The following is a 57,671-nucleotide window of genomic DNA, read 5'->3' on the forward strand; positions in this document are numbered from 1 at the left end:
CGTGGATGTCGACGCGGGATGCATCGATCACCAGGTCCTGCCCGGCGCTCAGGCGAGCGTCGCCTTGGATGTCGAGACGGCTGCCGAGCACTTCGACGCTTTCGCGGCGCTCGGTGAGGTTGGGCTGGCGATTGACATCGAGGCGCGCGTCGGTGACCGCCTCGAGGCGCAGGTCACGCCCGGCGGCGAGCGTTGCATCTCCTCCCGAGGCGATCTCGGCGCGGTTGACCAGGTCTCCCCCGGCGCGCAGCTCGAGGCGTTCGCCGGCGACGATCCGGCCGCCGCCGTCGAGCGCGGTGAAGGCGTGGTCGCGGCTGCCAGCGACGATTGCCAGCCGGTCGTTGACGATATCGCCTTCGAGCGCGCGCAGGTCGACCTGAGCCGCGGATATCTCGCCGCCGATGGCGTTGCGGATGCTGTCGTTCGCCACCATCGAGACCCGCTCGCCGGCCTCGACCAAGCCCCCTTGGAGGATCGAGCCGCCGGCCGAGAGCGTGGTATCCCGCGCGGCCGTGAGCGTGCCGACGTTGATCAGCTCGCTGCCGCTGATCAGCTCGATGTCGCGCCCTTGCACCAATGCGCCGCCGCGCAGCGTGCGCGAGTCCAACTGGGCGAGGTAGAGCACCGGGACGAGTACCCACTGCCCCTCGACCTGCTGCCACTCGGGCCAGACGATGTCGTGGGTCAGCGCGGCGGTCTGGGCCGGGCTCAGGCTGACGCCGACGGTGAGTCCGAGCGGCTCGCTCGAGGCGATGGCGTTGTCGAACAGGTAGCGCAGCTGATCGGCTTCGCTGCCCAGGCGGTCGTCGACGAAGCGAGAGCCGGTAGCGGCCTGCACCGCACTGCCGACCAGCCGGCTTTCGTAGCGACCATCGCCCAGCAGCCGGTAGGCATCGTCATCGCTGTAGCCGAGCTTGTCGAGCAGGTAGTCGGAACCAAGGACGCCTTCGAGGCCGGTGAAGGCCGGATTCGACTCGATCAGGTAGCGGCTCTGCGGCGAGGGATTCTGGACGAACAGGCCGTACTCACCCTGGGGCAGGCGAAAATCCGGCTGCTCGACGGGTGCGATGCGCTCGAATGGCACATCGGCGTAGCTGGCCGGTGACAACGCCGGCGCCTCGGCCTCGAGGGGCTGAAGGGCTGCGGGAAGCTCACCATTCAGCGCTTGCCCTGCCGTCGCCCCCTCAGCGGGAGGCGGCGACGGGGCGGCAGCGCCATCGTTGCCGGCCAACTCGAGCCGCGCCCCTGCGTCGGCCGCCGGCGTCTCCGGGCCACCTTCCGTCCGCGCCAGCGCGTCGACCGCGCCGGCCACGCGCTGGGCGGCCACATCGCCCGCCTGCGTCCCAACACGCTCTATCGACCAGGCCGCGCGACTGGCCGAGCTCAGATCACCCGCTTCGCGCTGGCTCGCGCTCGCCGCCTGGGGCGCGAGGGTATAGCTCAATCGCGCGACCGGCTCCGCCACCGACGTATCGCCAAGCCGCCCTTCGAGCTGCGCCTGGACCTGTTCGTCGACCTGGCCGTTGACCAGCCGTTCGGCGGCGACCAGCGTTACCCGCTCGCCGGCCTGGATCGTCGAGGCGACGGTACCGGGGATCTCCTGGCGCGAGGTGACGTCGCTGACCAGGCTGTAGGTCCTGCCGGCGATGATTGCCGGCAGTGGCAGCGGCTCGCCCTGTTCGTCGAGGCCGCTGCGCGCGTTCCAGTCCTCGATATCGGCGTTACGCTGATCGGAGGAGCTCTGGACGTATCTGTCGTCGCCTGAGTCCCGGTAGCTCTGGTTGTGTTGGTATTCGCGCCGGCGCTGCTCGAGGAAGGCGGTGGGTCCGCCGTTGTCGATCTCGCGGGCACGGATGCTCAGGTCGCCTCCGGCGGCGACCAGACCAAGGGTGTTGCTGAACCGATCGGCGTCGATCGTGACCTCGCCGCCGCCCACCAGCCGCGCCAGCGGCGAATCGGCGACTACCTCCTGGCGCAGCGTGTCGTAGACGATCGGCTGGTAGTAATAGGAGGTTCCTACATACCTACGTTTGGGAGAACAGCCTCCTCTTTCGCCACAATTTTCGTAAAGCATCCGGTACCGATCGACCTGGGTCGCGGTGTAATCGATCCAGCTTCCTTCGCTGAAGCTCAGGGTCGAGAAACGATCGCGGGTGTTGATCACCTCATCCGCGGCGAGACGCAGATCGCCCTGGGCCTCGACGCTGCCCGAGCGGTTCTCGAACAGCCGCGCCCGGCCGCCCTGGTCATCGGCGGCGAAGTCGAAGCGGCCGAGGCTGAACAGGTCGGCGTAGCGGTTGGTCAGGCTGGCTGCGCGCAGGCGCATGTCGCCAGTGGAGAAGATCAGCGCGTCCGGCTGGTTGACGATCTCGCCCGCGCTCACCCGCAGCGTACCGCCGGCGCCGAGGGTGCCTTGGTTATCCAGCCGTGCGGCCTCGATCTCGAGCGCGCCGGTGGCAGTCAGCCGCCCACGGTTGTCGAGCGCCTGGGTCAGCTGGTAGCGGGCATCGCCGCCGCTGAGCAGGCGGCCACGCTGGTCGAGCGAGGTGGCGGAGAGCTCGAGCCCACTGCCGGCCGAGATCGTTCCGGCATTGACCAGCTTGCCCTGCAGCCGCAGGGTCATGCCCTGGTTGCTGGCCATTTCGCCTTGGTTGCCGAGGCTCACGGCCTCGACCTCGAGCGTACCGGCAGAGGCCAGCCGATCGCCGACGCCGAGCCCCAGCGCACCGAGCGAGGTCAGGCTCAGCGCGCGGTTGCCAGCCAGCCTGCCGAGCCCATCGACGTGCTGCGCACTCATTGCCAGCCCGCCGGTGCTTTCGAGCGTGCCACCGGCGCCTTGGAATTCACCCGCCTCGATCTCGGCCTGGCCCAAGCCGGCGTGGCGCAGAAGGCCCCCCTGGTTGCGCCAGCGCTGCGCCGCAAGCGTCAGGTTCTGGTTGGCGAAGGAGAGCTTGCCGTCGCGGTTATCGAGCACGCCCTCCACCCGCAGCCGGCTGTCTCCGTCGGTGCCGAGGGCGCGCAGCTCGCCTCCACGGTTGTCGAGCCCGTCGCTATCCAGCACCAGGCTGTCGACGGCTTCGATCAAGCCGCCGTCGCGGTTGTCGATGCCGGCCGCGCGCAGCAGTAGCGTATCTCCCGCCAGCTGGCCCGAGCGGTTGTCCAGCCGCTCGGCATCCAGCGCCAGCGCCCCCTGGGCGAGTATCCTGCCCCCCTGGTTGTCGAGGGAGGAGGTCTCCAGCGCCAATGGCCCGCTGAGCGCGGCGAGTTCGCCTTCGCGGTTGTCGAATTCGCCAAGCTCGAAGCTGCCCTGCCCGGCCTGGATGACCCCGGCGCGGTTGTCCAGCTCGGCGGCGCTGAGCTCGAGCGCCCCACCGTCGACCAGCAGCAGGCCACCGCGGTTATCGACGCGCCCCTCGGCGGCGATAAGCCGCATACCCCTTGCGCCAGCCAGTAGCCGGCCACCCTCGTCAACGCCCTCGTCAACGCCCTCGCCATCGTCCTCGACGCCGTTGTCGAGCAGTACCGCCTGCAGCGTGAGCCCCAGCGCGGCGAGCGCGCCGCCGCGGTTGTCGATCCGCGCGGCATCGAGCACCAAGTCGCCCTGGCGTACGTCGATGGTGCCACCGCGATTGTCGAGACTGCCTTGGACGCGGATCAGCGCCCCGGCGGCCTCGGCCAGCAGTGAGCCATCGCGGTTGTCGAGACTCGCGGTGTCGAGCGACAGCCGCTCGGCGATCACCGCGCCGCCCTGGTTGTCCAGATGAGCGCCGCTCAGGCTCAGCGCATGGGTCGATTGCAGCTTGCCGCCCTGGTTCGAGAGCGCGCCGTCGATGCGCAGTTCAGCCCCCTCGCTGCCACCGGCGACCAGCCCACCCTCGCCGTTGTCGAGCTCACCCGCGGTGAGTTCGAGCCGCTCGGCGAGCATCCGGCCACTGCGGTTGTCGATGGTGGCGGCGTTCAGAACTAGCTGGTCGGCGGCGAGGGTACCAGCGCCGTTGTCCAGCGCCCCGCCCATCGACAGCTCGGCGCGCTGCGCGGCCTGCAGCTGCCCGGCGCGGTTGCCGACTGCGCTTGCGATAGCGAGGGTCAAGTCGCCATCGGCGGCGACCACGGCGCCGTCCTGATTGTCGAGGCTCTCGGCGTCGAGACGCGTCTCGCCACCGACGAGCGAGCCCGCGCGGTTATTCACCACGCCCCCCTCGAAGCGCAGCCAATCGTCGCTCCACAGCCGCCCGCCTCGATTGTCGAGCCCACCGCTGGCGACCAGCGCGAGCTGCCGCGCGGCGATGTCGCCACCTTGGTTGTCGACCGTGCCGGCGCGGATCATCAGCGGCGCCTCCAGCGCCTGCACCACGCCTGCGCGGTTGGCGAGCGCCGAAGCCAAGGTCAGCGTTAGTTCGCCGCGGTCGGCGACGATCGTGCCACCGTCGCTGTTGTCGAGGGCGTCCGCATCTATCCTGCCCTCGGCGCCAAGCAGCACGCCGCCACGGTTGTCGACTCCCAGCGCGTCGAGACCCAGCAGCTCCCCGGCCTGGAGGCGCCCGCCGCGGTTGTCGAGCAAACCCTCGAGGCGCGCATCGAGATCGCCCTGGCGCGAGATCACGACCCCCTCGCGATTGACCAGCGAGGCGGCATTCGCCGCGATGCTGTCAGCGGAAATGCTGCCCTCCTGGTTGAGCAGCGCCAGCGCTTCGAGCTCAGCGGTCCCGCTCGCCTGCAGCCGCCCCTGGCGATTGTCGAAATCCCCGCTGGTCCGCAGCCGGAGCGAGCCTTCATCGGCGGCGATGGTACCGTTGCGGTTGTCGATCGACGCGCTGGCGTCGAGGCTGAGCCGCTTGCCGAGCAGCAGGCCGCCGCGGTTGTCGACGCCAGCGGCGGTGACCGCGAGCTCCTCGCCCGCCTGGAGGCGCCCGCCGGCGTTCGCCAAGGCCTCGTCGAGGGTCAACCGCAGCGATCCCGTGGTAGCGATGATCGAACCCGCTTCGGCGGCGAGTTCACCGTGCTGGTTGAGCAGCGTACGGGCGTCGATGCCGATGCGCGCGGCGCTGACACGGCCACCGCCGTTGTCGAGCCTATCCGCGCGGAGATCGATCGCCTCTGCCGCGCTGAGCGTGCCGTTCTGGTTATCGAGCGTTGCAGCCAGGGCGAGATCGAGCTTTCCGGCGGTAGCGCCGACGATGCCGTCGCGGTTATCGAGCGCCGCGGCGGACAGCTTAAGATCGCGAGCGACCAGCTGGCCGCCTGCGTTGTTCACCCGGCCGCTCGCCGCGAGCGACAGCACAGCCTGGGCGGCCTGCAGCCGGCCGTCGTGATTGTCGACCAGTTCGTCGAGAGTGATGCCCAGCTCGCCGCTCTCGGCACTGATCAGCCCAGCAGCGTTATCGAGCGTGTGTGCGTCGAGCACGACGTCGTCGGCGACCACCACCGCGTCGCGGTTGTCGAGATGTTGGGCAGCGAGGTCGAGCCGCTGCGCCGCCTGCAGCTGGCCACCCCGATTATCGAGCGTGCCGACCACCTGCAACCGGGCGCTGCCGCTGCGGGCGGCGATCAGGCCGCCGTCCTGGTTGCCGAGTTGGTCCGCATCGAGCGTGATCTCTTCGCCGACCAAGGTGCCGCCGGCATTCTCGAGCGTCCCGGCGGAGAGCGTCAGCTCTCCCTGGCGTGCGAGCAGGCGGCCGGCGCGATTGTCGAGATCCCCTCCGCTCAGCCGCAGCGTATCGCCGGCGATCACGCCCTGGCGGTTGGCCAGCGTGGCGGCTGAGAGCACCAGTTCGCCCTGGTCCGCCACCAGCAGCCCATCGTTATTGTCGATGGCCCTGCGCGCGGCGAGCGAGAGCGGTCCCTGGACGGCTTCGATCACCCCATCACGATTGCCGGAGAGCGCGCCCAGCTCGAGCGCGACGAGGTCGGCGATCAACGTGCCTGCGTTGTTGTCCAGCTGGTCGGCGGCAAGCTCGAGCCGCCGGGCCGCCTGCAGTTGGCCGGCCTGATTGTCGACCGTACCTGCCACCTGCAACCGGGCGTCGCCGGCAAGCGCGGCGATCAGGCCACCGTCGCGATTGCCGAGCCGGGTCGCGGAGAGCTCGACCTCATCGCCGGCCAGGGTGCCTCCAGCGTTGTCGAGCGCCGAAGCGGAGAGCGTCAGTTCGCCCTGGCGCGCGATCAGTGAGCCGCTGGTGTTGTCGACCGCCTCGTGCGCCGCGAGCTCGAGCGGGCCGGTGGACGCCTCGATGATCCCATCGCGGTTGCCGGAGAGCCGCCCCAAGGTCAGCGCCAGCCGTTCGGCGAGCACGATCCCTTCACTATTGTCCAGGCCGCCGGCGGTCAGCTCGAGCCGTTCGCCGGCCTGCAGCGTGCCTCCCTGGTTGGCGACCGTACCTGTCACTTCGAGACGCGCATCTCCCCTCCGCGCCACTACTAGACCGCCGTCGCCGCCCTCCCGCCGGTTGTCGAGCGACGCCGCGTGCAAGAAAAGAGTTTCACCGTTGAGCTCCCCGTCGCGGTTGTCGATCTCTCCCTCGGCGAATACCTGGAGCGCGTCCTGCGCTGCGATCCGCCCGGCCCGGTTGTCGAGCCCGGTCTCCACCTCCAGGCGCAGTCCACCCTGGTCGGCCACCAGCTGGCCATTGGCGTTATCGAGACTTTGCGCCGCCAGCGCCAGCTGCTGGCCGGCAATCACGCCGTCGCGGTTGTCGAGCCGCGCCGCCGAGACGCTGACTTCGCCCGTCGATGCCTGGATTCGCCCGCCCTGATTGTCGAGTGCCGCCGAGGTTTGCAGCACCAGCGGACCATCGCTCGCCGCCAGCACGCCACCGCGATTGCTCTCGAGCGCGCCCAGCGACGCCTCGAGCCGGGGCGCTGCGACCATCCCCCCCAGGTTGTCCAGGCGCTCGGCCTCCAGCGCCAGCGCGGTATCGGCGCGCAGCTGGCCTTCGCGGTTGTCCAACGCACCGGCATCGACCTTAAGCGTATCGGCGGCGATCACCCCGCGCTGGTTGTCCAGCGTCCCGGCGTCGAGCGAAAGAGCGCCACCGTCGACCAGCAGGCGGCCATCGCTGTTGTCGAGCCGCTCGAGCGCGAGCTCCACGTGCTGTCCCTGGGCGAACTGAAGCGCCCCGCCGGCATTGTCGAGACGGCGCGCCTCGATGTTCAGCGCACCGCTCGCCGCCAGCGTGCCCTGGTTGACCAGCGTCTCGGCACCGAGGGTCACCTGGTCGCCGCTGAGCTGCCCTTGGTTGACGAGTTCGTCCCCGGCGCGCGCATCGATCTGCGAGGCGAGCATGCTGCCACGCTGGGTGATCCGCTCACCGGCGGTGAGCGCGATGCCACCGCCCGCGCGCAGCGTGCCTTGGTTGCTTATCTGCCGCTCGGCCGAAAGGCGCAGGTCGGCCGCGCCGTCCAGGGTGCCGTCGACCTCGATACTTGCCGCATCGGCGGTGAGATCCCCCCGGCTCGAGGCGTTGGCCAGCGTCAGGCCGCCGGCCGCATCGATGCGCAGCTCACCCCCGCTGGCCGCCATGTCGCCGGCCAGGCGCACGCCGACCCCGGCCTCGGTACCGACCAGGCGAATGCTGTCGGCGTACATGCCCCCCAGCGCAGAGGCGTCGATGGCGAACTCCGGTGTCGCCCCCTGCGCGCCTTCGAGCGGCGTCGCCTCGAGCGTGCCGGCATCGACCTGATTGCGCCCGGTGACCACCTCCAGGCGCTTGGCATGCAAGGCGGCATTGAATTCAGCGGCACGGGTGACGATCGCGAAACGATCGACCCGGCTGGCGTCGAGCCCGAGCCCTTCGATTGCCACCTTTCCGGCATCGACGGAGAAACCGCTCAGCTCGCCCTGGTCGATCAGCGGTCGACCGGTCGACAGGGTCACCTGGGGCGTATTGATGAAACCGCAGCCGTCACAGACGATCCCGGAGGGGTTGGCGATCACCACCGCTGCGGCCTGCCCCGCGACCTCGGTGTAGCCGGCGAGCCGCGAGCCACCGCCGCCGGTGACCTCGTTGACGATCAACCGCGCCGCCGAGCCCTGCAGATTGGGGTTACCGACGATCAGGCCGGCCTGCTCGGTCGCCTGCCACTTGTCGGTGGCGTTGTTGAGAATCGCGCCTTCACGGCCGACATCGAAGGACTGGTAGCGGTTGTGCGAGAGCCCCCGCTCGTTCGGCGTAGCGATATCGACCACCGGGACGCCATTGGCAGCCTGGTCGATGCGGGTATTCTGGCCGCTGCCCGGCGCCACGACGATGCCATCGGCAAGCGCCGCGACGGGCTGCCAGACCAAGGCGTTGATCAGCACCACGGCGAGCAGCCGGGCCAAGGGAGAAGAAGCGGGGTCGCGCATGGCTCTCGTTCTCTGTAGCGGTTCGCGCCGAAGGGAGGGAGGGCGTTTCATAGCGTCAGGCCGAGCTCGAAGTAGATCGGGGTTTCACGCTGGGGCAGCGCTCTGGGGCGCTCGATCGACCGGGAGATGCCGAGCAGTGCCGAGAGCCGCTCGCCGCGCAGGCCGAACTCGAGCGCCGCGCCGCTCATCCTGCCGTGGAGTTCATCGTTGTAGCGGCCGTGACGGATCACCCCGAGGTCGTAGGCCAAAGTCACCTCGAAGAGATCGAAGACCCTTGGCACCGGGTTCAGCGGCTGCGACCAGGTCACCTGGTTACGCCAGTAGCCGCCGGTATCGCCGGGTAGCGACTGCTCGCTGAAGCCGCGCACCGAATCCTGGCCACCGAGGCTCAACCTGGCCGGACTGTAGAGAACGTCGGGGCTCCACTGCGCGTGGAGCAAGCCTAAGTAGCGCAGCGGCAAGCCGGCGACGCTGAACGGGCGCAGGTAGCTCAAGGTCAAGTTCGCCTTGTCGTAGCGGGCTTTCGGCGCGCCATCGGGACGGCCATCGTCATCGTCGGCACCGAACAGCCCGATACCGTGGGACCAGGCGACATCGCCGTTGAACAATCCACCGGCCAGCCTGCGCCCATGGTTGAGCCCCAGCCGCCACTCGCTGAGCACCCGGCTGCTGACGCCGATGCGCGTGCCGTCGATGTAGTTGCGCGTCGCCGTTCGCGAAAGCTGGGTCGACAACGAGGTCTTGCTGGTCTGGTCGCGGGCGATCAGACGCTCGGCACGCAGCAGATGGCGCTCGCTCTTGCCATCGAGGTCGAAGACGAAACCGTTGGCCTCGCCGCGGGTGGCGTAGGCGCTGTCGATATAGCGGTAGGCGAAGTTCCAGTAGCCATAGGGCAGGGAGTAGCCGACTTGGTTGCTGTCGGTATTGCGTTCGGCCCCTCGCGCCTGGCTGCGGCTCAGCTGGAGGTCGAACTGGTCGGCGAGGCCGAGTGGGTCGTCGAGCCACAGCCCGAGCCCCCACTGCTGGCGTCCGACCGAAGGCTGGCCGCCATTGTGGCGGGAGAGATGGATTCGCCAGGGGCGCCCAGGGTCGTCTTCCAGGACCACACGGCTACCGCCGACCCGCTCGCCAGGGCGAAGGGCCGCGGTCACTCGCCGGGAAGCCAGCCGGTTGAGCTGGTCCAGCGTTTGCTCGATGTCGCGCAGATTGAGCGCCTCGCCCAGCTCGAGCGGGCTGGCCATCGCGACCGAAGACGCCGGCAGGGTCGCGGGGCGATCGATGCCTTCGAGCCGCCCTTCGACCACCCTCACCACCAGCGCCTCATCGGTCTCCTGCACCGGCAGGTAGGCTCGCGTGGTGATGAAGCCTCGATCCAGGTAGTCGTTGGTGATGCTCGCCAGCAGCGCGTTGAGCGCCGCAGCGTCGAGGCACTTGCCGAGATGCTCGCGGCGCAGTGCCTCCAGGCGCTCGGCGGGCAGCCGCTCGCCGCCCTCCACCACCAGCCGCCGTACCGTCACGCAGCCCGAGCCGACCGCCGCCGGGGGCTGCTCCCGCAGGGTCGGGGCGGGCTGCAAGCGCTGCAGCCCATCGAGCCGCTGACGTTGATCCTCGATCAATCGCCGCTGGCCCTCGCGCTGCAGCTCCAGGTCGCTCGGCGTACTCGACTGCGCCCAGCAAAGCGGCGCGCCAAGCAGCAAAAGCAAGAGACCGCCCCATTTGCCCCGCACTCGCGGCGGGACAGCTACCGATAAGCCCATACGCACCGCCCATCCTGCCCAACATGCCGTACAGCGAAGCCGCCTCGACTTGACTATTCCGGCGATGCTCACGCTCTGCTCGGCACTAACATCGGCACGCACATGGATGAACTTGAGTTCTTGCCGATGCACTTTCGGACACGCCGTCGGCTCTCAATGGCGAAGAAGAGCAACGACCAAGCGCTTCATCGCTGGGCCTTGGCACCATCGCCGCGCAGCAGCCGGTCGAGCTGGCGATAGCCGAGCGCCTCCATCAGGTGCTCGCGGGTCAACCGCACGGAGGCCTGGAGATCGGCGATGGTCAAGGCGACGCGCAGCACCCGATGGTAAGTGCGGGTCGAGTGGCCGAGGCGTTCGAGGGCGTGGGCGAGCCAAGCGCGCTCGGCATCGCTGAGCGCGCAGGCCGCCTCCAGCTCACGGCTGCCCAACCGGGCGTTGAGTTCGCCTCGGCTGGCCTGGGATCGACGTGCGGCGACCACCCGCTCCCTCACCGAGGCCGAAGCCTCGCCGGGGCGCTGGCGAGCGAGCTCGTCGGCGGCGAGCGCGGCCATCTCCACCTGCAGGTCGATACGATCGAGCAGCGGCCCGGACAGCCGCGCTTGGTAGCGCTGGATCTGCGCGGCACTGCAGCGGCAGGCGCGGCGCGGATCACCCAGGTGCCCGCAGGGGCAGGGGTTCATCGCCGCGACCAGCTGAAACTCGGCGGGAAAGACCGCCTGCCGTGCGACACGGGCGATCGACACCGTGCCGCACTCGATCGGCTCGCGCAGCCCTTCGAGGGCACGGCGCTCGAACTCGGGCAATTCGTCGAGAAACAGCACGCCATGGTGGGCCAGGGTGATCTCGCCCGGCATCGGTTGCGAACCACCACCGATCAGCGCCCCGGGACTCGCCCCATGGTGGGGGGATCGAAATGGCCGTCGCCCCCACTCACCGAGCGGTGCCAGGCCACAGCGCGAGCGAATCATCGCGACCTCGAGACGGCGCTGCTGGTCGAGCGGTGGCAAGAGCCCCGGCAAGCGTGCGGCGAGCATGCTCTTGCCGGTGCCTGGAGGACCGGCGAAGAGCAGGTTGTGACCGCCCGCGGCGGCGATCTCCAGCGCCCTGCGCGCCTGGTGCTGGCCGCGGACCTCGCAAAGATCGGGCATCTCGGCGAGATCCAGCGCCGGCATGGTCGCCGGTCTTGGCAGCAAACGCTCGCGGCCATGCAGGTGGGCGACGACCTCCAGGAGGTGATCGGCGGCGATCACTTCGAGGCCTTCGACCAGCGCGGCTTCCTCGGCATCTTCGCTTGCCACCAGCAGGATCGCGCCGGCGCGATGAGCGGCCAATGCCGCGGGCAGCACCGCGCCGACGCCGCGCAGGCGGCCATCGAGGGCGAGCTCGCCCAGGCATTCGAGCCGCTCGACGCTCTCGGGCGGCAGCTGATTGGAAGCGACCAGGATGGCCAGCGCGATCGGCAAGTCGAAGCGACCACCCTCCTTGGGCAAATCGGCGGGGGCCAGGTTGAGGGTGATTCGCCGGGTCGGGTACTCGGCACCAGCATTGAGCAGTGCGCTGCGCACCCGCTCACGGCTCTCCTTCACCGCCGTCTCGGGCAGGCCGACGATCGCAAGCCCCGGCAACCCATTGGAAATATGGACCTCGACCTGCACCAAGGGAGCGTGCAGGCCGAGCAGTGCCCGACTGCGGACCACCGCCAGCGACATGGAGCCTCCAGGAAACGAGGAGTACGACGACTCGGTTCTGGTTGGATCGGCAGGCGCGGGCGATTTTTGACCCAGCGGACGATGCCGTGGGTAGCGATGGGGACGATCTGGGGTGTTCGATGACAACCCCTTGGGGATGAGGCGGAAAACACTGCACCACCATGGCGCAGCATAGCGACATCGGTTCCACCCGCGGGAGCCGACGGACGAGCACTGCCTCCGCTCATCGAAGGGAGGCCGTAGCGGTGCTTGCATGCAAGACCGAGGCGCCCCTCGCCACGCGAAACGCGCGCGGGGGCACGACGGCATTCAATGCCGATGAGTGGGCCGGCTGAAAATCACCCTATGCCCAATCATCGAGCGCGCAGCGATGGAGGACGCGGCTCAGGCGTCGCGTTCGGGGCTGTAGTCGCCCGCGTCGCCGGGCTTGCCCGGCTTGGCCTTGGGCTCGGTGGGCAGCGCCTTCGCCTCGGCTGCGGTTTCAGCCGCCCGCTGCTCGACCTCGGCCACGGTGCTGGGGACATCTTCACCCAGCCGCGCCTCGAGTGCGGCGAGCTGCTTCTCGAGCGCTTCGACCCGGGTGCGGGTGCGGGTCAGCACGTCCATCATGATGTCGAAATCTTCACGCGAGACCAGGTCCAGGCGGTCGAAGGCCCCCTTCATCGCCCCCTGCACGCTGCGCTGGATCTCCTCCGGCGCCTGGGAGACGCTCGAAAGCCGCTCCCCGATCTGCTGAGCCAGACGGCTGAATACATCGTTACGAGTCATGACATCTTCTCCGTTGCGAATAGAGAGCCGGCCGGCGACTCGGCTCGGTCGGCGCGAGCAGGCTTGCATCCAAGGATACGCGACCGCGGCGTCGAACGCGCGATCCTAAGCCCCACCAACCTCCTCACCCTAAGGAAAGCGCGCTCTCCGGCAGACAAAGACCCAAACTGGTGCACATGCCCCAGGGCGATCAATAGATTGACCCAAAACAGTTCATAGATGACGAGCCCGACCAGTCCACGCTCTCTTCGGCACCCGCAGAAAAATCTTAACGGCATGATAAATAAGACATATATCAACATATGGCATGATGTCTGCCCCGCCTCATTCAATTACCTGGAGCGTCGAGCGAGGAGTACGCACCGAATGAAATTGATCACAGCCATCATCAAGCCATTCAAACTCGATGACGTGCGCGAAGCGCTCGCGGACAATGGCGTGCAGGGCATCACCGTGACCGAGGTCAAGGGCTTCGGCCGCCAGAAGGGACACACCGAGCTCTATCGCGGGGCTGAATACGTGGTCGACTTCCTGCCCAAGGTGAAAGTCGAAGTCGCGGTCGACGATGCTCAGGCGGCAGCGGTACTCGATGCGATTCGCGATGCGGCGAACAGTCACAAGATCGGCGACGGCAAGCTGTTCGTCACCGAGCTCGAGGATGTGATCAGGATTCGCACCGGAGAGCGCGGCGCGGACGCGATTTGAGCCCGCGAGCCCCGGTGCCCGTAGCACTCGGCTCGCCCTCGGCGGCCGCACACGCACCACCACAAAAATAAGATCGACCTGATTAAAAGACGACCAAAGGGAACCAAAAATGAATGAAGCAGCGGATTTGGCGAATCAGGTGACGGAGATCGCCTACGCCATCGATACTTTCTACTTCCTGATCTGCGGTGTGCTGGTGATGTGGATGGCCGGGGGCTTCGCGATGCTCGAGGCCGGTCTGGTCCGGGCGAAGAACACCACTGAGATCCTGACCAAGAACATCATCCTATTCGCGGTCTCCTGCGTGATGTACCTGCTGTTCAGCTACCACCTGATGTACTCCAGCGCAGAGGGCGGGATCTTCCCGAGCTTCGGTTGGCTGATCGGTGCGGAGAACGACCTGGGCGACGTACTCGCCGGTGGCGAGGATGCACCCTACTACTCGGCCCGTGCGGACTTCTTCTTCCAAGTGGTGTTCGTCGCCACCGCGATGTCGATCATCTCCGGCGCGGTCGCCGAGCGCATGAAGCTGTGGTCGTTCGTGGTCTTCGCGGTGTTCATGACCGGCATCATCTACCCGACCTCCGGCTACTGGACCTGGGGTGGCGGCTGGCTCGACGCGGTCGGCTACTCCGACTACGCCGGTTCCGGCATCGTCCACATGGCCGGTGCCAGCGCCGCCCTGGCGGGTGTACTGGTACTCGGCGCGCGTAAGGGCAAGTACGGCAAGAACGGCGCGATCAACGCGATCCCCGGTGCCAACCTGCCGCTCGCCACGCTCGGGGCGATCATCCTGTGGATGGGTTGGTTCGGCTTCAACGGCGGCTCCGAACTCAAGCTCTCGGACGTCGCATCCGCCAACAACATGGCCCAGGTACTGGTCAACACCAATACCGCCGCGGCCGGCGGCGTCATCGCCGCACTGCTGCTCTCCAAGATCCTGTTCCGCAAGGCGGACCTGACCATGGCGCTGAACGGCGCGCTGGGCGGCCTGGTCTCGATCACTGCCGACCCGCTCTCCCCCGCGGCCTTCACCGCCACGGTGATCGGCGCGATCGGCGGCATCATCGTGGTGTTCTCCATCATCACCCTGGACAAGCTCAAGATCGACGATCCGGTCGGTGCGATCTCGGTCCACGGCGTTGCCGGCTTCTGGGGCGTGATGGTGGTTCCGTTCACCAATGCTGACGCGAGCTTCGGCGCCCAGCTGATCGGCGGCGTATCGATCTTCCTCTGGGTCTTCCTCGCTAGTCTGGTCGTCTGGCTGGCGATCAAGGCGATCATGGGCATCCGTGTCACCGAAGAGGAAGAGTTCGCCGGCGTGGACGTCACCGAGTGCGGGATGGAAGCCTATCCGGAGTTCGTCCAAGGCTCGAAGTAAGGCGCGACTACGCCCATTGGCGGGCATCCTGTTCGGATGCCCGCTCGATTTATCAGGCTCGGGCCCAGGGCGCTTGGTGAAGAATCGTCGGACCTATATGCTTGAGGGCACGACAATAGGCGCCATGGCGAAAGTCGAACGGACACCCGCCCTGGAGCGTAACGCTCGCCGGCACAGCCCACTCGATGGCGCAGCGACCGACGTAATCACAAGGACAGCCGAGGAACACTGACGATGAAACTGGTATCCGCGATCATCAAACCCTTCAAGCTCGACGATGTGCGCGAGGCACTGTCGGAAATCGGTATCCAGGGGATCACCGTGACCGAGGTCAAGGGATTCGGCCGTCAGAAGGGCCATACCGAGCTCTACCGCGGCGCTGAATACGTGGTCGATTTCCTGCCCAAGGTGAAGCTCGAGGCAGCCGTGGACGACCCGATGGTCGACCAAGTGATCGAGGCGATCACCTCGGTGGCCAACACAGGCAAGATCGGCGACGGCAAGATCTTCGTCTCGCCGCTCGAGCAAGTCATCCGCATCCGTACCGGAGAAACCGGCAAGGACGCGGTCTAACCGACTTCACCGGCGCTGGACGGCCCTCGGCCAAGCGCTTTGCAACGACGAGGCCCGGTCATCGACCGGGCCTCGTCACGTCTGCGCGATAAGATGGCCGAGCAGGGTATCGGCGTGGCAGGATCGCCGGGAATGCGGGATGCGAATATGAGGAGTGCATCGCCCGCCCCGAGCCATTGGGAGGAAGGAAGCCTGGAATGTTATTCGCGCTCTACCTGATCGCGATCAGCGCCGAGGCGATGAGCGCCGCGCTCGCCTCCAGACGCAGCCGCATCGACCTGTTCGGCGTCGCGGTCATCGGCTCGATCGCAGGCCTCGGCGGAGGCACCCTGCGCGATGTGCTGCTCGGCCAGTATCCGTTGACCTGGGTCGCTCGCCCCTGGCTGCTGCTGGTCACCGCGGGCTCCGCGCTGGTCGCCGCGCTGGTCGCCTCGCGCCTGCAACGGCTGCGGACCACCTTCCTGCTGCTCGATGCGATGGGACTGGTCGTCTTCACCTTGATCGGCAACCGCATCGCCCTGGATCTCGGCCACTCGGGCTGGACAGCGGCGATCTTCGGCCTGATCACCGGCTGTGCAGGCGGTGTACTGCGCGATGTACTGTGCAACGAGGTGCCGCTGCTGCTGCGCCGCGAGCTCTACGCCAGCATTTCCGTGATCGTCTCGGCGCTGTATCTGGCCTGCCTCGCGCTCGACCTGCCATCGACCCTCGCCACCCTGCTGGCGCTCGCGGTGGGCCTGACGCTGCGGATGCTCACGGTACGCTTCAACTGGCATCTGCCCACGCTCGAAGCGCCTGGCGACGAGCGCTGAGCCACACCTGGCGTCTCAGCACCGGGCGATAACGCGACCGCCCAGGGCGAGCGCTACTTCTCGACGAAGGCGCGCTCGATCACGTAGTCGCCCGGCTCGCCCATCCGCGGCGAGATCCGGAAGCCGAGCTCGTCGAGCACTTGGGAGGTCTCGTCGAGCATCGCCGGGCTGCCGCAGATCATCGCCCGGTCCAGCGCGGGGTCGAGCGGCGCAAGGCCTATGTCCGCGGCGAGCTTGCCGCTGCGGATGTGCTCGGTGAGCCGGCCACGGGTATGGAACTCCTCGCGGGTCACGGTCGGGTAGTAGATCAGCTTGTCGCGGATCTCCTCGCCCAGGTACTCGTGCTCGGGCAGCTCCCGGGTGATGAAGTCGTGGTAGGCGAGTTCGCTGACCCAGCGCACGCCGTGCACCAGAATGACCTTGTCGAAGCGCTCGAGCACCTCAGGGTCCTGGATCAGGCTCATGAACGGCGCGAGCCCGGTGCCGGTGGCGAGCAGGTAGAGATGGCGCCCCTCGCGCAGGTCGTCGAGCACCAGGGTGCCGGTCGGCTTGCGGCTGACCAGCAGCTCGTCACCGACTTCGAGGTGCTGGAGCCGGGAGGTCAGCGGGCCGTCCGGCACCTTGATCGAGAAGAACTCGAGATGATCCAGGTAGTTGGGGCTTGCGATCGAATAGGCTCTCACCAGCGGGCGGCCATCGACCTCGAGCCCGATCATCACGAACTGGCCGTTCTTGAACCGCAGCCCGCGCTCGCGGGTGCAGGTGAAGCTGAACAGCGTGTCGTTCCAATGGTGGACGCTGAGCACGCGTTCGGTGGAAAACTTGCTCACTAAAGCTGCCTCTCTCGCGTCATCGCACGACGCAGGTTGCAAAACGAATCGTCTACCGCTGCGGTCAGCTCCGGCAGCGGCGAATCTCGGTCAAAATCGGGCTGTTCGACAGTGGGTCGATCACCAGTCGGCAATCGATACCATAGAGCTCGCGCACGAGCTCAGGGGTGACCACCTCTGTCGGCGTACCCTCGGCGACGATGCGCCCGTCCAGCATCGCCACCAGGTGATCGGCGTAGCGACAGGCGCTGACCAGGTCATGGACCACCATCACCACGGTCTTGCCGCCCTCCTCGGAGAGCGAACGGATCAGCTCGAAGACCTCGATCTGGTGACCGAGATCGAGCGCCGACGTCGGCTCGTCCAGCAGCAGGAGCGGCGTGGTCTGCGCGATCGCCATGGCGAGCCAGGCACGCTGGCGCTGCCCGCCGGACATCGACTCCAGCGGCCGGTCGGCCAGTTCGACCAGATCGGCTGCGCGGATCGCTGCGTCGAGCACACGCTGGTCCTCTTCGGACCACTGGCGCAGCCAGCCCTGATGGGGTTGGCGTCCGAACTGGACCAATTCGAGCACGGTGAGCCCATCCGGGGCATTGGCCTCCTGCGGCAGCAGCGCGAGCCGGCGGGCGACATCGCGCGGCGCCAGCGAGTAGATCGGCTCACCGTCGAGCAGTATGACCCCGGCGCTGGGCGCGTGAAGCCGGGCGAGCCCCGCGAGCAGGGTGGACTTGCCGCAGCCGTTGGGACCGACGATCGCGGTCACCTTACCCTCCGGCAGGCGCAGGTCGAGCCGCTCGATGACCCGCCGATGACCGTAGTCCATCGCGATGCCGCTCGCCTCGAGGGTCGCGCGCTGGGCGCGGTCATGTTCGAACTCACTCATCTTCCAGCTTCCGTCATTGCACGCCGCATCGCTCAGAGCGCACGCGGCGAGTCACCGCGCAGCAGGATCCAGATCAGATAGGGACCGCCAACGAGCGCGGTGACGATGCCGACCGGCACCTCGACCGGCGCGAGCAGGGTGCGCCCGAGCAGATCGGCCAGCGCCATCAGTATCGCCCCGGCGAGCGCTGCATTGAGCACGGGAACCGATCGATGGCTAGAAAGCCGGCGGGCGAGCTCCGGCCCGATCAGGGCGATCATGCCCACGGGGCCCGCCACCGCTACCGCGAGCGCGGCGCAAATCACCGCCAGGGCCAAAGCGAACAGGCGCAGCCGGGCTACCCGGACTCCCCAGCCGAGCGCCACCGGCTCAGCGAAGCGCAGGCTCGAAAGCCCGCGCGTACTCGCCATCGCCAGCGGCAGGCAGACGGCGAGCCCGATCCACAGCATGGTCTGGGCCCCCGCGCCGCTGCCATTGAGGCTGCCGACGGTCCAGGGAAAGGCGGCATTGGCCGCGTCGATACTGGTCCGGGCGAGCATCAGGTTGGTCAGCGCACCGAACACCGCGCCGATACCGACCCCGACGATGATGAAGCGATAGCCGCGCACACCCACCCCACCGGCCAGGGCGAAGGTCAGGGCGGTCGCGGTGACCGCCCCCACGAGCGCCAGCATCGGCGGTGCGAAACTCATCGGCAGAGCGACGATCGACGCCACCGCGAAGGCGGTCGCGCCGTTGTTGATCCCAATGATATCGGGCATCGCCAGGCGATTGCGAGTCAGCGTCTGCAACAGGCAGCCGGAAAGCGCGAAACCAGCGCCGCTCGCCAACGCGGCGCCCAGCCGGCCGAGGCGCAGCTCGCGTACCAGGTAGATATCGAGCGGGTCGCCACTGCCGAACAGCGCCGCGATCACCCGCTGCGGGGCGAGTGGCATCGAGCCGATCGAGAGAGAAGCGATGAACACCATCATCAGGCCGAGCAGCAGCCAGGCAAGGCCGAGCAGCGAGCGACGCGGCAGCAGCAGGCTATGGCCGCGCCAGCGCAGCAGCCAGGCGTCGCGCGGCGAGAGATCCGACCGCGACGTCCCGCCGGGGCCGGGCCCAGGCCCTTGGCGTCGATTCGCCCCGGCACGCGCGCCGAGCCGCTGCATCATGCCACTCTCCTCGGGGACGTCGACTCGCCCCAGCCTGAAATGCTCACAGTCTCGGCAGCCGGTGGGCGCGAACCACGGCGACCAGCACGGGAGCGCCGATCACCGCGGTCACCACGCCGAGCGGCAGTTCCGAGGGGCGGACCAGCAGCCGGGCCACCACGTCGGCGGCCAGCAGCACCGCGGGGCCGAGCAGCACGCAAAGCGGCAGCGTGCGGCGGATGTCCGGCCCCACCAGCGCCCGCGCCAGCACGGGCACCACCAGGCCGAAGAAGGCGATCGGCCCGGCCAAAGCCACGGCCACACCGCTGAGCAGCGCGACCGCCAGCAGCGTCAGCCAGCGCGTCAGCCGTGGACGATGGCCGAGCCCGCTGGCGACGCGCTCGCCGAGTGCCAGCGCGGCCAGCGGACGGCTCAGGTAGGCGACCAGGAGGACACCGAGCAGCAGCGGCGCGGCGACCCCCAGCAGCTCCCCGTAGCCGCGCCCCGCCAGCGCTCCGATGGTCCAGAAACGAATCTCATCGGCGCTGCGCTGATCGACCAGCAGCACCAATGAAACCAGCGCGGTGAGTACGCCCTTGAGCGCGGCGCCGGCGAGTATCAGCCGGATCGGGTCATCACCCACCCCGCGCAGCCGGGCGGCGGCGAGCACCAGCGCACAGCCGCACATCGCGCCGAGCACCGCGACCCATACCTGCAGGGTGGTCACACTGGCGCCGAGCAGGATGGCGATGACCACCGCGGTGGTCGATGCGGCGCTGACCCCGAGCAGGTCGGGCTCGGCGAGCGGATTGCGGGTCACCGTCTGCAGCAGGTTGCCGGCCACGCCGAGCGCGGCACCGACGACGATACCGACACAGCTGCGCGGCAGGCGAAGCTCGGTGACGACGAAGCCAACGTTGCCATCGTCGTCACCGAGCGCCCAACGCAGCACCTGCAGCGGGGTGACGTCGCCGGCCCCCAATGCAAGGCTGGCGCACAGGGCAACCCCCAGCGCCAGCAGAGAAAACCCCAGACCTCGCGTGAACCTCACGCTGCCTGTAGCGGCACTCATTGCGCCGCGATATCGGCCGCTGGTTCACCGAGCATTTTCTCTTCGACCTGGTCGAGAATCCGTTCAGCGGCGAGCGGTCCGGCGGCGCTGGTCCACAGCTGGCCATCGACCGTCAGCACGTGGCCGTTCCTGACCGCCTCGAGCCGCTGGAAGGCGGGCTGGCGCTGTGCCGCGGCCAAGGCATCGCGCCCCTCCGCATTGAGGGTCGCGAGCAGCAGCCAGTCACCGTCGGCACGGCCGAGGTTCTCGAGGCTGAGCATGTCGGTGTGCGGCCGGGAGGTCAGCGTCCGGGCGATCTCCGGCGCGACGAAGCCCAGGCGCCGGAGCAGGTCGCCGGCGAAGACCTTGTCCGACATCACGATCGGCCCCTGCGGATTCCAGCGCATCAGCGTCACCCTCACATCCCCCTCGGGGCTGAGTTGCTGGCGCAGCCGTTCGATGCGCTGGTCGAGCGCTTCGAACACCGCCTCGATCCGGTCGTGCCGGCCGAGCGCGTCGGCGAACAGCTCGCTTTCCTTGCGCCAGTAGTCGTCGCCGAAGGGGCGCTCGGCGTCGTGCTTGGGCACGACGGTCGGCGCGATGCGGCTGAGCCGCTGGTAGTCGGCATCGGCGAGGAAGGGGCTGGCGAGGATCAAGTCCGGTCGCTGGCGCAGCACCTCTTCGAGATTGATCTCCCGCGGGCCGCCGACGATCGCCACCCCTTGGGCGCGATCGGCGATGTAGTCGGCCACATCGGTGCCGCCGCGAGTGGCCACCGCGCCGAGCGGCTCGACCCCGACCGCGAGCGTGGTATCGAGCGCCGCTTCGTAGAGCGTCACCACCCGCTGCGGGTCGGCCGGCACCTGTATCTCGCCATGGGCGGTGTCGAGCGTGCGCGATTGCCCGTCGGCCGCCAGCGCCTGCCCGGTGAAGAGCAGCATGATCGGGACGAGGATGGCCGCAGTGAAGCGCCCGAGGGGACGAGCGAGCATGGAAGCTCCTTTGCACTGACTGACTCGCCCCGCCGACGCCCGCGCCGAATGGCGGCACGAGCATGGCGAGGCGGAGGAGGAAAAGTGACTGACGATGAGCCCCGCACTTAAGCGCAAATGAGATGAAATGTCAATTGGAGCAGGGGGTACACCTGCCTGCGATCAACTCGAGGCAAGCCGCGCGCTCACACCCGTGAACGCGACATCGTCATCGAGCCGGAAGCCACCGACCAGTTCGGCCAGCCGGGTCGCCTCGTCGCGCAGCTGCGCTGCTGCGTGGCTCGATGACTCGACCTGGCGCGCATTCTCCTGCGTGGCACCATCGAGCTGGGTGACCGCCTGATTGACCTCGTGGACGCCGTTGCTCTGTTCTCGCAGCGCAATGCTGATCTCGCGGACCACGCCGTTGACCTCCTCGACCTGGGCGACGATGGCATCGATCGCCTCGCGCGCGTGGGTGACCCGCTCCGCGCCGCTCGCGGCGCGCTCGCCCGAGGTGGTGATCAACGCACGGATATCCTTGGCCGCCTCGAGACTGCGCGCAGCGAGCCGCCGGACTTCCTCGGCGACCACCGAGAACCCGCGGCCCTGCTCTCCCGCTCTCGCCGCCTCCACCGAGGCATTGAGCGCCAGCAGGTTGGTCTGGAAAGCGATACCGTCGATCACTTCGACGATGCCGGAAATCTGTGCCGCCGCCCGGCCGATGTCGTCCATCGTCTCGACCACGCGGGCGACCTCCTCGGTGCCGCGTTTCGCGGCCTCTCCAGCGCCATCGGCGAGCTTGCGCGCACGCACGGCGGAATCCGCCGACTGCTCGAGCGTCGACGAGAGCTGCTCCATCGCCGCAGCGGACTGTTCGAGGCTGGCCGCCGACTGTTCGCTGCGACGCGAAAGCTCCTCGCCAGCGCTCGACATCTCCACCGCCGCTCCGGCGACGCGGGCGCTGCTGCCCCGGACCTCGATCATCAAGCCATGGATACGGTCGATGAAGGCATTGAATGCATGCGCGATCCGCGCTACTTCGTCATGCCCGCCAGCGGGCAGCCTGCGGGTCAGGTCGCTGTCGCCCGAGGCGAGCTCTTCGAGTTCGCTGCGCACTTCGTCCAAGCGCCGGAAGATCGGTTTGAGCACCGCCCAGAGCAGAAGCCCGCCAAGCAATGCGGCGAGCACGGCCACCACGAGCATGCCGGAGAGCACGCTGCGCGCCCCGCTGGCGGCGTCGTTCAGATCAAGCACCAGGTAGAGCCGCCAGTCGGTACCCGGTACCGACTCGGCATGCAGCAGCCGCTGCCGGCCCTCGATCAGCGCCTCTCCCTGGCGGCTGGAAGGGTCGAAGCCGGGCGCCAATTCGGCGAAGGGAGTCAGCGCAAGCGACGAATCACGCCCGGCGATGATCCGCCCCTGGCCATCGACCAGCAGCGCGAAACTGTATTCGGTAGGGTGGATCGAGCCCACCTCGTCGACGATGGTATCCAGCGCGATGTCACCGCCGACCACGCCGAGCAGCGTGCCACCGTCACGCGCTGCGCGGGCGAAGGTGAGGATCAACTGGTCGGTGCTGGCATCCTGGTAGGGCGGCGTGACTACCGTGGCGTCGCTGTCGAGCGCCTGCTGGTACCAGGGGCGCGGGCGCGGGTCATAGTCCGGCGGAAGATCGAGCGCCACGGATGTCTCCATCTGGCCGTTGGCGCGCCCAAGATAGGTGGCGGAGAATCCGCCGATCGCCTGCAAGCGGGAGAGGACGCCGTGGAGGTTCTCTTCCAGGCTGACCGCATCGATGGCCCCGATGGTGTTCGAACGATGCTCGATCCACTCCGAGAACGCCAGGGCATAGGCTCGGGACAGCGTTTCGAGGTTGCGCTCGATATCGCTGCGGCTCTCGCGGCTGAGCTGGACATAGGTGAAGGCACTGGAGATGGTCAGCGTCGAAAGTAGGATGAGCAGTACGCAAATCAGGATACGTAGCCGGAGCGATAGTCTCATGCAAGGTCCTCGATACGTTGTCGGAAAAACGTATCGCTATCGGCATACCGGGCGGAAACTTGATGCTCGCTGAACGCAGCGCCCGGTGCCATGGTGGCCCGGGCGCTGCGCATCGGCTCAGTCGGTGGTGGGGGGGATCCAAGCGATCAGGTCGACCTCGACATCGGCGCCGCCGGCGAGCCCGGTGACGCCGATGCAGGTACGTGTCGGCAGCGGCGTCTCGAAATAGCTGGCGTAGACGGCGTTGACCTCATCGAAGTGGCCCATGTTGGTGATGAACACCCGCGCCTGGATCACGTGCTCGAACGCGCTGCCGGCGGCGTCGAGCACCAGGGCGAGGTTCTGCATCACCCGATGGGTCTGCTCGGCGAAGGTGCCGAGCAGCATTTCGTTGGTCTCCGGCACGGTGGGCATCTGACCGGTGACGAACAGCAGCTCACCGACCCGGCACGCATGGGAGAACGGCGCGATCGGCTGAGGCGCCGTGCCCACCATGAACTTCTCTATCGACATGACGATGCTCCCTCGCCTCGTTGTCCGGACTCGTTCGCCAATTGGCCTCAGTGCCCGAGGATCTGGCTCAGGAACTCGCGCGTACGCGCCGAGCGCGGGTTGCCGAAGAACTCGGTCGGCGGGTTCTGCTCGATGATCTGCCCCTGGTCCATGAAGATCACCCGGTCGGCGACGGTCTTGGCGAAGCCCATCTCGTGGGTCACGCACAGCATGGTCATGCCTTCGCTGGCCAGCTGGACCATGACGTCGAGCACCTCCTTGATCATCTCGGGGTCGAGCGCCGAGGTCGGCTCGTCGAACAGCATGATTTCCGGATGCATGCACAGCGAGCGGGCGATCGCCACGCGCTGCTGCTGACCACCGGAGAGCTGCCCCGGGTACTTCTGCGCCTGGTTGGCGATGCGCACCCGTTCGAGGTACTCCATGGCGATCTTCTCGGCTTCCCGGCGCGGCTTCTTCTGCACCCACACCTGCGCGAGGCAGCAGTTCTCCAGCACCGTCAGGTGGGGGAACAGGTTGAAGTGCTGGAACACCATTCCCACCCGGCGGCGAATCTGCTCGATACGCTTGACGTCACGGGTCATCGGAATGCCGCCGACGACGATCTCGCCCTGCTGATGCTCCTCGAGATGGTTGATGCAGCGGATCATGGTCGACTTGCCCGATCCCGAAGGGCCGCAGATCACGATCCTTTCACCTTTGGCCACGGTCAGGTCGATGTCGCGCAGAACGTGGAAGTCCCCGTACCACTTGTTGAGCCGGGTGATTTCGATCATCGGCTGCTCGGCTGCGCTAGCGGTGTTGCTGGTCATGGATGAATCCCTCGAATAAGTCTAATCAGCGGTGGCCGGTATGCAGGCGTCGCTCGAGATACTGGCTGTAGCGCGACATGCTGAAACAGAAGGCCCAGAACAGGATCGCAGCGAAGACGTAGCCCTCGGTGGCGTACCCGAGCCAAGCGGTATCGGTGAGGCCTGCGCGAATCACACCGAGCAGGTCGAAGAGGCCGATGATCAGTACCAGCGTCGTGTCCTTGAACAGCGAGATGCAGGTGCTGACGATGCCGGAGATGACCAGCTTCAGCGCTTGGGGCAGCACCACTAAACCGGTTCGCTGCCAGTAGCCGAGACCGAGCGCCGCCGCGGCTTCGTCCTGGCCCTTGGGAATGGCCTGCAGACCGCTGCGCACCACTTCGGCCATGTAGGCGCTCCAGAAGAAGGAGATCCCGATCAGCGCGCGTACCAGGCGATCCACCTCGAGCTGGGCGGGCACGAACAGCGGAAACATCACCGATGCCATGAACAGCACGGTGATCAACGGAACCCCGCGCCAGAACTCGATGAAGACCACGCAGACCGCCTTGACGAACGGCATCGACGAGCGCCGGCCGAGGGCGAGCAGGATCCCCAGCGGGATCGAGCAGACGATGCCGACGGTCGCGATCACCAGCGTCAGCATCAAGCCTCCCCACTGACGAGTCGGCACGTATGGCAGCCCGAACGAGCCACCGAGCAGCAGGAAGTAGGCGACCACCGGGAAGGCGAACAGGGTCAGCAGGCCGGCGATCTTCTTGTAGGGCAGTCTCGGTATCACCAGCCAGACCAGCAGCACGGCGAACATCGCCAGCGTCACATCGACCCGCCACCGCTCCGGTGTCGGGTAGAAACCATAGATGATCTGGCCGAGGCGGGTGGTGATGAAGACCCAGCATGCGCCGTCGCCGGTGCAGTCCTGGCGTGAGGAGCCGACCCAGGTGGCGTTGATCAGGCCCCATTGCACCACCGGCGTGACGATCCGCACGATCAGGTAGAGCAGCACCAGCGAGATCAGGCTGTTGATCGGGCCGGAGAAGAGGTTCTTGCGCAGCCAGACCAGCAAGCCCCCCACTTTCTCCGGCGGCTGCCTCGCAGCGATGTAGCCTTGGTTGTCAGCGGACGCGGGAAGGGGCGCAGCGCTTGCGTTTTGCTCGCTCATCGATCAGCGCTCCTTGAGGGCCATGCGGGAGTTGAACAGGTTCATCAGCAGCGAGGTGATCAGGCTGAGCGCCAGGTAGACACCCATGGTGATCGCCATGATCTCCACCGCCTGCCCGGTCTGGTTCATCGTGGTGTTGCCGAACACCGCGAACAGATCCGGATAGCCGATCGCGATCGCCAGCGACGAGTTCTTGGTCAGACTCAGGTACTGGCTCGACAGCTGCGGAATCATCAACCGCATCGCCTGCGGCATGATCACCTTGCGCATGGTGATGCCCTTGGGCAGGCCGAGCGAGCTGGCCGCCTCGGTCTGTCCATGCGATACCGACTGGATGCCGGAGCGGACGATCTCGGCGATGAACGATGCGGTGTAGATGGTCAGCGCGACCCACAAGCCGATCAGCTCGGGGATCATGTGCAGGCCGCCGCGATAGTTGAAGCCGACGAGCTCGGGCACCGACCAGGACAAGGGACTGCCGCTGATCAGGAAGATCACCAGCGGAATCACCACGATCACACCGAGGTTGATCCAGCCGATCGGCAGCCGCTGGCCGGTCTCGGCCTGGCGCTTCTTGTTCATCCTCGCCAGGCCCCATGCCAGCACCACCGCCGCCAGCAGCCCATAGACGGTGGCCGAGAAGCCTTCGCCGAGTATCGGCGCGGGGATGATCATGCCGCGCTGGTTGAGGAAGAACAGGTCGAACAACGAGAGGCTCTGGCGCAGCTGCGGCAGCGCGCCGAGCGCGGCGAAGTACCAGAACAGGATCTGGAGCAGCAGCGGAATGTTGCGGAATATCTCGATGTAGACGGTCGCTACCCGGGCGAGCAGCCAGTTGGGGGAAAGGCGGGCGATACCGACGACCAGCCCGACCACGGTGGAGGCGATGATCCCCAGGATCGACACCAGCAGCGTGTTGTAAAGACCGGCGAGGAAAGCGTCCCCGTAGCTTGAATTGCTCGAGTAGTCGTTGAGCGTCTGGGCGATCGAGAAGCCGGCGCGGTAGTCGAGGAAGGCGAAGCCGGTATTGATTCCCCTGGCCTGCAGGTTGGCCATGGTGTTGTGGATCATCAGCATGATGACCCCTACCAGCGCGATCAGCAGCACCGTCTGGATCACCAGCGAGCGCACCTGCGGATCACGCCAGAGCGGGCCGCGCGCGCGCTTGGGGATGGAAGTGGAAGGTCGCAGCATGGTCTCGGATATCTCTCCGCTGGAGCCTGTCAGCACGCCCCCGGCCAGACGCTAGGTGAACCTGGATTTTGCGTCGGGGCGAAGGGTGCCCGGCAAGGCCTGGGCCGGAATAACGTAAAGCTTCGATGAACCGCTGCCCTCGATACGACGCAGGCCGAGGCCTTGTCCCGAGGGAAGCGGCAGAAACCCGAGGGCGCCTGGCGCGGCGCCCATCGGGGGATCAGCGTACTGGCGGTGCGTACTGGATGCCGCCGGCGTTCCACAGCGCGTTGACGCCACGCGGAATATCCAACGGTGAGTCGGCACCCACGGTGCGATCGTAGACCTCGGCATAGTTACCGACCGTCTTGATGATGTTGTAGGCCCAGTCGTTGGAGAGGCCGAGCTGCTCGCCGAAGTTGCCGTCCTGGCCGAGCAGGCGGGCGACGTCGGGGTTCGGCGGGTTGTCGCGCATCGCGTCGACGTTCTCGCTGTTCACGCCCAGCTCCTCGGCGTTGAGCATGGCGTAGAACGTCCAGCTCACCACCTTGCCCCAGTCCTCGTCGCCGCGACGAACCATCGGTGCCAGCGGCTCCTTGGAGATCCGCTCGGGGAGGATCACCGCGCTGTCCGGATCGTTGAGCTGCAGGCGCAGCGCCGCGAGCTGGGAGGAGTCGGAGGTGAGGACGTCGCAGCGGCCGCTGTCGAAGCCGGCGGCGGTCTGGCTCGACTCATCGAAGCCGATCGCCTGGTACTGCATGCCTTGGCTGTCGAAGTAGTCGGCGAGGTTGAGCTCGGTGGTAGTGCCCGAGGCGACGCAGATGGTCGCACCGTCCAGCTCGGTGGCATGCTCGACGCCCAGCTCCGCCTTCACCATGAAGCCCTGGCCGTCATAGAAGTTGACCCCGCCCGGGAAGGTGAGCCCCAGCGAGTTGTCGCGCGAAGAGGTCCAGGTGGTGTTGCGCGACAGCAGGTCGACTTCGCCGGACTGCAGCGCGGTGAAGCGCTCGCTGGCGGTCAGCGCGGAGTAGACCACGCTTTCCGGGTCGCCGAAGATCGCGGCGGCAATCCCCCGGCACAGCTCGACGTCGATCCCCTCCCATTGACCCTGGGCGTTGGGCGCGGAGAAGCCTGCCAGGCCATCGCTCACGCCGCAGCGCACGGAGCCCCGATTCTTGGTGTCGTCGAGGGTCGCGGCCTGGGCGCCGAAGCTGACCAGCGCAGCACCGAGACCGACACCGGCGAGGGGCAACAGGTGTTTGATACGCATAGGGTAACGTCTCCAATCGTTAGCATTTGTCGTTATCACGAGGCGTGCGCCGCGCTAGCCACGTACCGTCCGTTCCCCAAGGACGGTGGTCGCATTTGCCACAGTAACAATCTGTATAGTGCAAAGAACGTTCCAACTTTGCGCGCCGCCGCCTACGAAGTCGCCCCAACCGGGGCCAGGACACTATCCGATGCCTCACCATTCCTCTCAAGGCGACCTTGGCAGCGCAGCTATGGTGCAGGCTGCGACCCGCCAGTCGCCCTCGAAACCCCTTCCCTCCTCTATGGCATCTTTCATTTAACCTTTCGTTTCAGCCAGTTGCTAAAAGAATACGGGCGAATGACACCGATGCCCCAGCACGGTGCCGGGAGCGCACACAAAACGTGCTTAATGCGCATTTAATGATCCAACTTGGTGCAATGCATCCATCCCCATGTCGGTGACGCATCGCCAGGGTATCGCCATAGTGAGAAAATCGTTTTGGATTCATACGTATAGAAACACTCGTTGATGGACGCATGAATCGAAAACCTTTGGCACGCTTCCTGCTTTCCTTCCATGCGTGGCACCCAACGGGCGCCACCATGGCGACATCGATCGCCATCCCAATCAAGAGAGTAGAAGCGGTCAGGGCTCCCGCCCGGGACATTGCTCTCCAAACACGCCTGTCAGGCTTTTTGGAGACCACCACCGCCATGCTGCGTATTCCTTCCCCATCCTCGCTCTTCACCGCGTGCCTGCGTTGTTTGCAAGCTGCGCGAGCGAGCGGCGGACGGCAGGACCGCCACGGCGGGGGCGAGCGCGAAAGCCTTCGAGCGGAGACCCGATGATGACCGAACACCACTCTGGAACTACCCCTGCCGCGTCCGCGGATTCTCCCCCCGCCGCCTCGCGCCTTGTCGAGCTCGACAAGGAAGCCCGCATGGGCGCACGGGGCGTGGAGAGCGATGCCACTGCGATCCCGCTGATAGACCTCAGCGATTTCGACGCCCGGCGGGAAGAGATCGCCGGCGAGCTGTGGAATGCCGCCACCGAGGTCGGCTTCTTCCAGCTCGATGGCCACGGCATTGCGCTTGATGAGATCCGCGCCGCTTTCTCGGCGATGGAGGCGTTCTTCTCCCTCCCCGAAGAGGTGAAGGCCCGGTATCCACTGCAGCGCGCCCTCAATGTCGGCTGGGAGAGCAAGGCCCAGGTACGGCCTTCGACCCGCACGCCGGACCAGAAGGAGTCCTACCAGATCACCCGACCGCACATGGAAGGGCTATGGCCGAGCGAGGAAGAGCTCGCCGGCTTCCGCGCGGTGATGCTCGACTTCGAGCACAGGTGCTGGCAGGTGGGCATGCGGGTGCTCTCCTGCTTCGCCGACCGGCTGGGTCTTCCGCGACAGTTCTTCACCGAGGCCCATGATCCCGCACGGTCGAGCTACCAGAGCACGCTGCGCTTGCTTCACTACTTCGCCCTCGATGCCGAACAGGCGCAGAACGCAAGCGTCTGGCGCGCCGGCGCCCATACCGACTTCGACTGCCTGACACTTTTGTTCCAGCGCGAGGGCCAGGGCGGACTGCAGGTGTGCCCAGGGCGTGATCTCGATGAACCGGTGTGGACCAACGTGGAGCCCAAGGAGGGGGTGATCACCTGCAACATCGGCGACATGCTGATGCGCTGGAGCGACGACCGGCTCAAGTCCAACTTCCATCGGGTCAAGAGCCCCGCCACCGCCGGCCCGGTCGATGAGCGCTACAGCCTCGCCTTCTTCTGCCAGGCCAACCGCGACGCGGTGATCGAAGGTCCCGCGGGCAAGTATCCGCCGATGACCGCGCAGGACTATCTGCAGAGCCGGGTCAACGCCAACTTCGCCGCGCTGGCCGGCGGCGCTGGCTGAGCCGATCGACCATCGCGCGGCCGGCCGGTGCCGGTCGCGCGCTCACTGCTCGGCCAGTGACTCAGGCAGGCCAAGCGCGATGCAGTCGGCGACGCGCAGAGACTCGACACGCCGAGCGTCGATCGCTGCGCGATCGGCGTCGGCGAGCCCGGGTTGGAAGCGATGACGATTACGCGCGATCAAGCGATAGGTGCCATCGCGAAGCGGCGGCGGCACCCAGCGCAGCGCCGCCAGCGCGCGCCACGGCCAGCGGAAGTGACGCGCCAGGCGCCATCCCGCATCGCTGTCGCGATACAGCCGCCCGGCTTCGATCAGCCAGGAGCTGTCATGCGGCGCGGGATCCTCACCGAAATGCGCGCCCAGCCGCCGCGCCAGGGGAGAGTCGAGCACGAACAGCCCAGTAGCGTCACGAGCCTGCCAGTGCAGCAGGGTCGCGATCGAACGGCGGCAGAACGGACAGCCGCCGTCGTAGGCCACCAGCCGCTCAGGCGTGATAGGCAGGGCTGAGCTCGTGGAGCGCTGAGAGGAACACATCGACATTCTCCGGCGGAGTGAACTGCGAGATGCCGTGGCCCAGGTTGAAGACGTGCCCCGGGCCGTGGCCGAAGCTTTCGAGCGTGCGCGCGACTTCGGCGCGGATCGTTTCCGGCGCGCCGAACAGCACGCCCGGATCGAGGTTGCCCTGCAGCGCTAGACGCTCGCCGACCCGGGCGCGCGCATCGCCAAGCTCAGTGGTCCAGTCGAGCCCGACCGCATCGCAGCCGCTCCGTTCGATCCGCTCGAGCCACTGCCCACCGTGCTTGGTGAACAGGATCACCGGTACTTTGCGCCCCTGGTGCTCGCGAATCAGGCCATCGACGATACGGCGCATGTAGTCGAGCGAGAAGGCCTGGTAGGCCGGCGTGCTGAGCACGCCTCCCCAGGTATCGAAGATCTGTACCGCCTGCGCACCGGCGAGGATCTGGGCATTGAGATAGTCGGTGACCGCGGTGGCCAGCAGCGCGAGCAGCGCATGCAGCGCCTCCGGGTCGCCATACAGCATCCCCTTGATATAGCGGAACTCCTTGCTCGGCCCGCCCTCGACCATGTAGGTCGCAAGCGTCCAGGGGCTGCCGGAGAAGCCGATCAGCGGCACCCGGTCGTCGAGTTCGCGGCGGATCACTCGCACCGCCTCGATCACATAGTCGAGATCCTGCTCGATGTGCGGCTTGGACAGCGCAGCAATCGCCGCGCGGTCGCGCACCGGGTGGTGGAAGCGAGGCCCTTCGCCGGCGACGAAGTGCAGCCCCAGCCCCATGGCATCAGGCACGGTGAGGATGTCGGAGAACAGTATCGCGGCGTCGAGCGGATAGCGCGCGAGCGGCTGCAGGGTCACCTCGCAGGCCCGCGCCGGATCCTTGCACAGCGCCATGAAGTCGCCCGCCTCCTCGCGCGTGCGCCGGTACTCGGGCAGGTAGCGTCCAGCCTGTCGCATCATCCACACCGGGGTGCGATCCACTGGCTGGCGCTCCAGGGCACGAAGGAAACGGTCGTTTTTCAAAGCCATTGCGAGTCTCTTCTCTGGGTGGCTCGAGCGATGGACATCGCCTTTCGAGATAGCGGGAGAATTGTAGCTAATCGAGCCGCGCCATGTACGTGAGACTCAGCGCATCCGGGACCAGGCCTCCATGCCGGGACCTTTCGAGCACTCACCGTGCGGACCGCCGCTGCCGGCCGATTCGATAGCGCGATCATGGTTATAGCCCGGCTGTATAAGACGCTGATGCCGGACGATGCTAAAGTAGCGGCCATTTCCTTTTACGTGCCAGGCGATACCCGATGACATCGCTGGCACCTGCGAGGCTCCCGTGACACTGCGGTACATTTCCAATTGCTTGCTCCCCACGTCGTTCGCCAACTTCACCATGCATGGGTTCGAAGATGACGAGACCGGCAAGGAGCACATCGCTCTGACCCTCGGCGACGTCGCCGACGGCGAACCAGTGCTCGGCCGAGTGCACTCCGAGTGCCTGACCGGCGACGCCCTGTTCTCGATGCGCTGCGACTGCGGCTACCAGCTCCAGGAGGCGCTCAAGCGGATCGCCGAGGAGGGCCGCGGCGTACTGCTCTACCTGCGCCAGGAGGGCCGCGGCATCGGCCTGATCAACAAGATCCGCGCCTATCATCTGCAGGACCAGGGCCTCGACACCGTCGAGGCCAACCAGCACCTCGGCTTCGCCCCGGACCTGCGCCGCTATGACCTTTGCATGCCGATGCTCGAGCATCTCGGCATCCATTCGCTGCGGCTGATGACCAACAATCCGCGCAAGGTCGCCGCGCTGACCAATGCAGGCGTGATCATCACCGAGCGCCAGCCCTTGACCACTGGGCTCAACGACTACAACGAGCACTATCTGGCGACCAAGGCGAGCAAGCTCGGCCACATGATGGCCTTGCGCGACTTCAGTCGTATCGATAGCGTAGGAGACGAGCACGACTTGGCCTCCGCGACGCTACGCCTCGACGAAAACAGCACCCCGGAGCGCTGACCGACCCTTGCGTCGTGCCAATACTTGCTGCAGCGAGGAGCACGACGATGCGCGAACCGATCGAACAGCTCGAAAGAGGGTTACTGCGCGGGCAGGCGCGGGTCGAGGAGTGGCTGAACAGCGCAAGCCATGGCATCGGCGCCGCGCTGAGCGTCGCTGGCATGGTGATACTGATCGTCCTCGCGAGCCTTGCGCTCGACCCGTGGAAAATCGTCGGCGTGAGCGTCTACGGCACCAGCCTGACGCTGCTCTACCTGGTCTCGACGCTCTATCATGCGACCCGCCGTCCTCGCGCCCGCTACATTCTCCAGCAGCTCGACCACTGCGCGATCTTCCTGCTCATCGCCGGTACCTACACGCCTTTCCTGCTGGTCAACATGCGCGGTGCGACCGGCTGGACGATGTTCGCCATCGTCTGGTCGCTGGCCGCGGTCGGTATCTTCGCCAAGCTGGTCTGGCCGGAGCGCTTCCATCTGCTGCGGGTACTGGTCTACCTGCTGATGGGATGGCTGATGTGCCTGTTCCCCGCGGAGATGGCGGCCAAGCTCTCCGCCACCGGTCGCTGGCTGCTGCTCGCCGGCGGCCTCACCTACACCGCCGGAGTGGTCTTCTACGCGCTCGACAGGATTCCCTTCAACCACGCGATCTGGCATCTGTTCGTGATCGGCGGCAGCGTCTGCCACTTCTTCGCCATCTACTTCGCGGTGCTGCCCTACGCCTATCCCTGAGCCACCTCTGCTCGTCCGTCGCGCCCGCTCGGGCGCGACGACGGCCAGGCTCAGGCTTCGGCGCGCGGCAGGTAGAGGAAGTGCACCCGCGACATCTTCTGCAGGATCCTCACCACCTGGCAGCTGTAGCCGAACTCGTTGTCGTACCAGACGTAGAGCACCGCGCTTCTATCCTCGGCGATCGTCGCCCGCGCATCGACCACCCCGGCATGGCGGTTGCCGACGAAGTCCGAGGAGACCACCTCGGAGGAGTCGACGTAGTCGATCTGCTTGTGCATCGACGAATAGAGCGCCATTCGGCGCAGGTAAGCATTGAGCGATTGGCTATCGGTGGGGCGTTCGAGCTGGAGATTGAGGATCGCCAGCGACACGTTGGGGGTGGGCACCCTGATCGCGTTGCCGGTGAGCTTGCCGGCCAGTACCGGCAGCGCCTTGGCCGCCGCCTTGGCCGCCCCGGTCTCGGTGATCACCATGTTGAGCGGCGCGCTGCGCCCGCGGCGATCCCCCTTGTGATAGTTGTCGATCAGGTTCTGGTCGTTGGTGTAGGAGTGCACGGTCTCGACATGGCCGTGAATGATGCCGAACTCGTCGTTCATCGCCTTGAGCACCGGCACGATCGCGTTGGTGGTGCAGGAGGCGGCGGAAAGGATCCGGTCGCTCTCCTCGATGGTCGCGTCGTTGACCCCGCAGACGATGTTCTTGAGACTGCCCTTGCCCGGCGCGGTGAGCAGCACTCGCGCCACCCCCTTAGCCTCGAGATGCTGGGAGAGCCCCGCCTCGTCGCGCCACTTGCCGGTATTGTCGACCACGATGGCCTGGTCGATACCGTAGGCGGTGTAGTCGATCTCGCGCGGTGAATCGGCATGGATCACCTGGATGTAGTGGCCGTTGGCGATGATCGCGCTGCGTTCATGATCGACGACGATCGAGCCGGAGAAAGGACCATGCACCGAGTCGCGGCGCAGCAGGCTCGCGCGCTTCTCGAGGTCGTCCTGCGCGCCGCGGACCACGATCGCGCGAAGACGCAGCAGATTGCCCCCTCCCGCCTTCTCGATCAGGATCCGCGCGAGGATGCGGCCGATCCGCCCGAAGCCATAGAGCACCACGTCCTGCGGCTCGCCGCCGTGGCCGCCCGGCCGATGCCCACCGACGATTTCAGCCAGCTGCTCGCGCAGGAAAGCGTCGACGTCGCTGCGTCCGGAACGCTTGAACGCCACTGCGAGGCGGCCGAGATCGATGTGCGCCGGTGCCAGTTCGAGCTCGACCATCGCGCGCACCAGCGGCATGGTGTCGCTCACCGATAGCTCGGTACCTTCGGCCTTGAGCACGTAGCGATGGTTCTTGAGGATGCGGATCACCGAGCGGTTGATCAGCGAGCGGCCGAACAGCGAGGGGATGACGTTGTAATGGCGATAGAGTCGGCCCAGCAGCGGGATCATCTCCTCCGCCAGCGCTTCGCTCTCCTGCCATCGTTGGAAATGGGTATCGGACTGGATCTCACTCACCTGGGCTGACCTCTCGGGACGTACGGGCGGGGAATGCGACTCGACACCACGCACAGCGTCCCTCGGCCCACCAGGCATGGAAGCGCGGGCTGAGGCGTGCACTCGGATCGAGTTCGTCTCAGACTTTCGATTATCTTGGAATCGAGTGCTGGCCCGCAACCCGTTTTTGTCCCAAAAACCCAATAAAATCAAAAACTTATATTAGTAAAATAACCACCTGAGCGACTCCATTGAGCGACGCCCGGCCCAGATCGCGCCATACCACCATGGAGGCGGTTTCTCCGCGCAGCGCCCCAGAAGCCCCGTGCCAGGCGACTCTTCCATCGGTGGTGAAGACGATCCGCCGGAATAGCGGCGCGATTTCATCGGGCTGGTGACTGACCAGCAGCGCGCTGGGTTCGTAATCTTCCATCGGTGATTCGATCAGGCCGAGCATCTCGCACCAGTCCGTGTCGAGGCGGGCCGGTTTGACGCGCCCCAGGCGCTCACCGACACTCAGACTCCGTTCACCTCATGGAGGAGCGCCGCCATGCTGACCCTGCACCATCTCGACAACTCCCGGTCGCTGCGCATTCTCTGGCTGCTCGAGGAGCTCGGTCTCGACTATCGCCTGGTACACCACCAGCGCGACCCCGGCACCATGCTCGCGCCTGCCGCGCTGCGCGAGCTCCACCCCCTCGGCAAGGCGCCGCTGCTGATCGACGAGGATGACCGCGGCCGGCGCCGGGTGATCGTCGAGTCGGCGCTGATCATCGAGCACCTGCTCGACCACCACGCCCCCGACAGCGAACTTCGTCCCGCCGCAGGCAGCGAGGCGCGGCGGCGCTATGCGTACTGGCTGCACTACGCCGAAGGGTCGCTGATGCCGCTGCTGCTGCTCAAGCTGGTGTTCGCCCGGGTCGAGCAGGGCTCGCCGGCGATGATTCGACCGATCGCGCGCAGGCTGCGCGAAGGCGCCGAGAGCGCCTTCACCCATCCCCAACTGGCGCTTCATCTCGACTATCTCGAAGGCGAACTCGAACGCTTCGCCTGGTTCGCCGGTGACGACTTCAGCGCCGCCGACATCCAGATGGGCTTCCCGCTCGAAGCCGCCGCCGCCCGCGGTGGACTCGGCGAGGAGCGCACGGCGCTGAACGCCTTTCTCGAGCGCATCCGTGCCCGCCCCGCCTACCAGCGAGCGGTGGAAAAAGGCGGCAAGGCGGTGGGCTGAAGGCTAAGCGCCCCGCTCACAGGCCGATCAGCGAGAGCATCACGAAGGTGGCGAACAGCACGAAGTGGGTCATGCCCTCGATCGCGTTGGTCTCGCCGTCGTTTAAGTTGATCGCGGCGACGATCAGGGTCAGTGCCATCATCACCGTCTGCACCGGGGTCAGCGCCATCACGATCCGCTCGCCCTGGTAGAGCGATATCGCCTCGATCACCGGGATGGTGAGGATCACGGTGGAGAGCGACGCTCCCAGCGCAATGTTGATCACCGACTGCATCCGGTTGGCGAGCGCGGCGCGAAGCGCGGTGAGGATCTCAGGGCTCGCCGAGATCATCGCGACCACGATGGCGACCAGCATCGGCGGCAGCACGAGGCCCGCGGACGCAGCCCCCAGGCTTTGCGACATCACCTCGGCGAGCGCCCCGGTCAAGGCGACACCCGCGACCAGCACGCCGATCGACCAGGGCGCGCTCTGCGCCTGCTCCTGTCCGTGGGAGGACGCGCCGGCCGCCTCGGTGCTGGCCCCGCTCGAGACGGCGCCCCCTGCAGCGCTGGCCGGCCTGCGGCGCTTCTCGGGATAGCTATAGCTGAAGAAATAGCTGTGCGGCCCGGTCTGCATCCGCAGGAACAGGCTGTAGAGCAGCGCCATCGCGCAAATGGTGAATCCGGAGTAGAGCGTCCAGCGCGCTTCGGGCAGGAACTCCGGCAGCAGCATCGAAATCCCCACCGCGGTGATGATCATCACCACGTAGACCTTGCTCGAGTCGTCGTTGTAGGGCTGCTCGCCATGCTTGAGTCCACCGATCAAGGCAGCCAGGCCGACGATCCCGTTGGTATCGATCATCACCGCCGCATAGATGGTGTCCCGGGCGAGCGTCGGCGAATGCTCGTGGCTCATCACGATGACCAGGATGATCACCTCGACCAGCACCGCCGAGAGGGTCAGGATCATGGTGCCATAGGGATCGCCGACCTTCTCGGCGAGCACCTCGGCGTGGTGGGCGACGCGTATCGCGGTGGCGACGATGGCCACGATCAGCACCAGGGTCGTGGTCAGCGCGATCACCCTGCCGGCATCCAGCAGCATCGACTCGAAGCCATAGGCGACCAGCGCGACCAGCAGCGCGAGCGCCAGTAGCCACTCTTCCTTGAGTCTTGCGAGCATTTTTCTCTCTCCGCAGAACAGCGTTTCAAGCGCGAAGCATCGGACTCTCCGCTCCTTTTGCTGTAGCGAAGCTTAGCCTATTTCGCTCGAAGTTCTTCCCCTCTGCGAGTCGCTTCCAGACCATGGACGCTCGGGACATTTACGCGCATCATGCAGCTCCAATTCACCCCAACTCCGAGGAACGTCGAGCGGATGAGTGGCGCAGCGTGGCTTGCGATCGGCACCCGGCTGGCGGAGATCCGCCAGCGCCATGGCCTGTCGCAGCGAAAGGTCGCCGAACTGGCGGGGCTGACCCACAGTGCGGTGAGCACCGTCGAACAGAACAAGGTTTCCCCCTCGGTCAGCACGCTGCACAAGCTGCTCGCGGTCTACGGGCTATCGCTCGCCGACTTCTTCGCCGAGGAAGAGCGCGCCCGCGCTCGCCCGAAGGTGGTGATCGAGCCCGAGGAGCGCCTCCAGCTGGGCAGCCAGGGCGTATCGCTCGAGTTGATCCATCGCCCCGACGGCGAAGGCAACCTCGGCATGCTGATCGAAAGCTACGAACCGGGCAGCTCCACCGGGGAGCAGCTCACCCACCCCGGCGAGGAGATCGGTACCGTGCTCGAAGGCGTGCTCGAGATCGTCACCGGCGGCGTCACCTATCGCCTCGAGCCCGGCCAGAGCTATGTGATCGACACCAGCGTGCCGCACCGGTTCAGCAATCCGGGCGAACGCACCTGCCGGCTGATCAGCGCGCATACCCCGCTCACGCTTTGATCGAACCAGCGGCAGCGTCGAAAAAAAGAAGGCGCGGCCTTAAGCGGTCGCGCCTTCTTCGTCCCGAGGCTCGTTTCGCTCAGCCGCCGGTCTGGGTCACCAGCCGTTCGACCAGGTAGGACTCGATCGCCGCGCTGCCGCCCTCGCTGCCGTAGCCTGAGTCCTTGAGCCCACCGAACGGCAGCTCCGGATCCGCCAGACCGAGGTGGTTGATGCTCAGCATCCCGCTTTCTATCCGCTCGCCGAGCCGCTGGGCGTGGCCGAGGTCGCGGGTATAGGCGTAGGCGGCGAGTCCGTAGGGCAGCCGGTTGGCCTCGGCGATAGCGTCGTCCAGGGTGGCGAAGCGGTTGATCAACGCAAGCGGGCCGAACGGCTCCTCGTTCATCGCCCGAGCGCCGGTCGGCACATCGAGCAGCACGCTCGGCGCGAAGAAATGCCCCGGCCCCTGTCGGCGCTGCCCACCGAGCACCAGCCGGGCCCCTAGGGCCACCGCGTCATCGATGAGCGCCTCGAGGTTGGGCGCGCCGCGTCGGGTAGCGAGCGGGCCGAGGGTAACGCCATCCTCCAACCCGTGGCCAAGCTCGAGCTTCGCCGCCTCGGCCACGAACGCTTCGACGAAATCATCGAATACCCGCTCTTGGACCAGCAGCCGGGTCGGCGCGATGCAAACCTGCCCCGCATTGTAGAACTTAGCGCCCACCGCCTGTCGCGCGGCCCGCTCGATGTCGGCGTCGTCACAGACGATCAGCGGTGCATGACCGCCGAGCTCCATGGTGACCCTCTTCATGTGCTCGCCGGCGAGGGAGGCGAGGCGCTTGCCGACCGCGGTCGAACCAGTGAAGGAGACCTTGCGGATCGCTGGATGCGGGATCAGGCGCGCGGAGATTTCAGCGGGCTCGCCATAGACCAGGTTGACCACCCCGGCGGGGATGCCCGCATCGTGGAAACAGCGCACCAGCTCCGCCGGCGCGGCAGGCGTCTCTTCCGCCGCCTTGGCGACGATCGAACAGCCGGCGGCAAGCGCGGCGCAGAGCTTGCGTACCAGCTGACTGGCGGGAAAGTTCCACGGCGTGAACGCCGCCACCGGGCCGACCGGCTGGCGCAGGGTGTACTGCAGCACGCCGCTCGACCGGGCGGGAATCACTTGGCCATAGGCGCGCACTCCCTCGTCGGCGAACCACTCGATCGCCTCGCGGGTAGCCTCGATCTCGTTGCGGGCCTGGGCCAGCGGCTTGCCCTGCTCGAGCGTCAGCCGCCGGGCGATCGCCTCGCCGCGCTCGGCGAACAGTAGCGCGGCGTCGAGCATCAGCCGGCGCCGCTCGAGCGCCGGGGTCTCGCGCCAGCGCTCGAAACCCCGCGCGGCGGCGCTCGCCGCGTCATCGACATCCTGCCGGGTGGCACGCGCCACGCGGCCAATCGTCTCGCCGCTGGCCGGGTCCTCCACCGCGATCCACTCCCGCTCGCCGCCAGCGCGCCATTCACCGTCGATCAGCAGCAGCACGTCGTCTTCAATGACGAAATCACAAGCGCTCATGGTTCAGATCCCCAGCCGGTCGCGCAGCGAGTAGTAGGCCGCGCCCATCGCCGAGAGCGGCACGCTGAAGCGCCGCCCACCGGGCATCGGCAGGTGGGGGAGACTGGCGAAGGCATCGAAGCGCTCGGCCTGGCCGCGCACCGCTTCGGCGAACAGCCGCCCGGCCAGGTGGCTGGTGGTCACCCCGTGACCGCTGTAGCCCTGCATGTAGTAGAGGTTGGGGGCGAGCCGGCCGAACTGCGGCAGCCGGGAGAGGGTGAGCAGGAAGTTGCCGGTCCAGCGGTAGTCGATCTTCACCCCCTTGAGCTGGGGAAAGGTCTTGGCCAGCTTCGGCCGGATCAGCGCCTCGATATCGTCGGGATCGCGCGCGCCATAGACCACCCCGCCGCCGTAGAGCAGCCGGTGATCGCGGGTCAGGCGGAAGTAGTCGAGCAGGTAGTTGCAGTCCTCGACGCAGTAGCCGTTGGCCAACAGCCCCTCGCGCTGCGCCACCGAGAGCGGCTCGGTGGCGACGACCTGGGTGCCGCAGGGCATGCTGCGGGCCTTGAGCCGGGGCTCGACGTCATTGAGATAGGCGTTGCCGGCGACCAGTACGAAGCGCGCCACCACCTCGCCCTTGGGGGTCTTGATCCGCGCGGGGTCGGTATGCTCGATCGACAGCGCCGGGGTGCCTTCGTACAGCCGCCCGCCCAGCCCTCGGATCGCCTCGGCCTCGCCGAGGGCAAGGTTGAGCGGATGGACGTGACCGCCACTCATGTCGAGCAGCCCACCGACGTAGCGCCGGCTGCCTACCTCCGCGGCGACCCGCTCGCGGTCGAGCAGCTCGAGCCGGTCGTTACCGTAGCGATTCCATAGCGCTTTCTGCTCCTCGAGCCCCTTGAGCTGGCGCGGGTTGAGTGCGGCGAAGATACCGCCCTCGCGCAGGTCGCAATCGATGTTGTAGCGCTGGATGCGCTCGCGAATGATCCCGCCGCCCTCGAACATCATCGAACCGAGCATTCGCGCCGCGTCGACGCCGTACTGCCGCTCGATCACATCGATGTCGCGGCTGTAGGAGTTGACCAGCTGGCCGCCGTTGCGCCCGCTGGCGCCGAAGCCAATCCGCTGGGCTTCGAGCACCACCACATCGAATCCCGCTTCGGCGAGGAACAGCGCGCTCGAAAGCCCGGTATAGCCGCCGCCGACCACGCAGACATCGCAGCTGATCGACTCCTCGAGCGTGGTGAAGGGCGTATGGGCGTTGGCACTGGCGGCGTAGTAGCTGGCGACGTGGCCGTTGGCGGGTTGGGAAAGTGCGTTCATCGAGGAGTGCTCCGTCGCTCGAGGGAAGCGTCGCGATAGGCGCGCGCGTGCTGGATGAAAGTGTCGAACAACCGGCGAGAAACATCGTAGTCGCGGCTGTTCCACTCGGGATGCCACTGCACCCCGAGCGCGAAAGGATGGCTCGCCACCGAGATCGCCTCGACCAGCCCATCGCGAGCACGGCACTCGATGCGCACGCCCTCCCCGAGCCGCGAGACGCCCTGGCCGTGCAGCGAATTGACCCAGAAGCGTGGCGTCTCGGGAAACAGCTCGCAGAGCAATCCCCCCGGGATGAGCTCGACGTCGTGGGCGGGCGCGTAGCGCACCTCGAGCGTCTTGTCCTCGTCTTCTCGATGTTCCTGGAAGCCGCTCAGCTCGAACAGGCGCCGATGCAGCGCACCGCCGGTACGCACCACCAGTTCCTGCATCCCGCGGCAGATGCCGAACAGCGGCATTGCGGATGCCAGGGAAAGGTCGATCAAGGCGAAGGCGAGCCGGTCACGCCCAGAGTCGGCATGCACCTCCGGCTGCGTGTCCTGGTCCGCCGCTCTGCTCGCATAGTGGTGCGGTTCGATGTTGCTGGCGCTGCCCGGCAGCAGGATCCCATCGAGCGCGGCCATCGCCGAGGCAAGCGCTGCGGGCGAATCGGCGAGCCCCTGGGGCAGGATCAGCGGCACGGCGCCGGCGAGGCTCACCGCCTCGAGATACTTCTCCATCACCGTCTGGCTCGGTTGACCACCATGGAGGCCCCGATCAGCGACTACGCCGATGATTGGCGCGGATGATATTTCTTCCATTTCAACCACTCGTATTCTTGTCTTGGCTGGGATCGAGAAGCCTTGATGGAAGCACAGACAAGCGCTGCGCGGCAATACACCCAGTCAAAAACGGATGGTTTTTGCCCCTATGTTCGCTCGACTCACCGTGAAGAAAGGGGTTGGCATTCACAACGACTGTAAGATATATATTCCACCCATCATCCAATATCCAACAACAAGGCTTCTCTTCCATGCGCCCTGCCGCCATGCCACTGCCCAGCTCGGACACCGCGACCAGCCTCGCCACCACGCCCGCTCGAGACGAGTTCATTCCGGCCTCACCGCTCGGCATCGAGCTGGCGGACTACCTCGCCGCCCACCCAGAGACCCGCTACGTCGACGTCCTGCTCACCGACCTCAACGGCATCTTTCGCGGCAAGCGCGTGCCGGTCGAAGCGCTAGAGGGCCAGGATCCGACGTTCTACTTCCCGCTCTCGCTGTTCGCGATGGACTTCCTCGGCAACGTGGTCGAAGAGACCGGCTTCGGGCTCGACATCGGCGAACCCGACCGACGCTGCCGGCCGATTCCCGGCACGCTGTCGCCATCGGTGAACGACCCGCAGAAAGTCGCCCAGCTGCTGCTGACCATGCGCGATGAACACGACCGTCCCTGCCCGCTGGAGCCCCGCAACGTGCTCGCCGGGCTCCTCGAGCGCCTGCATCGGCTCGGGATGCGTCCGGTGGTGGCAGTGGAGCTCGAGTTCTATCTGGTCGATGCGGCCTGGGACGACCAGGGCCAGCCGCAGCCGCCACAGGTCAACGAGCAGGGCGAGCGCGACGACCAGTGCCAGGTCTATTCGGTCGATGACATCGATACCTTCGCCGCCGTGCTCGCCGACATCGCCAGCGCCGCCGAAGCGCAGGGGCTCGCCGCGGAGGGCGCGGTCGCCGAGGCCTCGCCGGGGCAGTTCGAGATCAACCTTCGTCACAGCGACGATGTGCTCAAGGCCTGCGACGAGGCGTTGCTGCTCAAGCGGGTGATCCGTCAGGTGGCGGCGCGTCATGGGCTGCGCGCGACCTTCATGGCCAAGCCCTATGCCCAGCACAGCGGCAGCGGCATGCACGTGCATCTGAGCCTGGTCGATGACCAGGGCCGTAACCTGTTCGCCACCGCCGACGGCGACGATAGCGAGAAGCTGCGCCAAGCCCTCGCCGGCATGCTGGCGCTGATGCCAGAGGCGATGGCGCTGCTCGCGCCGAACGTCAATTCCTATCGTCGCTTCCAGCCGGGCATGTACGTCCCCACCCGCGCCAACTGGGGCTACAACAATCGCACCGTGGCGCTGCGCATCCCCAGCGGCGGTGCCTCCGCTCGACGGATCGAGCACCGCGTCGCCGGTGCCGATGCCAATCCCTACCTGGCGGTCGCGGCGGTGATCGCCGGTTTGATCCACGGCATCGACGCCAATCTCACGCCGCCCCCGCCGATCGACGGCAACGGCCTCGACGCGGCCGGCGCACCGCTACCGATCCGGCAGTTCCAAGCCCTCGACCTGCTGGAGCGGTCGACGGTACTGCGTGAACTGCTCGGCGATACGCTGATCGACACCTACCAGCGATGCAAGCGCACCGAGCTCGAACGCTTCGAACGAGAGGTTACCGATCTCGAGCTTTCCTGGATGCTGCGCATCGCCTGAGCTGAAGCCTGCGATCGAAGGCTTCGACGAGTGACCCCAGGACTCGCCTGGCGAGCCTGACAACAACCCCAACATAAACGGCAAACACTCATGAGCGATTTCACCGAATCGGGCACTCTCCCAAGCACGGCGGATACCTCACGCGCCCCGCGCGCCTCTGGCAAGGGCCTCGCCCGCGGGCGCATCAGCCTGCTCGGCTGCGTGGTGCTCGGCATCTCCTGCATCGCACCGGTCTACACCCTGACCGGCGCCTTGGGGCCCACGGTACGCGAGGTCGGCGTTCACCTACCGGCGGTGTTCATTGTCGGCTTCCTGCCGATGCTACTGGTCGCGCTCGGCTACCGCGAGCTCAACTCCAAGGTGCCCGACAGCGGGACCTCCTTCACCTGGTCGACCCGCGCCTTCGGTCCGATGATCGGCTGGATCGGCGGCTGGGGACTGGTCACCGCGACCACCATCGTACTCTCCAACCTCGCGGGCGTAGCGGTGGAATTTTTCTATCTGTTCCTCGCCCAGGTCAGCGGGGAGCCCGCGCTCGCCCGACTCAACGACGACCTCTGGGTCAACGTGCTGACCTGCTTCGCCTTCATTGGGCTCGCGGTGTGGATCTGCTGTCGCGGCATCACCACCACCAAGAGCGTGCAGTACGGCTTGGTTGGGCTGCAACTAGCGGTACTTATCGGCTTTACCCTGGCGGCATTCCTCGGCGCACCGGCAAATCCCGAACTCGAATTCCAGCTCGACTGGTTCAATCCATTCGGGATCGACTCGTTCTCCGCCTTCGCAGCAGGCCTGTCGCTGTCGATCTTCATCTTCTGGGGTTGGGACGTCTGCCTCACGGTCAACGAAGAAGCGGTCGGTAGCCACCGCACGCCAGGGCTGGCGGCGACCATCACGGTGCTGGTCATCCTCGGCATCTACCTGTTCACCGCGATCGCTGCACTGCGCTTCGCCGGGATCGGCGACACCGGCATCGGCCTCGGCAACCCGCTGATCCAGGAGAACGTCTTCGCCCACCTGGCCATCCCGGTGATGGGGCCGCTGGCGATCCTGATGTCGATCGCCGTACTCGCCAGCACCGCCGCGTCGCTGCAATCGACCTTCGTCTCTCCGGCCCGCACCCTGCTGGCGATGGGCTACTACGGCGCGGTGCCGGAACGCTTCGCCAGCGTCCATCCCCATTCGCGCACACCACGCTATGCGACGATCAGCGCCGGCGTCGCCGCAGGCGGCTTCTACGCCATCATGCGCGTGCTCAGCGACAACGTACTCAACGACACCATCACGGCGCTGGGGATGATGATCTGCTTCTACTATGCGCTGACCGCATTCGCCTGCGTCTGGTACTTTCGCACCTCGCTGCTGGACAGCCGCCGCCACTTTTTGCTGCGCTGCCTCTGCCCGCTCATCGGCGGCCTCATCCTCACGGTGATCTTCGTGCAGACCGCGGTGGATAGCTGGGATCCCGCCTTCGGCAGCGGCTCCGAGATAGGCGGTATAGGCCTAGTGTTCATCATCGCCGCCTTCATCCTGCTTTTGGGCATCGTACTGATGGCGATCTCGCGCTGGCGCGCACCGGCATTCTTCCTCGGCACCACCCTGCGCCACGACAGCCCGGTCGATGGCGAGCAATGAACGCAAAAGCGCCCGGCCCCGTCAAAGGGGCCGGGCTACTATGCTCAAGGCATGCTCAGCGATATGAACGAATGAAGTCGATGGCGTAAGCGGCCGCTCAAACCCCGGGAAGGCTGGCGAGCGGTGCCAGGGTCAGTACGCCGCTCTTGTAGGCGCCGGTATCGATGTAGTGGACGTTGCCGAGCAGGCGGGGGCGCTCAACCGGGGTATGGCCCACCACCACCGCGTCGATGCCTTCGACCGGGGTGCGGTCTTCGCGTGAGATCCGCGTGCGCGCCCACAAAAGCGCTTCGCGATACTTGTCGATACCGCGCTCGAGCAGCCGCCAGTCGCTGGGCGGCTGGGCGTGGACGATGCCGACGCGCTGATCACCGACCGCCACCTCCATCGCCAGCGGCAGCCGCGGCAGCGCCCGCTCGAGCAGTTCCTTGAGCTCGCGCGGATTGACCTCTCCCGCCCAAGTACCGCCGTTGGGCAACCACATCCGCCACTGCTGTTTGAAAATCGCGTCGAACGCCATCTCCTCGTGGTTACCACGCACCGAGTGGAACCACGGCTCCAGCACCAGCTTGAGGCAGTCGAACGATCTCGGACCGCGGTCGATCAGATCGCCGACGCAGAAAAGGCGATCGCGTGTGCGATCGAAGTCGACGTCGTCGAGCGCCGCCATCAGCAGATCGAAGTGCCCATGCAGATCGCCGACCACGTAGTCGACACCTTGGTCATTGCGATCGAACCGCTCGAACATCTACTTTTCCTCATCGATCATTGGAAGTCTTCTGCGCTTCGCCAGCGTCGATCTTCGACGCTTTGCGACGATGCCTCAGGAACTCAATGATACCGGGAAGAATCGAGACCACGATGATCGCAACGATCAAAATCTTGAGGTTTTCCTGAACGATCGGCAGGTCGCCGAACAGATAGCCCGCGTAGGTGAACGACAGCACCCAAGCCAGCGCACCGATGACGTTGTAAGCGGCGAAGCGGCGATAGGGCATGTGGCCCATGCCGGCGACGAAGGGTGCGAAGGTACGCACGATCGGCACGAAGCGCGCAATGATGATGGTCTTGCCGCCGTGACGATCGTAGAACTGGTGGGTTTTCTCCAGGTAGCTGCGCCGGAATATCCTGGAGTTCGGATTGGAGAACAGCTTCTCGCCGAACAGCCTGCCGATGGTGTAGTTGACCGCGTCGCCGAGGATCGCCGCAACCAGCAGCAAAAGCACCATCAAGTGGACGTTGATGTCGCTCGCTGGAATCGCCGCCAGGGCGCCGGCGACGAACAAAAGCGAGTCCCCGGGCAGGAACGGAGTCACTACCAGGCCGGTCTCGCAGAAGATGATCACGAACAGGATCGCGTAGATCCAGCGACCATACTCTACGACCAACTCGGCCAAGTGGACGTCGATGTTCAGGATGAAGTCGATGAGAAACTGTACATATTCCACTGGGATGTCCACCACTCAGGAGTTGATCGGAGGCGGCGTGTCGCACGCACGACCGGGAAGGATACCGACGCGCAGGGATGCGTCTTCGCCCTTTTACCTTGGACGCTACACAGGTGCGAGTCATTCGTCGCCCTCGGAACGCAGCGACGCCTCCTCGACATCCCGCCGGGTGACACGGGCACGCACCGCAGCCTCGATCCCGGCGGCGTCCAGCCCGCAGATCTCGAGCAGCTTGCGGCGATCGCCGTGGGCGACGAAGCGATCGGGCAGCCCGAGCCGCAGCAGCGGCGGCGGCACCTCGAGCTCGCAGAGCTGCTCCGCCACCGCGCTGCCCGCGCCGCCGAGCACGCTGTTCTCCTCGATCGACACCAGCAGCCGGTGGCCGGCCGCGGCCTCGAACACCGCCTGCCGATCGAGCGGTTTGACGAAGCGCATGTCGATCAGGCTGGCGTCGAGGCGCTCGGCGGCCTCGCGCGCCTCGGCCAGCGGCGCACCGAAGCACAGCAGCGCGACCTCGCCGCCCCGCCGCAGCCAGCGCCCGCGGCCGAGCTCGAGCGGCGCGGCGTCATCGTCGCCAGGCACCGCCTCGCCACGCGGGTAGCGCACCGCGACGGGGCCTGGGTGGTCGAGGGCAAAGTCGAGCATGCGCCGGCACTCGGCGCCATCGGCGGGCGCCATCACCATCAGGTTGGGCACGCAGCGCAGCCAGCTGAGGTCGGTGGCGCCGTGATGGGTCGGACCATCCTCGCCGACCAGGCCTGCGCGGTCGACGGCGAAGGTGACGTCCAGGTTCTGCAGCGCGACGTCATGGATCAGCTGGTCGAAACCGCGCTGGAGGAAGGTCGAGTAGATCGCGACCACCGGCTTGAGCCCTTCGCAGGCCATCCCCGCGGCCAGGGTGACGGCGTGCTGCTCGGCGATCGCGACGTCGAAGAAGCGCTCGGGCCAGGCGGCGGCGAAGCCGGCGAGCCCTGAGCCTTCGCGCATCGCCGGGGTGATCGCGACCATGCGCGGCTCGCGGCTCGCGGCGGCGCAGGCCCACTCGCCGAACAGCGCATCGTAACGTGGCGCACCGCCGCTCGAGCGCGAGGGCGAATGGGCATGGAGCCGCAGCGGGTCGCTGGCGGCGGGCAGGTAGCCCGCGCCCTTCTCGGTGACCACATGCAGCAAGCGCGGCCCGGGCAGCTCGCGCAGCCGGCCGAGCTCAGCGACCAGCGCGCCGAGGTCGTGTCCGTCGAGCGGCCCCGTGTAGTCGAAGCCCAGCGTCTCGAACAAGCCGGCGACACCGTCGACCGGAGCATCCGGCGCGCTCGGCAGCCGCTTGGCCAGGGCGCCTACGTTGGGCGAGATCGACATGCCGTTGTCGTTGAGCACCACCAGCACGTCTGCGCCAAGATCACCCGCGTGGGCGAGCGCCTCGAAGGTCATCCCGGTGGTCAGGGCGCCATCGCCGACCACCGCACAGACCCGCGGACCGCTCCCTGTGGCCCGCGCCGCCAGGCTCATGCCGAGCGCCGCGGAAACCGCGGTACCCGCGTGGCCGACGCCGAAGGCGTCGAACGGCGACTCGTCCCGGCTCGGGAACGGCGCCAGGCCGCCGAAGCGGCGAATGCTGGAGAGGGTGTCACGCCGGCCGGTGAGCAGTTTGTGCGGATAGGCCTGATGACCGACGTCCCACACCAGGCGGTCGATTGGGGTGTCGAAAACGTAGTGCAGCGCGATGGTCAGTTCGACCACACCGAGGCCTGCGCCCAGATGGCCGCCGCTGCCGCCGACGAGATACAAAAGCAGCTCGCGCAGCTCGTCCGCGAGCGCTGCAAGTTCGCTCGGCGCAAGCCCGCGCAGGCGTGCAGGCGTGTCGGCCCGGTCGAGCAGCGCAGTCGCAGGCATCCTGGCGGGAAATCGCTCGAAACTTCGCATCATGCACCTTTGCGCCGGGCGAATCCCGCCGGCGGGGGAACGTTCAGTGATCGCGGTCGACCATATAGCGGGCCAACGCGCTCAGCGGCGCCGCACGCTCGCCAAGCGGGGCGAGCGCATCGCAGGCCTCGACAATCAGGCCCTGGGCCCTGGCCGCCGCGGTTTCGAGACCGAGCAGAGCGGGATAGGTGGGCTTGCCGCGCTCGGCATCGGCCCCCTGGGTCTTGCCGATCACCTCGGTATCGCCGGTGACATCGAGCACGTCGTCATGGATCTGGAAGGCGAGCCCGATCGCGGCGCCGAAGCGGCGCAGCGCGGTGAGCCTCGGATCGCTATCGTCGAGCACCAGGAGCGCGGGCAGTTCGACCGCGGCGATGATCAGCGCACCGGTCTTGTGGCGGTGAATCTCGATCAGCGCGTCGAGATCGATAAGACGACCGACCGCGCCAAGATCCAGCGCTTGGCCACCGGCCATTCCCGCGCGTCCCGAGGCCCGCGCCAGCGCACCGATCAGGCGAGCCGCGCGCGGTTCACCGCTCTGCGCCAGCGCCTCGAAGGCCAAAGTCTGCAGCGCATCGCCGGCGAGGATCGCGGTCGCCTCATCGAAGGCGCGATGGACCGTGGGCCGGCCGCGGCGCAGATCGTCATCGTCCATCGCCGGCAAATCGTCATGGACCAGGGAATAGGCGTGGATCAGCTCGACCGCCGCCGCCACGGCGTCCAGGCGCTCGGGGGCGATGCCCAGCGCCTCGCCGGTAGCGTAGACCAGCGTCGGTCGCAGCCGCTTGCCACCGCCGAGCACCGCATAGCGCATCGCCTCCTCGAGCCGCGCATCCGGACCGGCGCCGCCGGCGAGCAGCGCCTCGAGCGCCGCCTCCACCCTCGCCGCGTGCCGCACCGGCTCACGCGCGCTCATGCGCCCTCCTCGAACGGCCGCTCATCGACCCCACCATCGTCGCGCTCGAGCAGAGTCTTGACCTTGAGCTCCGCGGACTCCAAGCGCTTGCGCGCATCGCGGGTCAGCCTGACCCCCTGCTCGAAAGCGGTGAGCGAAGCCTCGAGACTCAGATCCCCGGCCTCGAGCCGTTCGACCAGCGCCTCCAGGCGCGAAAGGGTCGCGGCGAAATCTTCCTCGTCCGGCGCGGCGCCATCCGCACCGCGCGGTTCATCATGCTGTTCGGCCATGTTCCCCATCGCATCATAAGGCTGGTCAAGGACCGCTGGAGAGCGGCCGCGAAACGAACCGACATTATGGCACAAGGGATGCAGTGGACTCATCGGCCGGGAAAACGTCGCTGCCGGACACGCGTGGATGAGCGCACTTCAACTTGGGCGTGAACGCTTTCCACGCGAGCGCCGGGGTGGTCCATGGTAATATCTTGCCCCCTTCATTCTTCCCCGCGCCGAGCCGCGACTTCGACCGGCGCCAGCCACCCACGAGGTTGATGCAAAGATGGCCAAGACGTCCCTGGACAAGAGCAAGATCAAGATCCTGCTGCTCGAGGGCATCCACCAGTCCGCCGTGGACAACCTGCTCGCGGCCGGCTACAGCAACATCGAGCACCTGAAGACTTCGCTGAACGAAGAAGCGTTGATCGAGAAGATCAGGGACGTCCACTTCATCGGCATCCGCTCGCGCACCCAGCTTACCGAGCGGGTGTTCGCGGCGGCCGAGAAGCTCAACGCGGTCGGCTGCTTCTGCATCGGCACCAACCAGGTCGATCTCACCGCGGCGCTCCACCGCGGGATCCCGGTGTTCAATGCGCCCTACTCCAATACCCGCTCGGTAGCAGAGCTGGTGATCGGCGAGATGATCATGCTGATGCGCCGCATCCCGGAGAAGAACGCCGGCGCCCATCGCGGCGGCTGGGACAAGTCGGCGGTGCGCTCCAACGAGGTGCGCGGCAAGATCCTCGGCATCGTCGGCTATGGCAGCATCGGCGCCCAGCTCTCGGTACTCGCCGAGGGGCTCGGCCTCCAGGTGATCTACTACGACGTGGTGACCAAGCTGGACATGGGCAATGCGCGCCAGGTCGGCTCGCTCGAGGAGCTGCTCTCGCGCGCCGACATCGTCACCCTGCACGTGCCCGAGCTGCCCTCGACCACTTGGATGATCGGCAAGGAGCAGCTCGCGCTGATGAAGCAGGACTCGGTGCTGATCAATGCCTCGCGTGGCAAGGTGGTGGTGATCGAGGCGCTCGCCGAAGCGCTCCGTTCAGGCCACCTGCGCGGCGCGGCGATCGATGTCTTCCCGGTCGAGCCGAAGAGCAACGATGAGGAGTTCGAGTCGCCGCTGCGCGAGCTCGACAACGTGATCCTCACTCCCCACGTCGGCGGCTCGACGATGGAGGCGCAGGAGAACATCGGCATCGAGGTCTCCGAGAAGCTGATCACCTACTCCGACAACGGCACCACCGTGACCTCGGTCAACTTCCCCGAGGTGGCGCTGCCGTCGCACCCCAACAAGCATCGCCTGCTGCACATCCACGACAACGTGCCCGGGGTAATGTCGGAGATCAACCGGGTGCTGGGCGAGCACGGCATCAACATCTCGGGCCAGTACCTGCAGACCAACGCAGAGGTCGGCTATGTGGTGATCGACGTCGACAAGGCCTACGGCCAGCAGGCGCTCGAGGCGCTGCGCCAGGTGTCGCACACCCTGCGCGTGCGGGTGCTCTACTCGGACGTCGACTACGACTGATCGAGGCAGCGCAGCCAGCCGTCATCAACGGGCCGCCCTCGGGCGGCCCGTCAGACTGCTGACAAAGTATTTGAAGATGCCACGATAGCTTCCAGCCGCCTCCGAGAGCGCGCTGGCCGGCAATCGCTTGCACCGGGGTTTGCGACATGGATGTCGCAAAAGGCGCGCCCGGACAGGGACGTCCATGCGCGCCGACCCGAGGGCAATCGATTGATCGGCCAGGGTTTCGCGATCTCGTGGCGGCGCGTCCCCTTCCAGGGGGAGCGCGAGGGGTCCGCCCCTCGCATCTAAGCGAGCAAGAGGTGCGTTAGGACCCAAACGGTTCTCGACTCGCCAGGATCGAGAGCGTCGCTGGGTCAAAAGGGGTTTGTCATTAATCTGCGGGCGGCCCGTTGGCATGTGGGCAAACCAGGGTAACCAAAACCTCCTCGAAAGCATCCAGAGCAGGGAGTAAGGTGAACGCTAGCCGGCCGATCCACCGCCGGTGCGGACCGCTGAGGAGCACCCGCCATGGCCAAGCGTATCGAATTTTTCTTCGATTTCGTCAGTCCCTATAGCTACCTCGCCTGGACCCAGCTCGAAGGGCTCACCGAGGAGTACGACGAAGAGATCGCCTGGCGCCCGCTCTCCCTACGCCAGCTGCTGGCCGGCATCGAGAATGCCGCGCCCCCGCATGAACTCAAGCGCCGCTACATGCGCCGCGACCTGGAGCGCTTCGCCGAGCGCTACGGGGTGCCGCTGACCCTCCCAGCGGGGAAAGCGCCGCGCGCCGATGTCGCACTGCGCATAGCGCTGGCGAGCGACGGCCATGCCGGCCAGGAAACCTTCATCGCCAGCGTGTTCAGAACCCTGTGGGCGCATGGAGAAGAGGTTGAGTCGCTCGGCGTGCTGCGTACGCTGTGCGATCGCGCCGGGCTCGACGGCGACCGGCTGATCGAACGTGCGACCAGTAGCGACATCGACGCACTGCTGGCCCAGCGTACCCGCCAGGCCCTCGAGCAGGGAGTCTTCGGCCTGCCGAGCTTCATCGTCGATGGCGAGCTGTTCTTCGGCCAGGATCGCCTGAGCTTCGTCCGCGAAGCGCTGGAGCGCTAGCATCCGGCGAGGCCGGGCTTGCCAAGGATAGAGGCACACGAAGTAAGCAAACGCTTACCAACTACGCCTTCGCCACGCCCGGACGCCCAGCCGCGTGCCACTGGGCCGCGGCGCGGCCGACGTGCAGGCCGCAGGCCAAGCAAGCGGTCAGCAGATAGCCACCGGTCGGTGCCTCCCAGTCGAGCATCTCCCCTGCGCAGAACACGCCCGGCAGCGCCGCGAGCATGCCGCCGTCGTCGAGCGCGTCGAAGCGAACGCCGCCCGCGGTGCTGATCGCCTCGTCGATCGGCCGGGTGGCCTTGAGCTCCAGCGCCAGCCCCTTGATCGCCCGCGCCAGCTGCACCGGGTCCGCGAGCGCTTCACGCGGCGCCAGTTCGTTGAGCAGCGCGCGCTTGACGCCGTCGATGCCGGCGCGGGAGCGCAGCGTCGAGGCGAGCGACTTGCGCCCGCGCGGGCGCGCCAGGGCCTGTGCCAGCCCTGCCTCGTCGCGGTCCGGGGCGAGATCGAGCAGCACCGTCACTCGGCCATCGGCGTAGAGCCGCTCGCGCAGCGCCGCGGAGCAGGCGTAGATCAGCCCGCCCTCCACGCCATACTCGGTGATGATCAGCTCGCCGCGGCGAGCCGGCCCCTCGCCACCCGGCGTCTTCATCCGCAGCGTCACGGTCTTGAGCGGCGCCCCGGCGAAGCGGCTGCGCAGATAAGGCGACCAACCTTCGACCTCGAAGCCGCCGTTCGCCGGTGCCAGCGGCGCGAGCGCTACCCCGGCCTGTTCGAGCCACGGCCACCAGGCGGCGTCCGAACCGAGCCGCGCCCAGCTGCCACCACCGAGCGCCAGCACCACCACTTCGGCCTCGATCTCGAGCCTCCCCTCCGGGGTGTCGAAATGCAGCCTCCGGTGCTCGCCGAAGCCCTGCCAACGATGTCTCAAGTGAATGCTCACTCCGGTGCTGCGCAGCCGTCTGAGCCAGCTTCTCAGCATCGGCGCAGCTTTCATCTCGGCGGGAAAGACCCTTCCGGAACTGCCAACGAAGGTCGCGATGCCGAGCTCGGCGAGCCAGCCGCGCAGCCGCTCGGCGTCGAACGCCTCGAGCCAGCGCCCGACCTCCGCGGCGCGCTCGCCGTAGCGGGAAACGAAGCGCGGCTTGGCCTCCGAGTGGGTGATATTGAGGCCGCCGACGCCGGCCATCAGCAGCTTGCGCCCCACCGTCGGCATCGATTCGAACAGCGCGACCTCCATGCCGGCCTCGGCCAGCGCCTCGGCGGCCATCAGCCCGGCGGGGCCACCGCCGATCACGGCGGCGCGGACGCAACGATGGGAGGAAGGGGCAATCGACGACATAAGGGACTCACGCAGAGATTCGCAGGAGGGGCATTCTAACCCCTCGACCACGGCTTTTCGCCTTCCTCCAGGCACTAGGCGCCAGCGCCTGGCGCCTCAGCGCATCGGGAGGAAGGTGCCCTCCTTGAGCTCGTTCTCGATCTCTTCGAGGCTCTTGCCCTTGGTCTCCGGCACCAGGAAGAAGATGAACAGAAAGCCGAGAACGTTGAGTCCGGCGTAGAACCACATCGCACCACCGATGCCGAGCAGATTGACCATGGTCAGCGCGGTTCCGGTGAGCAGAAGGTTGGAGCCCCAGAGCATCGCTGCATGCAGGCTGGTCGCCTTCTCGCGGATCGACAGCGGGTAGACCTCCGAACCGATCAGCCAGCCGATCACCTGGATGCCGCCGGCGTTGAACACCATGAAGGCGAACAGGCTGGCGACGATCAGCCACGAGGTCTGCGGACCGTCGGCACCGAACTGGAACACGGCGCCAAGTACCAGCAGCGAAAGCACCGCGCCGGGCATCATCAGAAGGCACAGGCGCCGGCGGCCGAGATGATCCACCACCAGCTTGCCGAGGATGGTCATCACCAGATAGATGCCCGCGACGCCCAGCGCGGAGTAGAGCGCCCCTTGATGACTGAAGCCTGCATCGGTGAGAAAGGTCGGGGTGTAGTAGATCATCATCTCGATGCCGGAAAGCTGGGTGAACGCGGCGACCCCGAGCCCCGCGATCAGCGCGGGGCGCAGCCAGGGCTTACGCAGTTCCCGCCAGCCGAGCTGGCGCTCCTTGGCGGTGCGCTTGCTGGTTTTTTCGATCGAACGCAGCTCGCGGCGCACCTCTCGATCGGTCTCGCGGACCATCCCCAGCGCTTCACGCGCCTCCCTCACCCGCCGCTGGCCGACCAGCCAGCGCGGACTCTCGGGCAGCTTGATCATGCCGAGCAGCAGGATCAGCGCGGGGATGGCGGCGACCGCGAACATCACCCGCCAGCTCCAGTACGCTTGCAGAAAGGCGCCGACCACGCCGGCGGTGAGGATGCCGACGCCGATCGAGATGTTGAAAAACGTCACCAGCCTTCCCCGCTTCTCGGCCGGCGCCAGTTCGGCGATGTAGACCGGGACGATCTGCGATGCCCCTCCCACGGCGCAGCCCAGCAGCAGGCGCGACGCCCCCAGCCAAAAGGCGCTCGGCGCGAGTCCGGAGCAGATCACGCCGAGGGCGAAGATCGCGGCCACCACCATGATCGTATAGCGCCGCCCGATCAGCCCCGAGAGCTTGCCGCAGCCCAGGGCACCGATCACCGCACCGACCAGGATCGCGCTGGTCACGAGCTCCTGGGTGCGATGATCGAGCCCGAAATCAGCGGTGATCTGCAGCAACGCACCGGAGATGATGCCGGTGTCGTAGCCGTAGAGGAATCCGGCTATCGCGGCGACCCCGGCGGTGGTGAGCAAATAGACCTCGGCACTGAGCGGACCGTCGTCCGTCGCGCTCGATTCACTCTCCTGTAAGCCATCCCGCCTTTCGTCCGATGCATGGCTCAGTCGTTCGCTCATCCAAGCCTCCATAAAAAAATGAAATGTTTTTTGGGACTTAAAAAAATATAGCGTGATAAATTCAGTTTTCTAATACTTTCGTCGCAAGCCAAGGCGCTCTGCCGAGGCGGTCCACTCCAACCGCGACCCTCGACGCTGTTGGGGTTTGCACGACTCCACCCGAGCCAGGGCTTGCCTCGAGCAGCTAACTTCTCTTAACTGAAACCACGACTTTGGTCGAAGTCTTGATGCTCACCCTTAGGCATACGTTTCCGACCCGGCCATCGACTGACGGCGGCATGAAATGTGAGCGCTCACTTACAACACAACCAGGAGCAACGTATGAAACATGGCACCAAGGTGGCGGTACTAGGGCTCGGCACGATGGGCCACGCCTTCGCCGCCAACTTGATCAAGGCAGGATTCGAGGTGTGGGTATGGAATCGTTCCCCCGGCAAGGACGAAGCGCTGGTAGCCGCAGGAGCCCACCGGGCGGACAGCCCAGCCGCCGCCGCTCGCGAGGTATCGGTGCTGTTGAGCATGGTGGCGACGGCCGACGCCACGGAGCAGATCATGTTCGGCGACCAGGGTGCCGCCGCCGGGCTCCCTGACGGCGCGGTGGTCGCGCAGATGGGCACCATCGGCCTGGAGGCGACCAAGCGGCTCGCCGCGCGCTTCGAAGCCGAGCGGCCGGACCTGGTGCTGGTCGACGCGCCGGTCTCGGGCAGTAAAGGCCCCGCTGAACGGGCCCAGGTGCTGATCCTCGCCGGCGGCGACCGCCAGCGCGCCCAAGCGATCGAGCCGGTGTTCGAGGCGATCTCCAAGGGCACCCGCTGGCTCGGTCCGGTCGGCGCGGGCAGCCGGATGAAGCTGGTGGTCAACGCTTGGCTGGTCAACGTGATGCAGGGCACCGCCGAGACTGCGCTGCTCGCCGAGCAGCTCGGCTTCTCCACCGATACGCTGTGGTCCGTACTCGACGGCGGCCCGCTGGCGACCCCCTACATGAAGCCCAAGCTGGACAAGATCGCGGCCTCGGACTTCTCCACCGAGATGGCGCTCGACTGGGGGCTCAAGGACGCACGCCTGGCGCTCGAAAGCGGCGACGCCGCCCGGCTGCCGGGCTTGGCGAAGATCGCTGAGATCTGGCAGGAGGCGGCAGCGGCGGGGTTCGGCGAGCAGGATATCAGCGCGGTCGCTGAGTACCTGAGCCGGAAGTAGCCCTTCATCTGAAGAAGTTTTCCGCTTTCACGCAAATGAGAGCCGTCGGTCGATGACCGGCGGCTTTTTCATTGCCGGCTGCACGGCCTAGGCCGCCGTCGTCATGGCACAGCCTCCCGCGCGCCGATCGAGGCATAGGCGGAGATACCGCATGAATCAACAAGACGGTATTACGTAATTAAACATAACAACAATGGCGGCGGTCAAAAAATAACCGCCCCAGAAAGTGAAAAAGCGCAAGATTAAATCGCCAGGCAAGAACTATGCTGTACAAAAAACGACCAGCAAAAGTACCGAAAAGCCCCAGCCATCAGCAGATCAAAAGCGCCGCAGCCCACACGGCAGCGCACAGATTCATGAAACATCGCCGCACGATAGCGCTGAAAACGTCGATGATTGGCGAACTACTCCTAAAACCCTTCGAGGGCGATCAGGCATGCGGGCTGGCGGCGCTGCAACGCCATCGAAGGCAAAAAGAACTTCGCTAGATATTCATCCATAAGCACCACAACTATAGAAAAATTTCAACAAACAATCTTTTCATAAAATCAGACAAAAATTTTACGTAATTGGTCAAAAATTGATCCATCGCCATTCGAGCGAGATATCGCAGAGAAACTCATCAGTGGAAAAGCAATCTGCGCAAAGGGAAGGAGCTCCGCGCTGAGGCGACATGGGGACAAGCAAGAGGAAGCGCCGTCAGGTTTCGAACCAACAGGATCGTTTGGAGCAACGACTTCTGAAAATAACTTTCACACTTGTTATTTTTGAGTTAGAAAATATCCAACGAGGCATTCTGGTTCGCGAATAGCCCGCACGGAGCACAACGATGACTTTCGACCTGCTGATTCGCCGCGCCCGTATCGTCGACGGCCTGGGCGGGCCGGCCTACCTCGCCGATGTCGCCATCTCGGGCGACAAAATCGCCGCGATCGGCGATCTGCCCGAAGGCTGCGCGGTTCGCCAGATCGATGCCGAAGGGCGCTATCTGGCCCCTGGCTTCATCGACGTCCATACCCACGACGACACCAACGTGATACGCCAGCCCGACATGCTGCCGAAGCTCTCCCAGGGCGTGACCACGGTGATCGTCGGCAACTGCGGGATCAGCGCCTCGCCAGTGAGCCTGCCGGGGAACCCTCCCGACCCGATGAACCTGCTCGGTAGCCGCGAAGATTTCCGCTACCCGAGTTTCAAAGCCTATGCGCAGGCGCTGGAGGCGGCGTCACCGAGCATCAATGTCGCCGCGCTGATCGGCCACACTGCGCTACGCGCCAACCTGATGGATCGCTTCGATCGCCCCGCCAGCGCCGAGGAGATCGCGCGCATGCGCAAACTGCTCAGCGACGCCTTGGCCGAGGGCGCGATAGGGCTGAGCACCGGGCTGGCCTACATCAATGCCCGCCACGCGCCAGCCGAGGAAATCGATGCACTGGCAGCGGCGGTCGGCGCGGCCGGCGGTATCTATGCCACTCACCTGCGCAACGAGTTCGAAGGCCTTCCCGAGGCGATGCACGAGGCCTTCGATACCGCCCGTCGCGCGGACGTGCCGCTGGTGATCTCGCACCTGAAGTGCGCCGGCGCCGGTAACTGGGGCAACGCTCCCGGGGCCATCGCTCGGCTCGAGCGGTTCGCCGCCGAGCATCCGTGCAATTGCGACTGCTATCCCTACAGCGCCAGCTCATCGACGCTGGACCCAGGCCAGGTCACCGCTGATTTCGAGATCTTCATCACCTGGTCGGCGCCCCATCCGGAGATGGCCCAGCGGACCCTCGAGGCGATCGCCGCGCAATGGGGGCTGACGCTGCTCGAGGCAGCGCATCGGCTGATGCCGGCGGGGGCGGTCTACCACAACATGAGCGAGGCGGACATGAACCT

General features: G+C 66.6%; 46 protein-coding genes (1 of these 46 running past the window's edge). 16 read left to right on the plus strand and 30 right to left on the minus strand.

Annotated features, from left to right (window positions below; translation table 11 throughout):
• From Q376_RS0109270 to Q376_RS0109285, 4 genes are all read right to left on the minus strand, one after another.
• The coding region (locus Q376_RS0109270) for a two-partner secretion domain-containing protein (protein WP_027350073.1) at positions 1-8,344 on the minus strand (8,344 nt) is incomplete at its 3' end.
• Between the two features lie 47 nt (positions 8,345-8,391).
• The gene (locus Q376_RS0109275) at positions 8,392-10,047 is read right to left on the minus strand and encodes a ShlB/FhaC/HecB family hemolysin secretion/activation protein (protein WP_052365105.1); all 1,656 of its coding nucleotides are present in this window, start codon (positions 10,045-10,047) and stop codon (positions 8,392-8,394) included.
• A gap of 239 nt (positions 10,048-10,286) precedes the next feature.
• Entirely contained in the window at positions 10,287-11,810 is a 1,524-nt protein-coding gene (locus tag Q376_RS0109280; RefSeq protein WP_027350075.1) for a YifB family Mg chelatase-like AAA ATPase, read from the minus strand.
• A gap of 384 nt (positions 11,811-12,194) precedes the next feature.
• Positions 12,195-12,578 carry an accessory factor UbiK family protein gene (locus tag Q376_RS0109285; protein WP_027350076.1) on the minus strand — a complete coding sequence of 128 codons (384 nt, stop codon included), beginning with the start codon at positions 12,576-12,578 and terminating at the stop codon, positions 12,195-12,197.
• 366 nt (positions 12,579-12,944) lie between these two features.
• Here Q376_RS0109285 and Q376_RS0109290 point away from each other — a divergent pair, with 366 nt between their 5' ends.
• From Q376_RS0109290 to Q376_RS0109305, 4 genes are all read left to right on the plus strand, one after another.
• The gene (locus Q376_RS0109290; protein WP_027350077.1) at positions 12,945-13,283 is read left to right on the plus strand and encodes a P-II family nitrogen regulator; all 339 of its coding nucleotides are present in this window, start codon (positions 12,945-12,947) and stop codon (positions 13,281-13,283) included.
• Between the two features lie 109 nt (positions 13,284-13,392).
• Positions 13,393-14,664 carry an ammonium transporter gene (locus Q376_RS0109295; protein WP_043447184.1) on the plus strand — a complete coding sequence of 424 codons (1,272 nt, stop codon included), beginning with the start codon at positions 13,393-13,395 and terminating at the stop codon, positions 14,662-14,664.
• A gap of 234 nt (positions 14,665-14,898) precedes the next feature.
• Positions 14,899-15,237 carry a P-II family nitrogen regulator gene (locus Q376_RS0109300; protein ID WP_027350079.1) on the plus strand — a complete coding sequence of 113 codons (339 nt, stop codon included), beginning with the start codon at positions 14,899-14,901 and terminating at the stop codon, positions 15,235-15,237.
• Positions 15,238-15,434: 197 nt separating this feature from the next.
• Positions 15,435-16,049, plus strand: a complete 615-nt coding sequence (locus Q376_RS0109305) for a trimeric intracellular cation channel family protein (RefSeq protein WP_027350080.1) — start codon at positions 15,435-15,437, stop codon at positions 16,047-16,049.
• Between the two features lie 53 nt (positions 16,050-16,102).
• Here Q376_RS0109305 and Q376_RS0109310 read toward each other — a convergent pair whose 3' ends face one another.
• The 11 genes from Q376_RS0109310 to Q376_RS0109360 all read right to left on the minus strand — a co-directional run bounded on the left by Q376_RS0109310 (position 16,103) and on the right by Q376_RS0109360 (position 27,851).
• Positions 16,103-16,879 (minus strand): ferredoxin--NADP reductase, encoded by a 777-nt coding sequence (locus tag Q376_RS0109310; RefSeq protein ID WP_027350081.1) that lies wholly within the window; start codon positions 16,877-16,879, stop codon positions 16,103-16,105.
• A gap of 64 nt (positions 16,880-16,943) precedes the next feature.
• Positions 16,944-17,762, minus strand: coding sequence for an ABC transporter ATP-binding protein (locus Q376_RS0109315; RefSeq protein WP_027350082.1), 819 nt, complete (start codon positions 17,760-17,762; stop codon positions 16,944-16,946).
• Between the two features lie 32 nt (positions 17,763-17,794).
• Positions 17,795-18,916, minus strand: coding sequence for a FecCD family ABC transporter permease (locus Q376_RS22070; protein ID WP_043447189.1), 1,122 nt, complete (start codon positions 18,914-18,916; stop codon positions 17,795-17,797).
• Positions 18,917-18,959: 43 nt separating this feature from the next.
• Complete coding sequence (locus tag Q376_RS0109325) at positions 18,960-19,967, minus strand: FecCD family ABC transporter permease (RefSeq protein WP_043447193.1); 1,008 nt, start codon at positions 19,965-19,967, stop codon at positions 18,960-18,962.
• Positions 19,964-20,938, minus strand: coding sequence for an ABC transporter substrate-binding protein (locus Q376_RS22075; protein ID WP_043447196.1), 975 nt, complete (start codon positions 20,936-20,938; stop codon positions 19,964-19,966). Before Q376_RS22075 ends, Q376_RS0109325 begins: the two co-directional genes overlap by 4 nt.
• A 162-nt stretch (positions 20,939-21,100) precedes the next feature.
• Positions 21,101-22,921, minus strand: a complete 1,821-nt coding sequence (locus Q376_RS22080) for a methyl-accepting chemotaxis protein (protein WP_052365106.1) — start codon at positions 22,919-22,921, stop codon at positions 21,101-21,103.
• Positions 22,922-23,038: 117 nt separating this feature from the next.
• Positions 23,039-23,434, minus strand: coding sequence for a Rid family detoxifying hydrolase (locus Q376_RS0109340; protein ID WP_043447199.1), 396 nt, complete (start codon positions 23,432-23,434; stop codon positions 23,039-23,041).
• Between the two features lie 47 nt (positions 23,435-23,481).
• Positions 23,482-24,246, minus strand: a complete 765-nt coding sequence (locus Q376_RS0109345; RefSeq protein ID WP_027350085.1) for an amino acid ABC transporter ATP-binding protein — start codon at positions 24,244-24,246, stop codon at positions 23,482-23,484.
• Positions 24,247-24,271: 25 nt separating this feature from the next.
• On the minus strand, positions 24,272-25,408 hold the full coding sequence (locus tag Q376_RS0109350) for an amino acid ABC transporter permease (protein WP_081803481.1): 1,137 nt from the start codon (positions 25,406-25,408) through the stop codon (positions 24,272-24,274).
• A 3-nt stretch (positions 25,409-25,411) separates the two neighbouring features.
• The gene (locus tag Q376_RS0109355; RefSeq protein ID WP_027350087.1) at positions 25,412-26,602 is read right to left on the minus strand and encodes an amino acid ABC transporter permease; all 1,191 of its coding nucleotides are present in this window, start codon (positions 26,600-26,602) and stop codon (positions 25,412-25,414) included.
• Positions 26,603-26,822: 220 nt separating this feature from the next.
• On the minus strand, positions 26,823-27,851 hold the full coding sequence (locus Q376_RS0109360) for an amino acid ABC transporter substrate-binding protein (protein WP_027350088.1): 1,029 nt from the start codon (positions 27,849-27,851) through the stop codon (positions 26,823-26,825).
• Positions 27,852-28,677: 826 nt separating this feature from the next.
• On the opposite strand from Q376_RS0109360, the gene Q376_RS22085 reads away from it, so the two are divergent.
• The gene (locus Q376_RS22085; protein WP_245598933.1) at positions 28,678-29,733 is read left to right on the plus strand and encodes an isopenicillin N synthase family dioxygenase; all 1,056 of its coding nucleotides are present in this window, start codon (positions 28,678-28,680) and stop codon (positions 29,731-29,733) included.
• 42 nt (positions 29,734-29,775) lie between these two features.
• Here the strand turns inward: Q376_RS22085 and Q376_RS22090 are convergent, their stop codons facing one another.
• Positions 29,776-30,267, minus strand: a complete 492-nt coding sequence (locus Q376_RS22090) for a thiol-disulfide oxidoreductase DCC family protein (protein WP_162177902.1) — start codon at positions 30,265-30,267, stop codon at positions 29,776-29,778.
• Positions 30,218-31,279: a uroporphyrinogen decarboxylase gene (gene hemE / locus Q376_RS0109375; RefSeq protein WP_027350089.1), complete on the minus strand. Its 1,062-nt coding sequence runs from the start codon at positions 31,277-31,279 to the stop codon at positions 30,218-30,220. The genes Q376_RS22090 and hemE overlap by 50 nt, the downstream gene beginning before the upstream one ends.
• Positions 31,280-31,580: 301 nt before the next feature.
• Between hemE and ribA the strand changes: the two genes are divergently transcribed.
• Together ribA and trhA are read left to right on the plus strand one after the other, a co-directional pair.
• Positions 31,581-32,261 carry a GTP cyclohydrolase II gene (gene ribA, locus Q376_RS22095; RefSeq protein ID WP_081803483.1) on the plus strand — a complete coding sequence of 227 codons (681 nt, stop codon included), beginning with the start codon at positions 31,581-31,583 and terminating at the stop codon, positions 32,259-32,261.
• Between the two features lie 47 nt (positions 32,262-32,308).
• Entirely contained in the window at positions 32,309-32,989 is a 681-nt protein-coding gene (gene trhA, locus Q376_RS0109385) for a PAQR family membrane homeostasis protein TrhA (RefSeq protein WP_027350090.1), read from the plus strand.
• Positions 32,990-33,039: 50 nt separating this feature from the next.
• On the opposite strand, the gene Q376_RS0109390 is transcribed toward trhA, so the two are convergent.
• The gene (locus Q376_RS0109390) at positions 33,040-34,494 is read right to left on the minus strand and encodes a glyceraldehyde-3-phosphate dehydrogenase (protein WP_027350091.1); all 1,455 of its coding nucleotides are present in this window, start codon (positions 34,492-34,494) and stop codon (positions 33,040-33,042) included.
• A 196-nt stretch (positions 34,495-34,690) separates the two neighbouring features.
• The gene (locus Q376_RS0109395) at positions 34,691-34,930 is read right to left on the minus strand and encodes a P-loop NTPase family protein (protein WP_027350092.1); all 240 of its coding nucleotides are present in this window, start codon (positions 34,928-34,930) and stop codon (positions 34,691-34,693) included.
• A 93-nt stretch (positions 34,931-35,023) separates the two neighbouring features.
• On the opposite strand from Q376_RS0109395, the gene Q376_RS0109400 reads away from it, so the two are divergent.
• Positions 35,024-35,704, plus strand: a complete 681-nt coding sequence (locus tag Q376_RS0109400; protein WP_027350093.1) for a glutathione S-transferase family protein — start codon at positions 35,024-35,026, stop codon at positions 35,702-35,704.
• Positions 35,705-35,720: 16 nt separating this feature from the next.
• On the opposite strand, the gene Q376_RS0109405 is transcribed toward Q376_RS0109400, so the two are convergent.
• The gene (locus Q376_RS0109405; protein WP_027350094.1) at positions 35,721-36,866 is read right to left on the minus strand and encodes a calcium:cation antiporter; all 1,146 of its coding nucleotides are present in this window, start codon (positions 36,864-36,866) and stop codon (positions 35,721-35,723) included.
• A gap of 192 nt (positions 36,867-37,058) precedes the next feature.
• Here Q376_RS0109405 and puuR point away from each other — a divergent pair, with 192 nt between their 5' ends.
• A complete protein-coding gene (gene puuR, locus Q376_RS0109410) occupies positions 37,059-37,622 on the plus strand; it encodes an HTH-type transcriptional regulator PuuR (RefSeq protein WP_027350095.1) in 564 nt (187 codons plus the stop codon).
• A 79-nt stretch (positions 37,623-37,701) separates the two neighbouring features.
• Here puuR and Q376_RS0109415 read toward each other — a convergent pair whose 3' ends face one another.
• From Q376_RS0109415 to puuD, 3 genes are read right to left on the minus strand one after another with little or no spacing between them, the layout of a single operon-like run.
• Positions 37,702-39,156 (minus strand): NAD-dependent succinate-semialdehyde dehydrogenase, encoded by a 1,455-nt coding sequence (locus Q376_RS0109415; protein WP_027350096.1) that lies wholly within the window; start codon positions 39,154-39,156, stop codon positions 37,702-37,704.
• Between the two features lie 3 nt (positions 39,157-39,159).
• Positions 39,160-40,458 (minus strand): NAD(P)/FAD-dependent oxidoreductase, encoded by a 1,299-nt coding sequence (locus Q376_RS0109420; protein WP_027350097.1) that lies wholly within the window; start codon positions 40,456-40,458, stop codon positions 39,160-39,162.
• Positions 40,455-41,255, minus strand: a complete 801-nt coding sequence (gene puuD / locus Q376_RS0109425) for a gamma-glutamyl-gamma-aminobutyrate hydrolase (RefSeq protein ID WP_027350098.1) — start codon at positions 41,253-41,255, stop codon at positions 40,455-40,457. Before puuD ends, Q376_RS0109420 begins: the two co-directional genes overlap by 4 nt.
• A 212-nt stretch (positions 41,256-41,467) precedes the next feature.
• Here puuD and Q376_RS0109430 point away from each other — a divergent pair, with 212 nt between their 5' ends.
• Both Q376_RS0109430 and Q376_RS0109435 read left to right on the plus strand, forming a co-directional pair.
• Positions 41,468-42,913, plus strand: a complete 1,446-nt coding sequence (locus tag Q376_RS0109430; protein WP_245598934.1) for a glutamine synthetase family protein — start codon at positions 41,468-41,470, stop codon at positions 42,911-42,913.
• 90 nt (positions 42,914-43,003) lie between these two features.
• On the plus strand, positions 43,004-44,548 hold the full coding sequence (locus Q376_RS0109435; RefSeq protein WP_027350100.1) for an APC family permease: 1,545 nt from the start codon (positions 43,004-43,006) through the stop codon (positions 44,546-44,548).
• Positions 44,549-44,645: 97 nt separating this feature from the next.
• Here the strand turns inward: Q376_RS0109435 and Q376_RS22100 are convergent, their stop codons facing one another.
• From Q376_RS22100 to Q376_RS0109460, 5 genes are all read right to left on the minus strand, one after another.
• On the minus strand, positions 44,646-45,296 hold the full coding sequence (locus Q376_RS22100; RefSeq protein ID WP_043447204.1) for a metallophosphoesterase: 651 nt from the start codon (positions 45,294-45,296) through the stop codon (positions 44,646-44,648).
• A 10-nt stretch (positions 45,297-45,306) separates the two neighbouring features.
• Positions 45,307-45,996, minus strand: coding sequence for a DedA family protein (locus Q376_RS0109445; RefSeq protein WP_027350101.1), 690 nt, complete (start codon positions 45,994-45,996; stop codon positions 45,307-45,309).
• Between the two features lie 120 nt (positions 45,997-46,116).
• Positions 46,117-47,916, minus strand: a complete 1,800-nt coding sequence (locus Q376_RS0109450; RefSeq protein WP_211266654.1) for a 1-deoxy-D-xylulose-5-phosphate synthase — start codon at positions 47,914-47,916, stop codon at positions 46,117-46,119.
• A 43-nt stretch (positions 47,917-47,959) separates the two neighbouring features.
• Positions 47,960-48,832: a (2E,6E)-farnesyl diphosphate synthase gene (gene ispA, locus Q376_RS0109455; protein WP_027350103.1), complete on the minus strand. Its 873-nt coding sequence runs from the start codon at positions 48,830-48,832 to the stop codon at positions 47,960-47,962.
• Positions 48,829-49,101, minus strand: coding sequence for an exodeoxyribonuclease VII small subunit (locus tag Q376_RS0109460; RefSeq protein WP_027350104.1), 273 nt, complete (start codon positions 49,099-49,101; stop codon positions 48,829-48,831). The genes ispA and Q376_RS0109460 overlap by 4 nt, the downstream gene beginning before the upstream one ends.
• A gap of 268 nt (positions 49,102-49,369) precedes the next feature.
• Between Q376_RS0109460 and serA the strand changes: the two genes are divergently transcribed.
• Complete coding sequence (gene serA / locus Q376_RS0109465) at positions 49,370-50,617, plus strand: phosphoglycerate dehydrogenase (RefSeq protein ID WP_027350105.1); 1,248 nt, start codon at positions 49,370-49,372, stop codon at positions 50,615-50,617.
• Positions 50,618-51,127: 510 nt separating this feature from the next.
• Complete coding sequence (locus tag Q376_RS0109470; protein WP_027350106.1) at positions 51,128-51,712, plus strand: 2-hydroxychromene-2-carboxylate isomerase; 585 nt, start codon at positions 51,128-51,130, stop codon at positions 51,710-51,712.
• Between the two features lie 61 nt (positions 51,713-51,773).
• Here Q376_RS0109470 and Q376_RS0109475 read toward each other — a convergent pair whose 3' ends face one another.
• Together Q376_RS0109475 and Q376_RS22105 are read right to left on the minus strand one after the other, a co-directional pair.
• Entirely contained in the window at positions 51,774-53,051 is a 1,278-nt protein-coding gene (locus Q376_RS0109475) for a TIGR03862 family flavoprotein (RefSeq protein ID WP_027350107.1), read from the minus strand.
• A gap of 96 nt (positions 53,052-53,147) precedes the next feature.
• Positions 53,148-54,596 carry a sugar porter family MFS transporter gene (locus tag Q376_RS22105; protein WP_052365109.1) on the minus strand — a complete coding sequence of 483 codons (1,449 nt, stop codon included), beginning with the start codon at positions 54,594-54,596 and terminating at the stop codon, positions 53,148-53,150.
• Positions 54,597-54,917: 321 nt separating this feature from the next.
• Here Q376_RS22105 and Q376_RS0109485 point away from each other — a divergent pair, with 321 nt between their 5' ends.
• The 3 genes from Q376_RS0109485 to Q376_RS0109490 all read left to right on the plus strand — a co-directional run.
• Positions 54,918-55,793: an NAD(P)-dependent oxidoreductase gene (locus Q376_RS0109485; RefSeq protein WP_027350108.1), complete on the plus strand. Its 876-nt coding sequence runs from the start codon at positions 54,918-54,920 to the stop codon at positions 55,791-55,793.
• A 263-nt stretch (positions 55,794-56,056) separates the two neighbouring features.
• On the plus strand, positions 56,057-56,281 hold the full coding sequence (locus tag Q376_RS24790; RefSeq protein ID WP_155834269.1) for a hypothetical protein: 225 nt from the start codon (positions 56,057-56,059) through the stop codon (positions 56,279-56,281).
• Between the two features lie 341 nt (positions 56,282-56,622).
• Positions 56,623-57,671 carry the 5' portion of an N-acyl-D-amino-acid deacylase family protein gene (locus tag Q376_RS0109490; protein WP_027350109.1) on the plus strand. Its footprint extends 418 nt past the window's final position, so only the first 1,049 of its 1,467 coding nucleotides appear in the window; it begins with the start codon at positions 56,623-56,625; its stop codon lies beyond the right edge, outside the window.

Source organism: Halotalea alkalilenta DSM 17697, from assembly GCF_000621205.1.
Taxonomy (GTDB): domain Bacteria; phylum Pseudomonadota; class Gammaproteobacteria; order Pseudomonadales; family Halomonadaceae; genus Halotalea; species Halotalea alkalilenta.

What these genes read in the sequence shown, in the direction of transcription:
- Q376_RS0109280 (WP_027350075.1), bottom strand. Translation starts at nt 11,810, where the DNA reads ATGTCGCTGGCGGTGGTCCGCAGTCGGGCACTGCTCGGCCTGCACGCT.
- Q376_RS0109285 (WP_027350076.1), bottom strand. Translation starts at nt 12,578, where the DNA reads ATGACTCGTAACGATGTATTCAGCCGTCTGGCTCAGCAGATCGGGGAG.
- Q376_RS0109290 (WP_027350077.1), top strand. Translation starts at nt 12,945, where the DNA reads ATGAAATTGATCACAGCCATCATCAAGCCATTCAAACTCGATGACGTG.
- Q376_RS0109295 (WP_043447184.1), top strand. Translation starts at nt 13,393, where the DNA reads ATGAATGAAGCAGCGGATTTGGCGAATCAGGTGACGGAGATCGCCTAC.
- Q376_RS0109300 (WP_027350079.1), top strand. Translation starts at nt 14,899, where the DNA reads ATGAAACTGGTATCCGCGATCATCAAACCCTTCAAGCTCGACGATGTG.
- Q376_RS0109305 (WP_027350080.1), top strand. Translation starts at nt 15,435, where the DNA reads ATGTTATTCGCGCTCTACCTGATCGCGATCAGCGCCGAGGCGATGAGC.
- Q376_RS0109315 (WP_027350082.1), bottom strand. Translation starts at nt 17,762, where the DNA reads ATGAGTGAGTTCGAACATGACCGCGCCCAGCGCGCGACCCTCGAGGCG.
- Q376_RS22070 (WP_043447189.1), bottom strand. Translation starts at nt 18,916, where the DNA reads ATGATGCAGCGGCTCGGCGCGCGTGCCGGGGCGAATCGACGCCAAGGG.
- Q376_RS0109325 (WP_043447193.1), bottom strand. Translation starts at nt 19,967, where the DNA reads ATGAGTGCCGCTACAGGCAGCGTGAGGTTCACGCGAGGTCTGGGGTTT.
- Q376_RS22075 (WP_043447196.1), bottom strand. Translation starts at nt 20,938, where the DNA reads ATGCTCGCTCGTCCCCTCGGGCGCTTCACTGCGGCCATCCTCGTCCCG.
- Q376_RS22080 (WP_052365106.1), bottom strand. Translation starts at nt 22,921, where the DNA reads ATGAGACTATCGCTCCGGCTACGTATCCTGATTTGCGTACTGCTCATC.
- Q376_RS0109340 (WP_043447199.1), bottom strand. Translation starts at nt 23,434, where the DNA reads ATGTCGATAGAGAAGTTCATGGTGGGCACGGCGCCTCAGCCGATCGCG.
- Q376_RS0109345 (WP_027350085.1), bottom strand. Translation starts at nt 24,246, where the DNA reads ATGACCAGCAACACCGCTAGCGCAGCCGAGCAGCCGATGATCGAAATC.
- Q376_RS0109350 (WP_081803481.1), bottom strand. Translation starts at nt 25,408, where the DNA reads ATGAGCGAGCAAAACGCAAGCGCTGCGCCCCTTCCCGCGTCCGCTGAC.
- Q376_RS0109355 (WP_027350087.1), bottom strand. Translation starts at nt 26,602, where the DNA reads ATGCTGCGACCTTCCACTTCCATCCCCAAGCGCGCGCGCGGCCCGCTC.
- Q376_RS0109360 (WP_027350088.1), bottom strand. Translation starts at nt 27,851, where the DNA reads ATGCGTATCAAACACCTGTTGCCCCTCGCCGGTGTCGGTCTCGGTGCT.
- Q376_RS22085 (WP_245598933.1), top strand. Translation starts at nt 28,678, where the DNA reads ATGATGACCGAACACCACTCTGGAACTACCCCTGCCGCGTCCGCGGAT.
- Q376_RS22090 (WP_162177902.1), bottom strand. Translation starts at nt 30,267, where the DNA reads ATGTGTTCCTCTCAGCGCTCCACGAGCTCAGCCCTGCCTATCACGCCT.
- hemE (WP_027350089.1), bottom strand. Translation starts at nt 31,279, where the DNA reads ATGGCTTTGAAAAACGACCGTTTCCTTCGTGCCCTGGAGCGCCAGCCA.
- trhA (WP_027350090.1), top strand. Translation starts at nt 32,309, where the DNA reads ATGCGCGAACCGATCGAACAGCTCGAAAGAGGGTTACTGCGCGGGCAG.
- Q376_RS0109395 (WP_027350092.1), bottom strand. Translation starts at nt 34,930, where the DNA reads ATGCTCGGCCTGATCGAATCACCGATGGAAGATTACGAACCCAGCGCG.
- Q376_RS0109400 (WP_027350093.1), top strand. Translation starts at nt 35,024, where the DNA reads ATGCTGACCCTGCACCATCTCGACAACTCCCGGTCGCTGCGCATTCTC.
- Q376_RS0109405 (WP_027350094.1), bottom strand. Translation starts at nt 36,866, where the DNA reads ATGCTCGCAAGACTCAAGGAAGAGTGGCTACTGGCGCTCGCGCTGCTG.
- puuR (WP_027350095.1), top strand. Translation starts at nt 37,059, where the DNA reads ATGAGTGGCGCAGCGTGGCTTGCGATCGGCACCCGGCTGGCGGAGATC.
- Q376_RS0109415 (WP_027350096.1), bottom strand. Translation starts at nt 39,156, where the DNA reads ATGAGCGCTTGTGATTTCGTCATTGAAGACGACGTGCTGCTGCTGATC.
- Q376_RS0109420 (WP_027350097.1), bottom strand. Translation starts at nt 40,458, where the DNA reads ATGAACGCACTTTCCCAACCCGCCAACGGCCACGTCGCCAGCTACTAC.
- puuD (WP_027350098.1), bottom strand. Translation starts at nt 41,255, where the DNA reads ATGGAAGAAATATCATCCGCGCCAATCATCGGCGTAGTCGCTGATCGG.
- Q376_RS0109430 (WP_245598934.1), top strand. Translation starts at nt 41,468, where the DNA reads ATGCGCCCTGCCGCCATGCCACTGCCCAGCTCGGACACCGCGACCAGC.
- Q376_RS0109435 (WP_027350100.1), top strand. Translation starts at nt 43,004, where the DNA reads ATGAGCGATTTCACCGAATCGGGCACTCTCCCAAGCACGGCGGATACC.
- Q376_RS22100 (WP_043447204.1), bottom strand. Translation starts at nt 45,296, where the DNA reads ATGTTCGAGCGGTTCGATCGCAATGACCAAGGTGTCGACTACGTGGTC.
- Q376_RS0109450 (WP_211266654.1), bottom strand. Translation starts at nt 47,916, where the DNA reads ATGCGAAGTTTCGAGCGATTTCCCGCCAGGATGCCTGCGACTGCGCTG.
- ispA (WP_027350103.1), bottom strand. Translation starts at nt 48,832, where the DNA reads ATGAGCGCGCGTGAGCCGGTGCGGCACGCGGCGAGGGTGGAGGCGGCG.
- Q376_RS0109460 (WP_027350104.1), bottom strand. Translation starts at nt 49,101, where the DNA reads ATGGCCGAACAGCATGATGAACCGCGCGGTGCGGATGGCGCCGCGCCG.
- serA (WP_027350105.1), top strand. Translation starts at nt 49,370, where the DNA reads ATGGCCAAGACGTCCCTGGACAAGAGCAAGATCAAGATCCTGCTGCTC.
- Q376_RS0109470 (WP_027350106.1), top strand. Translation starts at nt 51,128, where the DNA reads ATGGCCAAGCGTATCGAATTTTTCTTCGATTTCGTCAGTCCCTATAGC.
- Q376_RS0109475 (WP_027350107.1), bottom strand. Translation starts at nt 53,051, where the DNA reads ATGTCGTCGATTGCCCCTTCCTCCCATCGTTGCGTCCGCGCCGCCGTG.
- Q376_RS22105 (WP_052365109.1), bottom strand. Translation starts at nt 54,596, where the DNA reads ATGAGCGAACGACTGAGCCATGCATCGGACGAAAGGCGGGATGGCTTA.
- Q376_RS0109485 (WP_027350108.1), top strand. Translation starts at nt 54,918, where the DNA reads ATGAAACATGGCACCAAGGTGGCGGTACTAGGGCTCGGCACGATGGGC.
- Q376_RS24790 (WP_155834269.1), top strand. Translation starts at nt 56,057, where the DNA reads ATGCTGTACAAAAAACGACCAGCAAAAGTACCGAAAAGCCCCAGCCAT.